We start from the raw sequence: 57,671 nt of genomic DNA on the forward strand, positions 1-57,671 counted from the left end.
ACAATATAATGCCAAAGGAGGCTATTTGGGCGCCGAACTTTCTATGGGTCTGTCATTACCCATACGAAAAAATATCCGCGCATTTATCACTGGCTCAGCACAATTTCATCAAGGTGCAGCCAACCAGAATAGTCCTCTTTATGAAGAAGACATTACTTACAGCGTCGGTATTGGCTTTGTTTGGCGCTTATACGAAAGTGACAAAAAAGCGAGTTGGTAACAAACCTTTCAATGACACTAAAACAAATAGCTACTATTGATTAAATTGACTTATAAAAAAGTTAACACTGCTCTAAACTGTAGATAATCAATTACAAAAGGAAAAAAACGATGTTCTCAATTAAAAAATTGTTCTCTTTAATGCTTAGCTTAACCTTGGTTGCTTGTGCTTCAATGGGAGATGGTAGTAAAGCAGAACAACAGCAAGAAATTATAACGATGAAAGATACGGTGCTTAACCAACTTTTTGCTAATAAACCAGATACCCGTAGCCAAATTAATTCAGCGGCAGGTTATGCTGTCTTTTCGAATGCTAATATCAATTTAATATTTATGGCAGCTGGTACAGGCTATGGTGTTGTTAAAAGTAATAATTCAGCTAAATATACTTATATGAATATGGCTGAAGGTGGTATAGGCCTTGGTCTTGGTGTTAAAGATTACCGTATTGTTATGGTATTTCATACGGCACAAGCAATGAATGATTTTGTTAATCAAGGTTGGAGCTTTGGTGGTAATGTTGATGCCGCTGCAAAAGCGGGTGATAAAGGCGGTTCAGTTGAAGGAGAAATGTATTACGGTGATGTAACTGTCTACACTTTTACTGAAAGTGGCTTAGCCCTGCAGGCAACAATAAAAGGCACTAAGTTTTGGCAGGACAGTAAGCTTAATTAACAGCCCAACTCAGTAGTCATTATCCTTAGTTAAATCTGTTATTGATGTAAAGTGCACAATATGTAAATAAACCTTGTGCGCTTTAAGGGAAAATCAACATAAATTAACTTCGGTTGATGGACAACCTTAACTCTGGCTAAATTCCACTTAATTATAAAAACCATCAAGAAGATGAACTTACCTTTTTATCTATGGTCTATTTAGCCGAGTAATAAGTCGTTAACTTGAATGTTTAATAATAAGTGCTTTTATTAAAATCAATAACGTAAACAGGTATATAAAAACGGTATTTACAAGGAGGTTTACAATACAAGGTTATAAGTTTGCTATTTTTTTCTCTATTATTTTCCATATTTTTGTTGTTTTACTGTTAAGTAATACGAAAGACAAACCGATCGATAATTTCACCAAAACACCAAAAATAGTACCTATTAATAGTTTTATCTATTATAAACCGATTGAAAATAAACAAGAAAAAGTCATTTCCGTTGATAGTGAACAGAAAAAAGTAGCACAAAAAAAATTAGCCATTAAAGACGTTGCACAGCAAAAGATAGAAATTAAACCATCAAGTCCTTTAATAAAAGCGATAACTGCTCCGCTAAAAAAACAACAGCCTGAAGAGGTAAAACACCACACAACTTCCCAAAATTTATCTCGCCTTAAAGATAAAATTAATCAGCAAATAATCGACCAAGCCATGCAAAACTTCGCTAAACCTAATACAGGCTCGTTAATGCATGGTTCACCGAGTTATGTTCCGCACTCTTTTGTTGAAGATACACAAAAGAAGAAGATTGGCTCAACAGCTAGTCAGGTGGGGAATGGCTTTAGTGTCAAAAAAGGTGATAACGGTACTTGTACGTTAACTGAAGATTTATCAGTTATTGGCCTTCAAGGCAAAACGACATCACAATTTAACTGTGGTTTATCAAAAGATGAGAAAAACTTTAAAAGGCATATGAAAAATGTCCTTAAAAAGTTAGGCCATTAATAAAAGATTAACCAACCGTAGCAGCTAAAAAGCATCGATAAATGACCATGCCCAATCTATACTTAGGTTATAATATGAGCAGTTGTGCTGTATATCGCAAAGTAAACCTTTCGACTGAGAGTGAAATTCACCTCACTTTTACAATATTATCAACGCACAACAATACCAACATAACTACTACAACTAGACTTTCTATTAGTTATCACTGCGGTGAATAGTACTTATTTAATCAAATGATTCGTAGTAGCTCAAAAATCAGGTAAACTATAAGCAAAATTTTTCCTTGCTAATGATGATAATGTTATTAGCCCATTAGAACTAGAGAGAGTTTTAAATGAGTCTATATTTAGAGTACATTAAAGAAATTGAAAATCGTAAGAATGAGCTAGGATTAGCTCCTCTACCCATTGATTCTGCTGATCTATTATCAGAAATCATTGCTCAAATTAAAGATTCTGCAAATGAGCATCGCGAAGATTCACTTAACTTTTTCATTTATAACACTTTACCAGGCACAACCAGTGCTGCAGGTGTAAAAGCTGAATTTTTAAAAGAAATTATTCTAGCTCAGTCAGTTGTCGCAGAAATTACCCCAACGTTCGCTTTTGAATTGTTATCTCATATGAAAGGCGGTCCTTCAATTGAAGTACTTCTTGATTTAGCATTATCTGATGACGCAGCAGTAGCAAAACCAGCAGCAGAAGTTTTAAAAACTCAAGTATTTTTATATGACGCTGATACAGCACGTCTTGAAGCTGCATTTAAAGCAGGCAACGCACTGGCGAAAGATATTTTAGAAAGCTACGCTCAAGCTGAATTCTTCACTAAGTTACCTGAAGTTGAAGCAAAAGTTGAAATAGTTACTTATATTGCCGGTGAAGGTGATATCTCAACTGATTTATTATCTCCAGGTCATCAAGCACATTCACGTGCTGACCGTGAATTACATGGCCAATGCATGAGCACTCCAGAAGCTCAAGCAGAAATTAAAGCATTACAAGTTAAGTACCCTAAAGCGAAAGTCATGCTTATCGCTGAAAAAGGCACTATGGGTGTTGGTTCATCTCGTATGTCGGGTGTTAACAACGTTGCACTATTGGCAGGTAAACAAGCAAGTCCATACGTACCGTTTATTAACATTGCACCTATAGTTGCCGGTACTAATGGTATTTCTCCAATTTTCTTAACAACTGTTGATGTAACTGGCGGCATTGGTCTTGACCTTAAAAACTGGGTTAAGAAAGTCGATGCAAGTGGCAACGCAGTTGTTGATGCAAATGGTGATGCTGTTTTAGAGGAAGCTTATTCTGTAGCGACTGGTACCGTATTAACTATCGATACCAAAGCGAAAAAATTATACAACGGTGACAAAGAGCTTGCGGATATATCTTCAGCCTTTACACCACAGAAAGTAGAATTCATGAAAGCTGGCGGTTCTTACGCGGTAACATTTGGTAAGAAATTACAAACGTTCGCAGCTGAAACACTTGGCGTAGCAACACCACCTGTATATGCCACTTCAAAAGAAATTTCTCATGAAGGTCAAGGTTTAACTGCCGTTGAAAAAATATTTAATAACAACGCAGTTGGTGTAACATCGAACACACCATTACATGCAGGCTCAGATGTTCGCGTTAAAGTTAACATTGTTGGCTCTCAAGACACAACAGGTCCTATGACATGTCAAGAGCTTGAAGCGATGGCAGCATCTACTATTTCTCCACTAGTAGATGGTGCATACCAATCAGGTTGTCATACAGCGTCAGTTTGGGATAGCAAAGCTAAAGCTAACATTCCTAAATTAATGGCATTCATGAACAAGTTCGGTCTTATTACTGCACGTGATCCGAAAGGCGTTTACCATGCAATGACTGATGTTATTCATAAAGTATTAAATGATATTACCGTAGACGATCGCGCAATTATCATTGGTGGTGACTCGCATACTCGTATGTCTAAAGGTGTAGCCTTTGGTGCTGACTCGGGTACAGTAGCAATCGCACTTGCCACAGGTGAATCGGCTATGCCAATCCCTGAGTCTGTAAAAGTTACTTTTAAAGGCAAGATGCAAGGCCACATGGATTTCCGTGATGTAGTTCATTCTACTCAAGCGCAAATGCTTAAGCAATTTGATGGCGAAAATGTCTTCCAAGGTCGTATCATTGAAGTGCATATCGGTACATTATTAGCTGACCAAGCATTTACCTTTACTGATTGGTCTGCAGAAATGAAGGCAAAAGCCTCAATCTGTATTTCTGAAGATGAAACATTAATTCAATCACTTGAGCTTGCTAAGAGCCGTATCCAGATAATGATCAACAAGGGTATGGAAAACGAAGCGAAAACACTTAACGGTTTAATCGCCTTAGCTGACCAACGTATCGAAGGAATAAAATCAGGCACTACGCCAGCATTAGCACCAGATGAAAATGCTAAATACTACGCAGAAGTAGTAATTGATTTAGATATTATCGACCAGCCAATGATTGCTGATCCAGATGTAAACAACGACGATGCTTCTAAACGTTACACTCATGATGTTATTCGCCCTGTTTCATACTACGCTGATAAATCAGTTGACCTAGGTTTTGTTGGTTCTTGTATGGTTCACAAAGGTGATATGCAAATTATCGCTCAAATGTTCCGTAATATGGAAGCACAAGGTAACAAGATAGAATTTAAAGCTCCATTAGTTGTTGCACCACCAACTTACAATATTGTTGATGAGCTTAAAGCTGAAGGCGATTGGGAGATTTTACAAAAATATTCAGGCTTCGAATTTGACGATGCTGTACCTAAAAATGCTGCACGTACTAAGTACGAAAACATCATGTACCTTGAACGCCCAGGCTGTAACTTATGTATGGGTAACCAAGAAAAAGCTGAACCTGGTGACACGGTTATTGCAACATCAACACGTTTATTCCAAGGTCGTGTTGTAGCAGATACTGCTGAGAAAAAAGGCGAATCGTTGCTTGGCTCTACACCGTTAGTTGTACTTTCAACGATGCTTGGTCGTTTCCCTACAATCGAAGAGTACAAGTCAGCAGTAGAGGGTATCGATTTAACTCGATTTGCTCCTCCTACGCATGAGATGACGACTAAGTATACTGCTCAAGCAGTACCTATTACAGTAATGTAATCACCGATATAGAGTCCTTAATAAGGGACTCTATTTTAAGCGATACATTAAAATAGACTTAGAAATATAAGGGTTATTTATTTTGGTTGAGTGAGGTAAAACTTACTATCAACTAAAATAAGTAATCCTTTTTTATTTTAATCTTCTAGTTATTAAAAATGGCACAGCCATGCAAGGACTATCCTCACTTAACTGGGTCTGTAATTAAGTGAGCACGTGAGAGAAGTTTACATTGAACAGAAATGCTTCTACTGACTAGCGCATTCAATATTAGCAGATAACGAAGGCATAATTAAATTTGGAAACGACTTTCTGTCATCAAACTTTTCAATACCTTTTAACACCTCAATGGTAAAACCATAAGTGCCACAAATCTCGTAAGACTGTCTCATCATAAAAGTAGCCAGCTTATCAAAATGAGTATCAGACTTAGGGTTAACCACTAAGTGATATTTATTGTCAGAGAGTTTTGTTTGTTCAAACTGAATATTGTGATCAAAATCCCATTGTGAAGCTCCGTTTTCAGAAACAATGTTGGTACAAGCAGATAGAGCAAAACAAGTAATAGCTAAAGTAAATAAACGCATCATAAGTCCTTTTCAAATAATAATTTATAGTATAAAGCAGCTGTACTCTACCATCGACAACCAAAAATGTACTAATGCTGAGACAACATGACTGCCAAGGTATGGCGATGGTGCTGAGACAGTTCACGGTTCCTAAACATAAAAACCAGCAAAAATGCTGGTTTTTATATGAAGTTAGTCAAGCATTTACAAGTGCTTTTCTAAGAATTCACCCACCACCTTAAATGCTTCTATGCGATTTTCATTTTCATCGAGATAATGTGTGCCATTAGCAAACTCAACAAAATCGATATCTAAATCAGCGTCTTTAGCCGCATCATAAAAATCGTCAGATTGGCTAAACCTTACCTGAGTATCATGTTTACCATGAATCAATAATATCGGTGCTTTGATCTGTTTAAGATAGTTAATTGCAGAAGTCGCTTTAAGACTGGCAATAATTTTATCGTCCGTTGGGTTACCAATGGTTTTATCAATAAAAGGTCGTTTAGATTCGTATCTGTATTCATCTTTTGCTAACTCAAGTAAGTCACCAACCCCAGCGATACTGGCAATACATTTAAATTGCTTGGGTCTTTGAAATGCAGCCGTTAATGCCACATAACCGCCGTAGCTAGCGCCAACAATACAGCTATTATTAGTATCAACCAGTTCGGTCTCAGCTAACCAGTCTATCGCCTCATAAATATCATCTTGCATACGTTTTCCCCACTGTTGGTAACCAGCGGTTTGATAAGCGTTACTAAAGCCAGTGGAGCCACGAAAGTTAACTTGCAGTACGGCATAACCTTTACTGGCAAAGTATTGCACAAACGGACTAAAGTATTGGTAATCTCTTGATTGTGGACCGCCATGAGGGTGAATAATCAAGGGTGGTTTTTTATTATTACTCATTGGCGTTGTTGGCAACGTTAAATACCCGTGCAATGACATGCCATCAGATGCTTCAAATTGAAACGGTTGAACACTAGCCAGCGACTTGCCTTCTAAATAGGGGTATTGACTGATCCAAAAACCACCTGATTTTTTAGCTAAATCTAACCAAAAAAACTTAGGGGGTGAATTATCTCGCTGAGCAGCTACTAAAATTTTCTTTTTATCTTTGCTCATACTATAAATACTGGCTTGGTATTGCTTGAAACTATTTTTTACAATGTTATAGATTTCAGTGTCAGCATCAGTAAAAAAATGATTCTTACGGTAGTGCTCGAAATAAATAGCACCAATAACTTCATTTCTATCCGCATTAAAAATAGCACCTTCTACATCATAGTTATCATTAGCATATAATAGCTTATCGTAGGCTCCCGACTTAATATCATATTGCCAAAGTGCGTCTCTGTGTAACTTGTGATCAGAGATAACAATCGCCTTATCATCACTAACTAAGATAGGAGAAAAAGTTTCACCTTCGAACGCCTTTTTAGAGTGTAATAACTTCCACTCATCATTATTGTCTTTTCTGTACCATATATTCGTAATAGTACTGTCATAATCGTCAGACCCTACACCCAATACGACATCACCCGCTTTATTGGCAACCCAACTATAAACGTCATATTTATTAACGAATAACTTTTCAAATTTATTTTCATAAATATTAACTTTATAGACAGATTGTCCTTTATCTTTAGGAGAGTACATCTGCAATAATACAAATTCTTTTTCTGCTTTTAATAACGAAACAACTTGTTGAGAGCTGTTTAAATCATACATAGCGATTTCTGCACCCGTTAAACTGCGAAGGTTTGCTGCACGATTTAATTCAACCAACTTACTGCCGTCAATGTTAACCGAAAATAATCGATTAACTCGAAATCTATCACCCCATTGCTTTTTAGAGTAACTCGACGATACCAACAAACGTTCATTATTTGCCCACATAACCGAGTCTATTCTGTCTTTAGACTTTTTAAGGCTAACAAGTTTTATAATGCTATTTGAGCCAAAGTCACTCATCACAACCGACGGACCATCTTCACTGTTAAATATCCCAGCAATATGTTTACCATCTGGTGATACGGTAGGTTCTTGAATTATAGGTAAGTGACCAAACTCCTTGTAGGTTAACGTTTGTTTTTCTGCATGACTTAAGAAGGTCACGCTGAGCAATAGAATAGTGATTATTATTTTTTTCATTACTGCATCCTAGCGACTTGTTGATTAGCGGTAGTTGTCATTATCGATGATACGATAAAAATCATTTACCTATATCTTTACAAATTATTTACAAAATTGCCAGTAAACTTGCCATATTTATAATAAAGTCAGACCAAACTAATAACGACTTTGGTTATTGAAAAAAAGATGACTGATAATAATGATCAAAAAACGAAGGTAAAAAGGTATATCCTGACTCTCACTAAATAGCGTTGGTGAGTTGTGGCTTAGGTACTTAGTTCAGTAAAGATTAAGCGCTAACTAAAACAATAGCCCATAAAAAATGCCATTCACTATCAATAGTGAATGGCATTTCAGCATAAATGCAAGTTTATCGTTTATTTAAAAACAATGATTATTTCTTTTTCTTTACCGCTTTTGCATTAGGTAAATCAGTAATTGAACCTTCAAAAATTTCAGCCGCTAAGCCAATAGATTCATTTAATGTTGGATGAGCATGAATGGTTAAGCCTATGTCTTCTGCATCAGCACCCATTTCAACGGCTAAACAAATTTCGCCCAACATTTCGCCTGCGTTGATACCAACAATGGCACCACCAAGAATACGGCCCGTTTCTTTTTCAAAGATTAACTTAGTTTTACCTTCAGTACGGCCAGAAGCGATAGCACGACCAGAAGCCGCCCAAGGAAAGTTAGCGACTTCAATGTTTAAACCTTGCTCTTTAGCTTCAGTCTCTGTTACGCCAGTCCAAGCCATTTCAGGATCAGTGTAAGCAACAGAAGGGATACAACGTGGTTCAAAGGTATGTTTCTTACCTGAGATAACTTCTGCTGCACAATGCGCTTCATGAACCGCTTTATGTGCAAGCATAGGTTGACCAACAACATCACCAATAGCAAAAATATGTGGAACGTTAGTACGTAGTTCATTCGTTACATTGATAAAACCACGTTCATCAACGTTAACACCTGCTTTGTCAGCAGCAACTAAATGACCATTTGGCTTACGGCCAACAGCCACTAAAATTTTGTCGTAACGTACCGGTTCTGCTGGTGCTTTTTTACCTTCAAAAGTCACATACAAACCGTCAACTTTAGCTTCAACTGCAACCACTTTAGTAGATAACATAATGTTGAAGTTTTTCTTGTTGAAATTAGTATAAATTTTAACAATGTCTTTATCTGCAGCTGGTACTAATTGATCAGCAAATTCAACCACTGAAACATTAGCGCCTAAAGCTCTGTATACCGTACCCATTTCTAGACCGATAATACCACCACCCAATACTAACATTTCATCAGGAATGTCATGAAGTTCTAAAGCGCCTGTTGAATCAATAACGCGTGGGTCATCATTTGGAATAAAAGGTAAATCGATAACAGAAGAACCAGCGGCGATAATAGCATTATCAAAAGTAACCGTCGTTTTCTCGCCGTCATTGCCTTCAACTTCAATCGTTTTATCTGAAGTGAACTTGCCGTAACCATAAACTGTAGTCACTTTACGCGCTTTAGACATTCCACCTAAGCCGCCAGTAAGTTGAGAGACTACGCTATCTTTCCAGTCACGAATTTTATCTAAATTAATTTCAGGCTTACCAAAAGTAACCCCGTGTGAAGCCATTGCAGCTGCATCATCAATAACTTTAGCAACATGAAGTAATGCTTTTGATGGGATACAACCCACATTTAAACAAACACCACCTAATGTTTTTCGGCTTTCAATTAAGACTACATCTAAACCTAAATCTGCAGCACGGAATGCCGCTGAATAACCACCAGGGCCTGAACCTAATACTACTACTTGAGTTTTAATTTCGTTACTCATGTTTACCTCAATTAACTTGTTGTTTTGTCATTTATCGCTTTGCCAATATGGAAAGCCACAAATATAATATTATTTATACTTTACTGGGCGGAATTTTACTTAAACTCCTACCAAAGTACCATCTTTAATCGCACCTTCTTTGACCAAAGTAGTAAAAAGTGAGAGGCACTTCTGCCTGCTCACTTTTATCTTAGCGTCAAAGACTCTATCAATTATAAGATCAATTGACGAATATCAGACATTACACTGGCTAAGTGTACCGTAAAGCGCGCGGCTAAGGCACCGTCAATAACACGATGGTCGTACGACATTGATAATGGCAACATAAGTTTAGGCTCAAAATCCTTACCATTCCACTTAGGTTTTATTTCTGATTTTGAAACACCTAAAATTGCCACTTCTGGAGCATTAACAATCGGCGTGAATGCTGTACCACCAATACCACCAAGACTAGAAATAGTAAAACATCCACCTTGCATATCGGTCGCTTTCAATTTGCCATCTCGTGCTTTCATGCTAATTTCTAGAAGTTCACGAGAGAGTTGATGAATACCTTTTTGGTCGACATCACGTACTACCGGGACGACTAAACCATTAGGCGTATCAACAGCAACACCGATGTGAATGTATTTCTTGAGAATTAAGCTTTCTCCGTCTTCACTCAAACTTGAGTTAAACGCAGGGAATTCACGTAAAGCATCAGCAACCGCTTTTAAAATAAAGACTAATGGCGTGATCTTAAAGCCTAGCTTTTTCTTTTCACAAATAACATTTTGTTCTTTACGAAACGCTTCAACATTAGTGATATCAGCTTCATCAAATTGAGTAACATGTGGAATAGTTACCCAATTACGATGGAGAAATGGACCTGATATTTTTTGAATGCGCGTAAGTGCTTTCGTTTCAATCTCGCCAAACTTAGAGAAGTCGATAGCCTTAGCACTGACGACCTGTAATCCACCCTCACCCGCAGCAACAGAGCTACCAGCGTTAGCTTTAGGTCGAGATAGTTCGTATTTCACGTAAGACTGTACGTCTTCTTTTAAAATACGACTTTTTCTGCCCGTTCCTTTAACTAAGGTTAAATCAACACCATATTCACGTGCAATACGGCGAATCGATGGCGAAGTATAGATACTGCCCGATGAAGCCACTTTACCCGCTTGTGGGTGATGCGGAACAGGAGCAGCCTTTTGTGTTGCGGGTTTAGCTTTCGGTGCTTCAGCAACTTCTTCAGCAACAGGAGCAGGAGCAGCGACTTCAACTGGTGAGCCACTTGATGTTTCAAGCTTAATTACAATAGCGCCCTGTTTTACTTTGCCACCAACGCTAACCAATACTTCTTTAACGGTACCCGCATGTGACGAAGGCACGTCCATTGTAGCTTTATCTGTTTCTAAGGTGATTAAACCATCTTCAACTTCAATAACATCACCAACACTCACTAAAACGTCGATAATTTCAACTTCACCGTCTTCACCAATATCAGGAACTGCAATATCAATAATTTCACTTTGTGCTGATACCGCCGCCTTAGCAGGAGCCTCAGCAGGTGCAGGAGTTGACTCAACTTCTGCAACCGTTTCTTCTACAGCTTCTGCTGGCGCTTCGTCTGTAGTTTCAGCCGTTTCAGGTGCTGCTTGCGATGATGTCATTTCAGCAATCACATCACCTTCTTTAATCTTATCGCCAACACTGACCAATAATGCTGATAACTTTCCAGCAAATGGTGCAGGGATATCCATTGATGCTTTATCAGTTTCAACGGTAACAATTCCTTCGTCTGCTTCGATTGAATCGCCAACAGCAAAACAAATTTCAATAATTTCTACTTCGTCGCCACCAACATCAGGGACTAGAATTTTTTGACTATCTGACATATTAAATCTCCTAGTCTGCTTATGCGTAAAGTGGGTTAAGTTTTTCAGTGTCGATATCAAAGCGTTTAATCGCTTCAGTAACTACTGAACGCTCAACATCACCACGGTTAGCTAACTCAAATAACGCCGCAACAACAATATAAGCAGCATTCACTTCAAAGTGAGTACGTAAATTAGCGCGACTGTCACTGCGACCAAAACCATCGGTACCTAAACAGCGGTATTCGGTGTCTATGTAGGCACGCACTTGCTCTGAATAGTTTTTAATATAATCAGTTGCTGCAATTGCAGGACCATTTTCTTTGGTAATAACGTTAGAAATGTACGCTTGTTTTTGCTTACTTTCTGGGTGAAGCATATTCCAGCGTGCAACATCTTGACCGTCACGGGCTAATTCATTGAATGAAGTTACTGAGTAAACATCACTTGAAATACCGTAATCAGCACTTAAAATTTGTGCCGCTTCACGTACCTTTTCCAAGATAGTGCCTGAGCCCATCAACTGCACGTTAACTTTTGGTTTTTTCGAAGCTTTCTTCGCTGCTACCGTTTCAAGCTTGTAAATACCTTTAATTATTTGCTCTTCAACATTTTTATTTTCAGGCATCGCCGGATGTTTATAGTTTTCGTTCATCAAGGTTAAGTAAAAGAAAATATTTTCATTTTCTTCATACATGCGACGTAAACCTTCACGCACAATAACCGATATTTCATAACCATAAGTAGGATCGTACGTCACACAATTAGGGATCAAACCTGCTTGCACATGTGAGTGACCATCTTGATGTTGTAAACCTTCACCATTCAAGGTTGTTCGACCGGCAGTAGCGCCTAGTAAAAAGCCTTTTGCTTGGCTATCACCCGCAGCCCAAGCTAAGTCACCAACACGTTGGAAACCAAACATAGAGTAGTAGATGTAAAATGGGATTGTTGTCGCATTACAAGTAGAGTAAGACGTACCCGCTGCAACCCAAGACGCCATAGCACCTAATTCATTAATACCTTCTTGTAAAACCTGACCTTTTTTATCTTCACGATAATAAGCAACTTGGTCAGCATCTTGAGGAATGTATTTTTGCCCTTCGTTTGCGTAAATACCCACTTGGCGGAATAAACCTTCCATACCAAAAGTACGCGCTTCATCAGGGATAATAGGCACGATACGCTTGCCTATTTTTTTATCTTTTAATAGTGCATTCAATACACGAACAAAGGTCATTGTTGAAGAAACTTCACGATCACCAGAGCCTTTCAATATTGCGTCAAAGACTTTAAGAGATGGGATTTCTAACGTTTCATCTGCTTGTACACGACGAGCAGGTAAAGAACCCCCTAACGCTTCACGACGCGCTTTCATGTACTTGAACTCTTCGCTGTCTTCAGGGAATCGATAGAAAGGCAAATCAGCAATTTCATCATCATTGATCGGCATATTGAAACGATCACGGTAAAGCTTAATAGACTCAACATCCATTTTCTTCACGTTATGAGCAACATTCAATGCTTCGCCTGAGGCACCTAAACCAAAACCTTTTACTGTTTTTGCTAGAATGACAGTTGGACGACCTTTAGTTTCTATCGCTTTTTTATAAGCGGCGTAAACTTTAACCGGATCATGGCCACCACGATTCAAACGATAAATATCTTCATCAGACATATTGGCAACCAATGCCGCTGTCTCAGGGTATTTATTGAAAAAGTTCTCACGGGTATATTTACCACCCTTGGCTTTACAGTTTTGGTATTCACCGTCAACCGTTTCTTCCATAAGTTGTAAAAGTTTACCTGAAGTGTCACGGGCAATAAGGGCATCCCAGTAAGAACCCCAAATAACTTTAACGACTTCCCAGCCAGCGCCACGGAAAGTACCTTCAAGCTCTTGAATAATTTTGCCATTACCACGAACAGGGCCATCTAAACGCTGTAAGTTACAGTTAATAACAAATGTTAAGTTATCTAAACCTTCACGCGAAGCTAAACCAATAGCACCTAATGATTCTGGCTCATCGGTCTCGCCGTCACCTAAATAACAGTAAACGCGTTGTGCTGAACAATCTTTGATACCACGATCGGTTAAATATTTAAGGAAACGCGCAGTATAAATTGCTTGTAATGGACCTAGCCCCATAGAAACAGTTGGGAACTGCCAGAAATCTTTCATCAAATGAGGGTGAGGATAAGAAGATAACCCTTTACCATCACATTCTTGACGAAAGTTATCCATTTGAGATTCAGTTAAACGACCTTCCATAAAGGCACGCGCATAAATACCTGGAGAGATATGTCCTTGTGCGAAAATAAAGTCACCACCGTCTTTTTCAGAAGCCGCTCTGAAGAAGTGATTAAAACCGACATCGTATAACATCGCAGAAGAAGCAAAACTGCCTATATGTCCACCTAAGTCTAAATCTTTTTTCGACGCACGAAGTACCAGCACTAAAGCGTTCCAACGAATAGCTGCACGAATGCGTGCTTCAATCGTTTGATCACCTGGCATATTAGGCTCTTGCCCAGGAGGTATGGTATTTACATAAGCTGTTTTTGCTTCAAAAGGTAAATGTGTGCCACTGCGACGAGCGCGGTCAATAAGTTTTTCTAAAATGAAATGTGCACGATCTGGACCTTCATTTTCCAGAATAGAATCCATAGATTCCAACCACTCTTGGGTTTCCAATGAATCTAAATCAATTTTTGGGAGCTCAGACATAATTACTTAGTTTCCAATAGTTAGTAAGTATATATAGTCATCATTACTCTATATGCAGGTTTATTGCGTTTCAAAACTAGCACTACGGCGTTACTCATTGTTGCAATAGCGAACCATTGCTGCAAACGAATGCCTTGTATCTATAATTTTGCACTCACACTAAACTTCAACATCTTAAATTATGATAGCTATAAGTTAAATTTCTGTGTTTAAAGATAGTCAACTTTTGCATATTTACATGCTTTGATTAACGTTAAACAGTTATTTTCTAAATTTTATTTTGCAACGTAATAGCTATTAATATTCACTACGTTGCATTCTGCGCATTGATCTTTCCATGCGACTATCTTCTTGTGACATTTTTAGTAGCACTTCTTCTATAAAAGCGAGGTGACGGTGGCTTGCCCCCCAAGCTTTTTGTGGCTGACCACTAATAATTGCGTCTAACAAGCGTTTTCTAAATTCAGCCATTTGCGCAAATATATCTGGGCGCTTAGCTAAAACAGTAAGATTTTGCTCAATATTATCAATCAACAAACTCGACATACTTCGCGCTAAGTGCAGGGTGACCGCATTGTGTGACGCCGCACATATAGCAAGATAAAAGTCGAATATAGCTTCAGCCTCTAAACGTAAATCATTTTCTAACTGGGCATTGCCGATACCGTCATGCTTTTTCTGTATTTCAGCAAAATCATTTTCCGTGCCTCGCATCGCCGCATAATATGACGACATACCTTCAATACCATGACGAAACTCTAAGAGATCAAATTGCGACTCTTTACTTTTCGACATTAACTCAAATAACGGATCAGACAAGCCTGATAAAATTTGGTCACTAACAAATGTGCCACCACCTTGGCGACGATTTACTAAACCTTTAGCTTCTAACTTTTGAATAGCTTCGCGTAATGAGGGTCGAGAAACATCAAATTGTTTTGCTAACTCTCGTTCAGGTGGTAATTTTTCACCTGCTTGCAAGCTACCTTCAAGAATCAAGGCTTCTAATTGTCGTAAAATTACATCCGACAATTTTGCTTGCTTAACTGGCTTTTGGATACCTGACAATGTCATAACTAACAGCTTAACCTATAGTTTTATTGGCCTAGAGTTAGATAAAACTAAAAAGTGATTAAACTTTCTTTGTAAATCTTCTAAAAAACCAAGAGGTAAATTGGTCTTACCAATCAAAAAAGTGGTGTAAAAATACCAAAAAAAACACATTTTGTAAAGAGAAGATAGATCAGCTTGGCTGATTTTCCAAGTACTATTTTAGAGCTCAAACTCCAAACAACTGTTTGAATAGCTAACACAACAACTCAAATAAAAGCCTTGTATCGAACACTATTTAACCAACAAAGTAGTCATTAAGCTAAATTATTTTATCTGGTTATTTTTAGTTTTATACGCATTGAGATTCGATAACAGATCAAAAAAAACATTATAAAAATTATTGAAAAGCCCGCTATAAATTACGCTTAACTCTTATAAAAGGGCTAGATGTTAAATAAAATAGCCCTTTACAAAGCTGAGTTTCCATTAATTAAAAGTCAATTTAAGCGACACAAAACAATAATGAATTATAGGACTATTTTTTAATTTATAACTTTATCTGACCAATCTAAACGAATATCCCACCCTTCTACTCGATGCTCTGGCTCTAATGGTGCAACTGATTCATCGATCGTCTTATGAACGTTAATTGCAGGCGTAATATTGACATCGCGGCCATGAATAAAACTCTGCGTTCTGACAATTTGGGTATAGGCTTTATTCATCGCATAAGCACGTTGCTTGGACGGGGTAATTAACGCATAAACATCCGCTTGCTTTACTTTCTCCTTATCAACAGAGCCATCTTTTTTATACCACTTGCTGTGCATTTCCATGTTTTCTCGAAACTCATTACCGCCACCATTAATTTGCAGATATTGTAAAATTTCTCCCTCTTGCTGTCCTTTCGATGGTGCATCTTTCATACCTTTTAAATTGATATAGCCCCAACCTGCTCGTCCAGTTACTTTTCTTGGAAAAGCAAACGTTTGATCAATCGTGGTACCTATAGCGGAGTGACAGCCCATGCAATAAAAAGTTTCTTCATAAGACTGAGGTCGTAACTCACCATTATAATCTTCTATGTAGCCTTGAATAAGCCAGCCAAATTTATTATTAAAACCACGGTCTTTAACACGGATATAACTGGGTAATTGTTCATCAAGTTTCTCTTTTCGCTCTCGCCGATAAGCGCTGTCTATTGCCGAGTCATTTAATAATTGCGTTTTAGTCATATAGCGCAACTCTTTCATCCGTTGCGGAATAGTGGTTTCACCCTTTGTATCAATCCCAACATAACGAACTGAATGCATAATTTCGGTGTTAACCGGGTATTGTTGACGAGGCACTTTAATCTGCTTGGCATCGCCAACAAAGTATTCTTGAGCTAACAATAATTCAACTTGTCTGGTTAATTGACCATCTATATTTAAGTCGCTATTAAGCTTTACTTCATCGGCTGGGAAAATATCTATTTGTGGTAAAGCCTTAATACTCATTTCAACTAACGAAAGATTAATTAAATAGACATCTTCATTATATTCGCCATTAAGTTGCCTAAACTCTGCTGATAAGCGAATTAATACATCATCTGTGGCGCCATTCGTTGGCCAAAAGGTTCCCGGAAAGGGTTTGTAATTAAACGCCACCCAACCTGTGCCATCTTTAGCAATACCTTTATCATTAAAGGCTTCACCGGCTAAATTATAGTTTTCCAAGTCGGGAATAAAACCTTGCCAGTTATTATCTTTTAATGTCGTCGACAATTGACTGTAGTTATCTTGATCTATGTATTGTGCTATTTGTTCATCAGATATTTTTGCTATCCAGGATTCGCGGTTAACAAATAAGTTTTTCCAGCTATTACCTTCACCTTCATCCGAAAAATTGTAAAGACCCTGATTAACCCCGTCATTACGTAAATTATTGCGGTAACTATCAGTTTCAGTATGGCTATAGGTTTGATGGCAGGTGTAACAGGGATTGTTACTCCCTGCAGTTTTGGTGTAACACTGCGATGGAATAGGTGCTTCTTCATTAATGCTGCCATTAGCTGTTGGCGTGATTATTTCACTCATGTCTACTTCGGGTAATAAGCCCTGAGTCATTTTTTCACTTTTTGATAAACTCGAAAAACCAATAAAGGAAATCGTCACTAGTAAACTAAATATTAATACGTAATTTTTCATAAGCTTTAATAGCCCCTCATTTATATATTCAGTAAATTATACAAGGCTTTTATTACAGTTATTTGAAGCGCACTTTCATATTTTCTTAACAATAAAGTCAAAAAGACGTCACCTAAATGTCACACCCCGATATTACTTTAATAGCGTTTTTACACATAACTCTAGGAAGATAAAATGCTGAATCTAAAAAAAAGAAAAATAGCGACACTCATAGCAGTGATTCTCGGTTCGTCAATGTTAACAGCGTGTGGTGGTGATGACGGTAAAAATGGTACAAACGGTTCTAATGGGGTCATTGGATTAGATGGTAGCAATGGCAATGATGGTGTCAACGGTGCTGATGGTACTGATGGCGCTAACGGGAGTGATGGGGCTAATGGGCAAAACCTGACAGCTGCAGCAAAACTAACCCGCTTAGCAACCGTGCCAGTAGGTGCAGAAATTACGGGTATGTTTTTAACGGATAACGATGAACTTTTCTTTAATGTACAACACCCTTCAGATCTGTCAGGTAACGAAACACCAGCAAAAGTTGGCGTAGTAACGGGATTTGACTGGGGTACGCTTGACCCTATGACTGAGAGTTTATCGGTTCCAACAACCGATACAGAAAAAATGGCAGTACGGGTCGTTGCCGGAACCTACCAAGTTTTGGGGCAAGCGGGTGATACCTTGAATAACCAATTGCCTCATGGTTTAGGCGCGATTGCTAGTGCTGATCAAGCCACTAAGATTAAGCAATCTCAAGATCCTGATTTTAATGCCTTCGTTCCAACTTCTGCCAGTGGTGACACAGGTTTTTTATTCACCGCATGGGAAGATCGCCCAGGTGCAATGAGCCGTATAGAACTATCTAAAGAAGACAGTGGAACTTGGACAATAGGTGATGCGATTAACGTTGATTTTTCAGCGGTATTAGGCACAATCATTAATTGTTTTGGTACGCTTTCACCATGGAATACCCCTTTAACGTCAGAAGAAAACTACGAAGCTGAAAATACCGAGCAATGGAATAACACCGCTTACTTAGATGGCTATCCTAGCTACCCAGATGTTAAAAACTTACAAACCTATTTAGCAAGTTCAACATTACCCAACCCCTATGATTACGGCTATATAGTTGAAATTACAGACCCAACTTCAACGAGCCCAACGCCAGTAAAGCATTTTACCTTAGGTCGTGTTGCCCATGAAAATTCGGTGGTAATGCCTGATTGGAAAACAGTTTACACCACTGATGATGGTTCAAATAAAGCCTTTTATAAATTTGTTGCCACTAACGCAGGCGATTTAAGCGCCGGCACTTTATATGCCGCTAAATTAACGCAAGACGCAACAAGTGCGCCAGCAAAAGCCGGCTTTGATATTCAGTGGATTGAGTTAGGTAGCAGTAATAATACCGAAATAAAAACCTGGATAAATTCATATAACGGTATTACTGAAGCTGATTATATTGAAGGTGAAACCAGCTATATCACTCAAACAGAAATAGATGATTGGGCAATAAATGGAGCTGGCGACGACCGTTACGCATTTTTAGAAACGTTACGAGCAGCTAAAGCCAAAGGCGCGACCACTGAATTTCGTAAAATGGAAGGTGTAGTGATTAATTATGATGGTGTTGCCAGTGGTGCCGTACCTTACATGTATGTTGCTATGTCTTCAGTTGGAAAAGGTATGGTTGATAATGAAGGTGATATTCAGCTTGATTCATCAGCTTACTGTGGCGCGGTATATCGCTTTGGTGTCCAAACAGACTTTAACGTTAACCGCATGGAACCAGTCGTTGTCGGTGGCGCTTATAATTCAGACGGCGATGCCAATGGCAACAAATGCGATGTTAATGGTATATCCAACCCTGATAATTTAGCGGTGATGGATGATGGTCGTGTTTTAATTGGTGAAGACACCAGTAAACATGTTAACAACGCCCTGTGGATTTATAACCCAAAAGGTGAATAACCTTTAAAAATTCAGCGTTAATATTGATAAAGCCCAGCATGTCTGGGCTTTTTTTTTACATAAAAGTGATACAAATATAAGGCTGTTTGCCGCTCGGTAGTAAGCGCTAGGGGTTGGTTTAATTTCAGCATTAAGAAATGACTTAGCAATACAAAACACTCACTAAATATTGACTAAACCATAGCAAGTAAATGCTAAGTAAATGCCATGGCAACTTAGCGTAAACAGCAGTATTTTTAGGCAACTATATATATTATACCGTATATTTTATATCTTATTTGACCAGGAAATACATTCTATGGTGGTATTGTACTATAGCGACATTTATAATTAGGCAAATCAGAATTAAACAAACAAATTCTATTGTAACTATCGCTATATAGCACCAAGCTGTTATGTAGTCATTTTGAGGAAGAGTATATGCTTTTTAATGGTTCGTTTAGCACAGACTGCCCAATTCGTCAGAAAATCCGTGAATTTTATCGTATTGATGAAAATATAGCAGTAGATCATATTCTACCTGTGGCAGAAGTTAATGTTAGTGCTAGAAGTAGAGCTTGGGAAAGAGCTCGCAAAATGGTTTTACAAATTCGTGAAGACCAATCTGGGAATGGCGCAATTGATTCCCTATTAAAAGAGTACTCACTCTCCAGTGAAGAAGGTGTGGTATTGATGTGTTTGGCAGAAGCCTTATTACGTGTGCCAGACAAACATACTCAAGATGCCTTAATTCGTGACAAAATTTCTCAAGGCCAGTGGAGCAGTCATTTAGGCAGCAGTGATTCACTGTTTGTTAATGCTTCATCATGGGGCTTATTAATTACCGGCACTATGGTTAATTATGCCGATAAACGTAAAAAAGACAGCTTTGGTTTATTGAAAAAAGTCATTGGTCGCTTAGGCGAGCCAGTTATTCGTAAATCAATGAACTACGCCATGAAAATCATGGGTAAGCAGTTTGTAATGGGCGAAACTATTCAAGCGGCAACAGCGCGTGCTGCCACTAAAGAACAGCAAGGTTATGTCTATTCCTACGATATGCTCGGTGAAGGTGCCCGCACCATGGCGGATGCTGATCGTTACTTTAAATCTTATCAAGTTGCAATCGATGCCATCGGCGCTGTTGCTCGCGCCTCAGGTAAAAATGATCCTCGCCGAGTGCCCGGTATATCGGTTAAGCTTTCAGCCATTCATCCTCGCTACGAGTTTACCCACAAAGCCCGCGTTATGGCCGAAATTGTGCCAAAACTTAAAGCACTTTGCTTACAAGCAAAAAGTTATAACATTGGCTTAACCGTTGATGCCGAAGAGTCTGAACGCTTAGATATATCACTTGATATTATTGAAGCGGTTTTTAGCGATAGCGAGTTAGGCGATTGGACAGGTTTTGGCATGGCTTTACAAGCTTACCAAAAACGTGCGCTTTTTGTCGTCGATTGGTTACGTGATTTAACCCTACGTGCTAACCGAAAAATGATGATCCGTTTGGTTAAAGGCGCTTATTGGGATACTGAAATTAAGAATGCTCAAAAAGATGGTCTTCAGCATTTCCCTGTTTTCACGCGTAAGTCTTCTACCGATGTTTCTTACCACGCCTGTGCTAATAAATTACTGGAATATAGAGATAGTATCTATCCACAGTTTGCTACGCATAATGCTTACACAGCGGCAACCATTGTTGAGCTAGCTGGCGATGATAAAGAAGGTTTTGAGTTTCAATGTTTACATGGCATGGGCGATTCTTTATATGACCAAATTGTCTCAAGTGAAAATATTCAATGTCGAATTTACGCTCCTGTTGGTCATCATGAAGAGTTATTAGCTTACTTAGTGCGTCGTTTATTAGAAAACGGCGCTAACTCTTCTTTTGTTAATGCTATCGTTGATGAGTCTCAGCCAGTCGAGTCTTTATTGGGCGATCCCGTTGAAAAAACCCAGCGTTTAAAAGATAAATATAACCACCAAATAGTTAAACCTATCGCCTTGTATCATGATGCGAAAGGTCTGGGCCGTGATAATTCTAAAGGGCTAGACTTAACCGATATTAATGCTATAGCGCCGTTAAAATTATCATTAGATAACTGGTTTACCGATCATCACATCAATGAAAATGATGTGCCTTCAGGCTCGGTAGCGGTTAAAAACCCCGCCAACCATAGTGAAGTCATAGGTTTCCATCAACACCACACTAAAGATGACATGCTGGCAATGATCGACACCGCACAAGCAACATTTGCTTCGTGGTCGAAAACACCGGTATCTGAACGTGCCGATTTGTTATGTCGCGTTGCCGATATTCTTGAACGCCATATGGACGAACTTATCGCCTTATGTATTAAAGAAGCGGGTAAAATTGCGCAAGATGGTATTGATGAAGTCAGAGAAGCCGTCGATTTTTGTCGTTATTATGCTAACCAAGCGATTGAACTCGAAGAAGATGAACGCTTAGAAGCTCGTGGTGTTGTACTGTGTATCAGCCCATGGAATTTTCCATTAGCGATATTTTTAGGGCAAGTTGCTGCGGCAATCGCTACCGGTAATACCGTATTAGCAAAACCTGCTGAACAAACAAGTTTAATTGCCTTGCGCACCATTGAACTAATGGAGTCGGTTGGACTACCTGAAGGTGTTGTTCAAGCGGTTATTGCTCGCGGAAGCGAAGTGGGCAGTGTTATTGTGCCTGACGCTCGTATTCAAACCGTTATGTTTACAGGTTCCACTGAAACCGGCACAATAATTTCACAAACGTTGGCTGATAGAGGTGGCGATCAGGTGCCTTTCATCGCTGAAACCGGTGGACAAAATTGTATGATAGTTGACTCAACAGCCTTGCCTGAGCAAGTTGTTGACGATGTTATTTCTTCAGGATTTCAATCGGCAGGTCAGCGCTGTTCTGCGCTTCGCGTATTATTTTTACAAGAAGACATCGCTGATAATGTCATTACTATGCTTAAGGGTGCCTTAGCAGAATTGCATGTCGGTAACCCAGAATATTTAAGCACAGATATCGGCCCAGTAATTGATGACAAAGCCCTCAGCGCGCTCAATGCACACAGTGACTATATGCAAACCCATGGTCAATTGTTATATCAGTGTGAGATATCAGCTGAAGTGGCAGGTAACGAGCATTTCTTTTTTGCGCCTCGTCTTTATGAAATTAAAGATATTAGCGTCCTTAAAAAAGAAGTCTTTGGCCCTTGTGTGCACATTGTACGTTTTAAAGGCAATGAAATAGAAGCGGTTATCGATAAAATTAATGGTACAGGTTTTGGTTTAACTATGGGTATTCATACGCGTATTGAACACCGTGCCTTAGATTTAGCTAAGCTGTCACGCGCAGGTAATGTTTATATTAACCGTAATATGATTGGCGCCATTGTTGGCGTACAACCTTTTGGTGGTCGTGGTCTTTCAGGTACGGGACCAAAAGCAGGTGGACCCAATTACTTAACACGTTTAGTTATTGAAAAAGCTACGCCAGATGCCGAACAATTTAACTTGCTACCTTCGCAGGTAGAAGCCTTAGACGGTGATGCAGAATCAGATAAAGCCTCAACTTTGTTTATGGACAAAGCAAATGCAGCAGAAAAAGGCTGGCGCTTAACTGAGTTAAATACCCGTCTTTCTTGTGTTCGTCAGCTGTTAGCCAAAATTGCGCATATTGATATTGTTGATGATTTAGCCGACGATTTAAATCTGACCTTAAAAGGCGCTCGTTCGCAGTTGATTGATATTGAAAAGCGTTTGAAAAAGCCAACATTCTTACCAGGACCAACGGGTGAGTCTAATGTGTTGTATTTGGAAAACCGCGGTAATATTATTTGTTTTGCCGATGCGACAGTGAGCTTTCACTTCTGGGTACTATCTATTGTAACGGCGTTGGCTACGGGTAATACCGTTGTTAGTGTTGTTTCTGATTTGTATTATGATGAAGCCATCGCCTTTAGAGACAAGTTCCTCTCAACGGGTGCTGATGAAGGTGTTTTTCAGGTTGCACGTTTACGCCACTTATCAACGATGTTAGCGCACCCTGCCTTGTCAGGTGTTGTGGTCGACAGTCATTGTGATCGTAAGCACTTTATCAGTGAAAAATTAGCTGAACGTCAAGGGGCGATATTGCCAGTGATCAGTTCAGAATATTTCGATAATTTGATCCAGCGTCTATTAACCGAGAAAACGATTAGTATTGATACGACGGCATCAGGTGGTAATACATCGCTGATGACCTTAGTTGAAGAAGATTAACAACTGATTGTCTAAAAAGTATGACCCGTTATGGGTCATTACTTACAAATCAAACGAAAAAGGGCATCATAAGATGCCCTTTTTATTGATATTTTTTTATATAGCTGTGATCAACGTTGTTTATATTGCGTTGGGCAGTATCCTCTCGATACGTCAGGACTTCTTAATTTTACATGCTTGGTTGAGCGTCCACTTACTCTTTCCCGCCATAATCTAAAACTTCTAGGTTTTAAGTGACTACGCATAAACTGAATAACATCAGGCTCTTGCAAACTAAACTGATGTTCTATTGCTTCAAATGGTGTTCTATCTTCCCAAGCCATTTCTATAATTCTTGACTCTTCATCCATAGAAAATTGCATAAAAGGATCCTAAAGGTAGTAAATAAACATAATCGTTATACGCGCCACTGATAAATAAAGACCATTAGCGCCTAACTTTTATCCATTAACTGAAGGTCTGCCTATCTAGCCAGCGCTAACTCATGAGCCTATAAATCATCTAGATTATTCAATAACTGTGTTGCGTGCTCTCTAATTTCAATTTTTTTCGCAGGCTCCATTTTATCCCAGTTACGAATAGGGAAACTCATTCTATGATTGCCAGCAAACTTATCATAATTTTGATCAATAAAATTCCAATACAAACTGTTTAATGGGCAGGCATTAGCGCCCACTTTTTCTTTAACGTTGTAATGGCAACCTTTGCAATAATCACTCATTTTATTGACATAATTACCACTAGCCGCATAAGGTTTTGTAGCTATCCAACCACCGTCAGCAAAAAGTGCCATGCTGCGGGTATTCGGTAATTCTACCCATTCAATCGCGTCAATGTAGATACCTAAATACCAATCATCGACTTGGCTAGGCGTTATGCCAGCCAGTAAAGCAAAGTTTCCGGTGATCATCAATCGTTGAATATGATGAGCATAGGCATGTTTGAGTGATTGCGAGATAGCACTTCTTAAGCACTGCATTTTAGTATTAGCATTCCAGAAGAAAGCGGGTAAATCACGCTTTGCCTCTAAAAAATTCTGCTCGGCATAATTAGGCATATTAGCCCAATACATACCTCTAACATATTCTCGCCAGCCTAATATTTGCCTAACAAAACCTTCGATTTGCGCTAAGGTTATCTTACCTGCTGATGCTTGATAGGCAGCCAGAGCGGTTTCAATGACCTCAAGCGGATTAAGCATTTTACAGTTCAATGAAAAACTCAGCCGCGAGTGGTACAAACTCCAAGCATAAGGTGAGGCTACAGTCATCGCATCTTGAAAATCACCAAAGTTTTCTAACTGATGTTCGCAAAAGAACGTTAATAATTCTAGCGATTGTTGGCGATTAATAGGATAAGCAACATGCTCAGATTCACGCCCTATCGTGTCAATCTTATGATGTTTTATCCGTTGTAAATAATCACTTGCTGGGTTGTCAAAGACCAGTGGTTTAGGAATAAATTTAAGATCGGTTTTTTTAAAGGATTGACGATTATTCGCATCAAAATTCCAAGCATCACCTTCAGGCTTGGCGCCATTCATTAAAATAGCAAAGCGCTTGCGCATAAAACGATAAAAATTTTCCATTCTTACGTGGGTAGCGGCTTTAAAATGATCAGCGAGTTCATCAAAGGGTAATAAAAAGTGTTCACTGTCAACTTCATAGACAGGTACCGATAATTGAGCTGACATCTCGCTTAATTGCGCGCGCAATCGATATTCATCAGGACGCATAAAACTAAAATCTTCACTGGCATAAGTGGTCACTAATGTGGCGATCAAAGCAGGTAAATCTTGATATTTTGCTGTTTCATCTAAGGTTAAATAGCAAACCTGATGCCCTTTACTCTCCAGAGTTTGAGCAAAATTATCCATAGCAGCAAAAAACGCTGTTATCTTCTGACTGTGGTGCTTAGTATAATTAGCTTCTTGATAAAGCTCTGCGATGACATATACCACATCGCTATCGACCCGTTCAAACCAGCTGTGCATAACATTAAGTTGATCGCCTAATATTAGCCTAAGATGTTTCGCCTTCATTAATTTACCTTACTTTACATTTAACTTTGAATTGATCTATACATAATTATTTTAGCTGATGCTGGCATTTTTACTACGTCGGCAACGCTCAGAGCAATAGCGGACATCTTCCCAACACGCTTGCCATTTTTTACGCCAAAAGAAATTCTTTTTACAAGTCTGGCAATTTTTCTCGGGTAACGTTAATTTTTTATGCATGATAACTTAATCACTTTCTGCAATTTTTAACTGTTGAGGTTTTTTAGCTTTGGATATTTTTTTATTACCTCTAACATGTTTAGCTACAATACGTTGCCCTTCTTTTTTAGTGGTAAATCGTTGACGAAAGCCCCACAGTAAATCGCGAGCAATCTTGCCTGTTTCGTTAATATCAACCATAGGAGATGGATAATCATCACCTAATTGGCATTGATAAAGCTGTTGTTCCATGGGTGACAATAACCAGGGTGTATGAATAACTTCATTGGGTAACTCAACTAATTCAGGTAACCATTTTCTCAGGAATTCACCATGACTATCTTTCTCTAATGATTGCTTAACCGGGTTATAAACCCTTATGATATTAGTACCAGTAACACCAGACTGCATTTGAAATTGTGGGTAATGAATGCCAGGTTCAAAATCAAGAAATAATTGTGCTAAATGGGTAACGCCTAATCGCCAATCCACCAGTAAATGATGGCATAAAAAACTCACTAGCATCGCCCGCATACGAAAATTTATATAGCCAGTTTGCTCTAAACAACGCATACAAGCGTCAACTAATGGATAACCTGTTTGCGCAGTTTTCCATTTATCTAGTCGTTCTTCAACACTCAGTCCACAATGAATATCTGGATACATTAAGTCATTATAGGCTTTATTCACGGGTCGCCATTGCATTTGATGTTCACTTTCAAATTTTTGAATAAAGTGACAATGCCAATGTAGCCGAGAAGCCAGCGCGTCTATTGGTCGTTTCCAACCCCGCTCTGATCTTGTTATCAAAATAGTTTGATAGAACTCTCTTAAACTTATATTGCCCCAGGCTAGATAAGGTGACAACCGAGAGCAACTTTTACGACTTGCTTGCGGTTTAGATATATCAAAATGATACCCCTTACCACGACCCTTTAAGAAGGATTGCAGGGTTCTTTGCGCCCAAAGCTCACCACCTTTAAGCATAAAGTCATCCGTTATTGACCATGATATTGGAAAACTGCAGACAAATAGCTTATCTATTAATGTGCAACTCGCTAGAACATCATCCGATAATTTGGCTTGTTCCAGCGGGGCTTTCATCACTTGGCGCCAGTGTTTGTCCCAATCAATTCTATTTTTTTTGCCACGACTTACTGCACCAAATTGACTCTCACTCCAAACTATATCTTGTGCTTGGCACCACTGTTGTACCGATTTATCTCTCTCAAAGGTCGATAATAAACCCACTTCTTCGTGGCTAAACAACCCGCTTATTTTAAAGACGTTATTGATTTCAATTAAGCCCGCTATTGCATCACCAAAATACAAATATACACGTGAATTAAAAGCGGCTAGCTGACTATTCATATCAGCAATAGATTGCCAAACAAAACGCCAATGCCGCTCATCATAATGAGGATCATTTATAAGTAGCGGTTCAAAGACGTAGTAAAGCAAGGTTTGACCCGATTTAATCGCTTGCACTAAAGGTTGATGATCACTGAGGCGTAAATCACGTTTCAGCCAAACAACATTTACCGCTGTATTCATCGGTTTTTCTTCAATAAGTGTCTTAGTCATTTAGCGGTTGCACCGGCCAATCAGAAGCGTCGACAGAATCCAGTGGCTTACTCGAATAATCATCTCGGGTAAGCCACTTAGCCTGATAAACCCCATCAGGGTCATAAAGTGCTGTTTGCTTTTCAATATTGAAATGTCTGCCACCTCTAGGGTCAACGCCGACACCCGCAATATACTGCCAATTACCCCAATTAACTCCAGCATCATAATCTATTAGCTGCTCTTCAAACCAAGCCGCGCCAAATCGCCAATCAACACTGAGTTCGTTAACCAAACAACTGGCTACAATTTGACGGGCTCGATTACTTATATAACCTGTGGTCATTAATTCATTCATACAGGCATTAACAAGCGGATAAGGAGTTTGACCTAAGCACCATTTATTAAAACGCTCAGGATAAAATGAAGTTAAGGGTGGATGTTCAGCCAAACCTTTAAATTGGTAGGTTTTTGCACCGACTTTAAAATGTAACCACTGGAAGTATTCTCGCCATAATAATTCTAAATATAGACATTGTGTTGAACTATTTTCCCCTTGCTGCTCTTCAAAATCAGTAATGGAGCGGTTTACTTGCCGCGCAGAGATACAACCATAATTTAACCAAGCCGATAACTTACTGCTATTATCCCAGCCGTCTAAATTATTTCTAACCTGTTTATAATCAGCCGGTAAAGCCGATGAAAAGTAACGACTAAGCTGCTTTAAACCGGCAGTTTCACCGCCCTCAAAATTATAACCACACTTTGCCCTTTGATAAGGTGTGTTAGGTAACCACGATGGCCTAAAAATTGTTGGTGAAGGCATATTAGCAAACATACTGGGCAAAGATTGAGTGCTGGGTGTAACATCAGCGATGCTAATATCAGCCATCACCTTTCTAAACTTAGAATAACTTATTGGGAGTTGCTCAAGTTCAAAGGGTAAAACGTGATGTGGGAATAACGTAAATTGATCGACCTGATGAATATCCGCTTCGGGCAAACGCCGACCGAGCTCATCGATCAAACTGTTTTCATATGTGCCAGGAAGACGTGTGGTAATAACATCGGTAATATCATATTTTTCACAGAGCGCGGTTAAACTCGATAATGTGTCCCCGTAAACAATGTAAAGTTGTTGATCTAATGCTAATAAACTTTGATTAAAATCACTCAAACACCCCTGTAAAAAGTGCCAGCGTTTATCACCCAAAGGTTTAGATTGATAGTTCTTTGGCTCGAACCACTTTTTATCAACGACATAAACACAAAGTAATTGTTCGCTTTGTCTGGCTAAGTTAAGTGCAATGTTGTCATTGAGACGAAGATCGTTAGTCACCCAGTATAAGGAACGTTTCATAGATATAATTCGAAGATTCAAAAAAATTATATACGAATTAACTTAGCGATTAGATCAACATCGTTAAGTTATTATATGCGGGTGTAACTCGATGTAGTCAGGCAGTTAATCGCCCACTAATTGATAAAAGCAGGTTTTACAGAAAATCATAGTTGAGTCGGTTAGCTGAGGCTAATACTTAATAGGTAAGAATGACGAGTGTATTTAAGTGATAAAAAAAAACCTCTGCATTGCTGCAGAGGTCATTTAATCAATTAATCAATTAATCATCTTGAACAGGTTCATCCCAAGAAAGATGATGTTCACTTAAGACGACCAAGTTTTCACTATTGATCAATCGTTGTGAAGCGCTATACCCAAGGATATTTTGCACTGTTTCGTCTGGACGACTAGCAATAATGGCTGTTTCATCCGATGAGAAGTTACACAAACCACGTGCTATTTCTTCACCTTTTTCGTCGTAGACGTGAAGCACATCTGCGCGCTCGAAGTTGCCATGTATTGAAACAACATCGTGACAGGTAAATCCTTCGTCACCGCCAAATAATGCATCAGCAACTTCTTGTTTTATCACTAAACTACCGGCCATTTGTAAACGGTCAGTTAGCCAGATGTTCCATGCAGATGAAGGTGATGAGTGAGCAATACACTTAGTGTGTCTGCGATCACCTTGCAATATTCCGGTAACAGGCGCTTCCATCGTCCCTCTCGAAATAATGGTTGTACAACCAGCATTTTGCGCCATATTGGCCGCTTGTAGTTTAGTTAGCATGCCACCGGTACCTAAAGAGCTGGTGCCGCTTGCCGCTTCCATATAACTACTAACATCTTCGATAGAATCGACAAAAATTGCGCCTTCTTCTGAAGGGTCTCGGTCATACACGCCATCGATACAGGTAAGAATAAACAAATACTCTGCGCCAATCATTTGTGCGACTTTAGCAGCAAGTCTGTCATTATCTCCGACACGAATTTCTTCTGTAGTCACCGTATCATTTTCGTTGACGATAGGCATTACGCCTTGTTTTATCAGGCGATGAACGGTATTTTTAATATTGAGAAAGCGACGTCTATTTTCTAAATCATCTAAGGTAACTAAAACCTGTGCTATATCAAAACCATACTCAAGTGCAATTTGCTTGTAGGCATGCATTAAGATGGGTTGTCCACAAGCGGCAGCCGCTTGCTTATCTTGCACACTAGCATTTTCAATAGTGCAACCAACCGTATTTAGACCTAATGCTACTGAACCAGAAGAGGTCAGTACAACTTCGTAGCCTTGCTCGCGTAACAAAGATATGTCACTTAGGAGACCATGCATAAAAGCAAAACTAGGTGTTAAATTTTTAACATTTGCTAAGAGACTCGAACCCACTTTAATAACGATACGTGGCTTGTTTCGAGAAGATTTATCAGTTTTTTGTTGTTCAAATGAGGGCAAAATTACTCCGTGCTCTGGTTAATTAAAATAAATAGTAGCGTTGAATCATTCACAAAATTGATTCAACAAATTGCAGCTATTTTCGTGATATTTTATTGTCGTATTAGAATTATTGCTTATTACTGATAACATAAATTTATCTGCGGTTGACCGCGTTAAAAGTAATAGATAAAAAATTGCTGAAACGTTGGTAAAAACGTTAGAATTTGACGGCAATCGACAAATGAGTGCAGATATCATATACTAAAAAAGATAATTTTTCAATTGAACTCAAACTCAACGTTTTGAAAAATATATTATCGGATTTTAAAAAGTTCGTACTGAACACCTGCAAAACGATCTGCATTTCATTCAATGTAAGCTAAAAAACAACAGGAGTTTCATGTCATTACTTATGATTGGTTGTGGTAAAATGGGCGGTTCTTTATTGGCTCGTTGGGCAACCTCTACAAATCACACCATCACTATTATTAATCCCTCATTAGTTAAAGCACCGCAGAATGTTATCGTCAGACAAGCCATTGAAGAGCTAGCTGATCAACGTTTCGACATCATTGTTATTGCGATTAAACCACAGCTTATTGAAAAAATATTACCAAGCTATCGTCGTCATCTTGCTGATTCGGGTTGCATTATTTCTATCGCTGCTGGCTACTCGGTTTCTTCAATAGAGCAACTGATTGGCGAACAAGCTATTGTTCGCGTTATGCCAAATCTACCCGCAAAAATTGGTAGAGGCGTTAGCGGACTTTTCGCAAACTCTCGTTGTAGTGCGGCTCAAATTGAAAACGCTGTAGCATTAACCAATGCCGTTGGTTTTACACACATAACAACCAGCGAAGACGAGCTAGACCGAGTAACGGCAGTCGCTGGAAGTGGTCCTGGTTATGCCTTTGAAATAGCACGTTGTTGGATAGAGTCGGCAATTAAACTCGGCTTTTCACCGCAAACTGCAAGAGAGTTGGTATTGAATACACTCAGTGGTTCGATGGAGTTGGCCTTAACGAGTAAAGAAGATGCCGAGACTTTGCGAAACTCAGTAACCAGTAAAAATGGTACGACAGCGGCAGGATTAAGTGCGCTTATGCAAGATGAACAGTTAGCGTCTCTATTTGACTCAACTGTTTTATCGGCTTATCAACGTGCAGTAGCCTTGCGCTAACTTTAGTCTAGTCAGCAATGACGCACTCAAACATTTTTGATGAAAACCCTAAATTCTTTAAACTGAACTTTTATTATTGCTTTTGATATTAATATCAGCGATAAAAATAAAAGTTAATATCATTCAAGTAAAAAAGTTGATCAAACAGTTTAGCGTTAAATGAACAAGTAAAAGGATAAAAATTAATGTCAAATACCTCTAAGAATACTGATATAGAAACAATGATCACCACGCTTGGTAAGCAAGCAAAAGCCGCGGCCAAAGTACTTGCCTGTGCAACGACAGAACAAAAAAACAAAGCATTAACTATTGCCGCAAATGCGCTTCGTGAAAATATGGACGCACTGCTAAAAGCAAACGCACTCGATGTTTTAAGCGTTAAAAAAGCCGGTAAAGCCGATTCTTTTGTAGACCGATTAGAGCTTAACCCTGAAAGAGTTGAAGGTATGGCTGTCGCGCTAGAAGACATTGCCAAGCTAGCCGATCCTGTCGGTCGAGTATTAGCTGAATTTGACCGTCCCAATGGTCTTAAAATAACCCGTGTAGCAACACCTATTGGTGTTATTGGGATGATTTATGAATCACGTCCTAATGTTGGCGCAGATGCTGGCGCGTTATGTCTTAAGTCAGGTAATACGGTAATTTTACGTGGCGGCTCTGAAAGCTTAAATTCCACACGTATTATTGTTGAGTGTATGGCAACGGGTTTACGTGCGGCTGGCTTACCGGCTAACTGTATACAACTGGTTGACACCGATGACCGATCTGCCGTTGCCGCTTTACTGCGCTGTGCCGATTATGTTGATTTAGTTATTCCTCGTGGTGGCCGAGGTTTAGTTGAGCTAGTCAGAAACGAAGCTCAAGTACCAACCTTGTTACACTTAGATGGCAATAACCATATTTATGTTGATAAAGACGCTGACTTGACCAAAGCACTCAGTATCATTAAAAATGCAAAATTACGCAGAACTGGTGTTTGTGGTGCAACTGAAAGTTTAGTGTTAGACCAAGCAATAGCAAAAGAATTTTTACCACAACTCGTAGACACCTTAGCGGGTTGTGAAATTCGTGGCGATGTTGCGGCTCAAGCCTGCGATCCCCGTATTAATGTTGCAACTGAAGCCGATTGGGATACTGAATACCTTGATGCGATTTTATCGGTTAAAGTAGTATCTGGATTAGATGAAGCGCTTGATTTTATTGAAGAGCATTCCTCTAAACATACCGATGCTATTATCACTGAAAATGCGGAAATCGCGGAAACGTTTATGCGCTCTGTTGATTCTGCCGTGGTGATGCATAACGCCTCAACTCAGTTTGCTGATGGTGGTGAGTTTGGTATGGGCGCTGAAATTGGTATTGCGACCGGTAAAGTACATGCACGTGGACCCGTTGGTTTAGAGCAGCTAACCATTTTTAAATACCGTGTTGCCGGTCAAGGGCAAACTCGTCCTTAAACGTTTTTGCGTTAAACACTACCACGCATAAAAGTACCAAACTTTTAGCTAAAGCTATACCTAGTTAACACTTTTTTGTTAGCAATAATAGTGCCTCTAACCGAGTGTTAGGGGCTAGCTATTTATATTAAGTTCAGACCTTTTTCACGTAAATCCCCCATACATTTATCAAACGATTAAAACGTTAAAGCTACCGTTAGTTTAACCGAGGGATTACTATCACTTTCGTGAACCTTATCAATGCACTATAGATTTAACTACTTAGTAAAACAGTATTTAAACCTTTCGTTTATAAATGTAGTTGGCTGAGAAATTATAGCTATGTTATAGTTGCAACCCTTAGGACTAGGTATAGAATAGTCTATACTTGCCCGTCATTTATAAAGCCTTACCGTATACCTATGATTTCATTATTAAAAAACGTGAACCTTTATAACCCTGCTCCTATGGGTATTAAAGATGTGCTGATTGCTGGTGGAAAAATCGCTGATATTTTTGATGTTTCTGATCATGCCCACCATAATATCCCTGATAACTGGCCGGTTGAAGTTATCGATTTTAATGGCGCATACCTAGTGCCAGGTTTTATCGACAGTCATGCTCATATTACCGGTGGTGGTGGTGAAGCAGGTTTTTCAACACAAGTTCCCCCAGTTTCTCTTTCAGAATTTACCCAAGTGGGTGTGACAACTGTAGTTGGACTTTTAGGTACAGATGACACCACTCGAAGTATTGCCAACCTAATAAGCAAAGTTTACGGACTCCGTGAAGAAGGCATGTCGGCATATTGTTGGACCGGTGGTTATCATTATCCGTTAACAACGTTAATTGGTAGCGCAAAAGCAGATATTACTTTTTTAGAGCCGGTTATTGGTATTGGTGAGTTTGCTATTAGCGATCATCGTTCAAGCCAACCAACTTTTGAAGAAGTAATAAAACTAGCTAGTGAAGCACATGTTGCGGGGTTATTGACAGGCAAAGCCGGTATTATTCATTTTCATCTCGGTGATGGTGAACGGCGTCTTGAATTAATTGAGCGAGCGATTAATGAAACAGAAATTCCTGCCCGTGTCTTTAATCCGACGCACGTTAATCGAAATAAGCCATTATTTGAAGACAGTTGCAAATTATTAGCGCACGGCTGTTATATCGATATTACCGCTTTTCCTGAAGGCACAGCAGAGCCTGGTTTAGAGGCATGCGATGCGATAGAAATTGCCGTACAAAGAGGTTTACCCTTGGACAAAATAACCGTCAGTTCAGACGGTGGTGGTTGTTTACCTTGTTTCGATCAACAAGGCGAATTACAACACATGGACTTTGGCCGAGCCAGTACATTACTGGAAACATTACAAGCAACATTAAGAAAGAATATTGCGCTTGAAAGTATTTTACCGATGTTTACTAGCAACGTGGCTACGTTGCTACGTTTACACAGTAAAGGAAAAATAGTACGTAATAACGATGCCGATATGCTCGTACTTAACAACAAATTTGAAATTACTGACGTGATGATAAAAGGTCGTTGGCATAAACGTGACAACACAACAGTAGTAAGTGGAACTTTTGAGTAGAGGTAGGTATGTGTCCAGCAAAAATTGCTGAAGGTCAGCAAAGGGGATTTATAATTCCAATCGGGGGGGCAGAAGAGCGTGTTGATGACCCAATAATTCTACAACGTTTTGTAGAATTATGTGGCGATGAAAATGCCAATATAGTGATTATTCCAACCGCGTCACAGCTTGCTGAGACTGGGCCAAATTATGAAGTTATTTTTCGTAATCTTAATGTCAAAAATGCGATATCTTTACCGATAAATAGCAGAGAAGATGCTGAGCGCGAAGATTATTTAGCCGCACTTGAAAACGCAACAGGTATTTTTATTACCGGTGGTAATCAATTACGCTTGTCGACTATATTAGGCGGTACTTCGATTGCACAGAGTATAAGAAAATTAAACTCTGAAGGTGTGCATGTTGCAGGAACATCTGCAGGTGCCGCTATTATGCCTGAGCATATGATTGCAGGTGGCTCTACCGGTGCATTACCTAATGAGCAAGGTGTAACTTTTGCTCCTGGCTTAGGTTTAATAAGTAAAGTACTTTTAGATCAACACTTTAGTCAACGTAATCGTTTAGGACGTCTACTTTCTGCTGTTTCATATAATCCTTTTGCTTCAGGACTCGGAATTTGTGAAAATACCGCTGCCTTTATTGCGCCAGACGGGTTACTAGAAGTGGTTGGACATGGAAGTATTACGGTTGTTGACCCTTCTGATTTGCAGCACAGTTCAATGGCTGAAGCTCGTACAGGAGATTCCATTACCTTGATAGGGTTAAAACTCCATATGCTTAGTCACGGTGATACTTATTGTTTAAATACTCGAGTCGCATCACCTAAAGCCGTTTAGTCTTTTTAGATACCAATAAGCTAAGCTAAAATTTGCCCATAAATAAACGCATTATTTATGGGCAAATCTCTTTAAAAGGCTCACAAACGCCGCTTCTTTTTCATTGAACCCGAATAAAAAAACACCTTTCTACGACGCTATTCACCATAACTTTTTGGCTGACTTTCCTTGCGCATTTTATCATTAGCAAGTTTAGAAAAAAATTGTCTTGTCTATTAGTAAAACCATGGTATCTTTTTGTTATACCATTATTTTTTTATGGCAATTTTTTACTTCTATTCGATCTTATAAAGATCTTAAGTGTAATGCGTTGAAACTTCTCGGTTTGTAACTCAACATATGCACATCAATAGAACCTGTGCACATAGTCAGTTCAGTATCACCGTGATTTATTCCTCCCAATAATTGTCATATTATATTTTGTTGCACCCTGTTTTCGACAAAAGGTTCAACTTGTAGGTACACATAATAATAATTCTAATCACCTGATTTTTGGACATATAATGAAAATATTAACAAGTAATGTTTATGTTGGCCCTAATGTTTACGCCCATTTTCCTGTTATTCGACACGCTGTTGATGTTGGCATATTAGAGCAATACCCTTCGGTAAAATTAGGTAAAGAATTCATTGATGGCTTAATTGAAGCCTTACCCGGTTTAAAAGAGCATGGCTGTTCATACGGCGAATCTGGCGGTTTTATTAGGCGCTTGCAAGAAGATGAAGGTACCTGGATAGCTCACATATGGGAACATGCAACCTTAGAACTGCAATGCATGGCCGGTACTGAAGTTACTTTTGGCAAAACCAGAGGCAATGGCGAAGTTGGTCAATATGACATGGTCTTTCAGTACAAACAACGAGATGTTGGATTAGCTGCTGCTGAACTTGCCAGAAACCTGCTTATCTCAGTGATGCCAGTAAATATTCAAGCACAACTACAAACAAAATTAGAAGCCGATTTCGATTTTGCTGAAGAGCTATCAAACTTTATTCGTTATGCACAGCGCAAAGAATTTGGTCCCAGTACTCAATCTTTAATAACGGCAGCTGAAGAACGTCATATCCCATGGCTACGGTTAAATCAGTACAGCTTAGTACAATTTGGCCATGGTAAATACCAACAGCGCATTCAAGCCACCATTACTAGCCAAACGAATCATATTGCTGTTGAAATATCTTGTGATAAAGAAGACACCCACAATTTATTAAATGATCTCGGTTTACCTGTGCCTAGACAACAAATGGTTTATTCTGCCAAAGATGCCATAAAAGCAGCAAAACGTATTGGCTTACCGGTTGTACTTAAACCATTAAATGCTAACCATGGCCGTGGCGTCTCTATCGATTTAACCACTGACGAGCAAATTAATACAGCATTTGATTTTGCCCGCGAACAAGGCACCAGTCGAGCTGTTTTAGTTGAGTCATTTTTAACCGGTTTAGATCATCGAATGCTTGTTGTTAATGGCGAACTTGTTGCTGTCGCAAAACGCGTACCGGGTCATGTTGTTGGTGACAATAAACACACCATTATGCAATTAATCGATATTGTAAATGAAGACCCGCGTCGGGGTGTTGGCCATGAAAAAGTGCTCACTCAACTCGAAATGGACTCACAAGCAACCCGTTTAGTTGAAGAAGCTGGCTATAGCGTTGATACCATATTACCTGAAGGCGAAATTTTCTATTTACGTTCAACCGCTAATTTATCAACGGGCGGCACCGCGATAGACATGACTGATGTAGTTCACCCTGACAATAAAGTGATGGCTGAACGAGCGATAAAAGCCGTTGGTCTTGACGTTGGCGGTGTTGATTTTCTGACCTCTGACATTACTCAATCATATAAAGATATCGGCGGCGGTATCGTTGAAGTCAATGCCGCGCCAGGTTTTCGTATGCATGTTGCACCAAGCCATGGCAAACCTCGTGATGTTGCTGGCAAAGTTATTGATATGCTCTTTCCACCTAATACACCCACTTGTATCCCTATTGCCGGCATTACAGGTACCAACGGTAAAACAACAACTTCACGAATGCTTTCGCACATTTTAAAAACAGCAGGACATGTTGTAGGTATGACATCAACTGATGGTGTGTACGTTGATGGTCTGTTATCAGTAAAAGGCGATATGACCGGACCCGTTGCATCACAAATTGTCTTAAGAGATCCTTCGGTTGATATTGCTGTTCTTGAAACTGCCCGTGGTGGCATCGTTCGCTCAGGTTTAGGTTATAGAGAAAGTAATGTTGCCGCCTGCATTAATGTTCAACCCGATCATTTAGGCTTAAAAGGTGTTGATACCCTAGAACAACTTGCTGAAATTAAACGTATTGTCGTTGAAGTAGCCAAAGACGCGGTCATACTTAATGCCGACGACCCACTTTGTTTAAAAATGGCCGACCATACTCAAGCAAAACATTTATGTTATGTGACTATGAATTCAGGACATGGTTTAGTTAGGGAGCATATTCGCGCGGGTGGACGTGCCGTGGTGCTTGAAAAGGGCATCAATGGTGAAATGATCACCATCTTTGATAACGGTGCGCATATCCCATTACTTTGGACACATTTAATTCCTGCTACACTGGAAGGTAAAGCCACTCATAACGTACAAAATGCGATGTTTGCCGCTGCCCTCGCCTATTCTCTAGATAAACCACTTGATGCAATTCAACAAGGATTAAGAACGTTTAACACCACCTTCTATCAAGCACCGGGGCGAATGAACGTCTTTGATGAACATCCTTTTAGAGTTATTTTAGATTATGCTCACAACGCCGATGGTGTTCGCCATATGAGCGAATTAGCGACTAAATTAGACGTTAATGGTAAGCGTATTGCGGTATTAGCCGCACCGGGAGATCGCCGTGATGAAGATATTGAAAACATCGCCAAAGCAGCCGCTGGACATTTTGATTTATATATCTGTCGCGCCGATGACAATCTTCGTGGACGTGGTAGTGATGAAGTGCCGCAAATGTTAGCTGCAACGTTAAAAGCACAAGGTATCAGCGAAGACAATATCTTGATGATACCTGACGAGGTCACAGCTACTGAAAAAGCCTTGTCGATGGCAAATAAAGATGATTTAGTGATTGTCTTTGGTGATGCGATTACCCGTTGTTGGAAGCAAATCATTAATTTTAACGGTAGTGAAGATAATCCAGCAGAAACATTAACAAAACCCGTGCATACCGTTGTTTCGATGTTAAACACCGATGAACCTGATCCCTTTATACTAGAGTCAGGCATGAAGTTAGTTAAGGATGATCGAGGCGTTCGCATTGTTTCAACCATAGAAGAAGAAAGTGATTAAAACCAAGTTAATGCAGTTATTTGCCATTAACTGAAGATGAATAAGCTTAACCTCGCTAGGTGATGTGTTACCAACATAACCTAGCGGCATAAACTAACGCAGCCTATTGTTAAAGCAATAAAGCTGCGTATTAACTTTTCAAATCATCATCGAACTTGTCATACAAATAATGACCTAACAAAACTGTCTCAAAGTGAACAATTATATTGATACAGCTTTACCTTCTTCTCACTTTCCTAACAGCGCTGCGTTGGGAATAAATTTAATCAAATTGGTATGCCATGAATAACCTTATAACCTTAACATTAGATGACCAGCGACGGCTTACTGGCAAAAGCTTATTATGGAATAAACCCGGCGCGATTATTGATGCTTTTGTCTCAGGCATCGATAAGCAAACAGTCGTTGATCAGTGGTTAATTTACGTTAATCAGTTATTGGCAGCAGTCGATTGGCAAGATGAATCTACGTGTTATCGTATTTTTGAAGACGGCATAAGCCTTGCGATAAGTGCGCCAATGGATGCCTTGTATGCATCTTGCGATGTCAACGAAGCCGCATGGGATTTTGCGTGTAGCAAAATTTTAACCGGCAGTATAAGTGACACTCATCAACAAGAAATGGATAAAACCGTCACTCGTCTTAAACAAATGATTGCCGAAGAGGCTAACCCTGCTCTACTTAACTTAATAGATTTAGCCATAAATAATCATGTCGATTATTTAGTTGATGATGATGAGTTTTCGTTAGGTTACGGTAAAAGCTGTCAACGCTGGCCAGTGACATCATTACCAGATCCAACGCAGCTCAATTGGCAACACTACCAATCAATTCCTATTGCATTGGTCACTGGCACTAACGGAAAATCAACCACCGTGCGTATCATGTCTGAAATTATTAAGCAGTCTAATAAATGTTGCGGTGTCACCTCGACTGACTTTATTCGTGTTGGCGAAAAAATAATAGATTATGGTGATTATTCAGGACCCGGTGGTGCACGAATGTTACTTCGACATCCAGAAACCGAAACAGCCATTCTAGAAGTCGCGCGCGGCGGAATATTGCGCCGTGGCCTACCCATAGATCACGTTGATGCCGCATTAATTACCAACATAGCTGAAGACCATTTAGGGCAATATGGTATCAATACCGTAGCAGGGCTTGCACAAACCAAAGCGGTTGTAGCAAAAGCGCTAACTAGCGGTGTATTAGTGCTCAACGCTGATGATCCGTATTTAACAGCACTTGCACCAACATTAACCGTTAATAAATGTTGGTTTTCATTAAATGAAAATAATCCAGTACTTCAACAGCATAAAGCCATTGGTGGTGCTATTTGTTTCATCCGTGACGGCGCAATTTTTTATTGTACGCAAAATACCAGCACTGGCGAGCGCCTTGAATCGATGATCGTTGCCGTTAACGATATACCTATGACATTAAACGGCGCTGCCCGACATAATGTTCAAAATGCCTTAGGGGCGACCGCTTTAGCTAAGAGCTTACACATAGATAGCGCAGTGATTGGTCTTGCCTTGCAAAATTTTTCAAGTAATGTTGACGATAATCCGGGCCGCGGTAACCAATTTAAACTCAATGGCGCTTCGGTTATTATGGATTTTGCCCACAATGTTCATGGTATGAATGCCATGGCACTGACCATGGCCAATATACCAGCATCACGAAAGTTTTTGATGCTTAGTCATGCAGGTGATCGCAGCAATGACGATATTATTAAAATGACAAAATCAGCCTTAAAAATGAAACCTGATATATTGGTTGCGGCCGAAACTGTCGAGTACTTAAGAGGAAGAGAGCTTGGCGAAATATCAAATTTAATAGCTAAAGTAGCGATTGAAAGTGGTATGTCTGCCGATAACATCTATTTTTCAGAGGGTCCTTATCAAGGTGCGCAACAGATTGTTAATCAACTGTCAGCTAATGATTTAGCACTGTTAATCGTTTTATCTGAACGAAATAAAGTGATCGAGTTATTAACCAAAAAGGCAAATCAAACAGCAGGTATGTCGTAAACCATAAAATCATCAATAACATTGAATAATAGAGAACTTTAGAAAGCCGCTGAGTGATTTAAAAATAGCTCAGGCGGTTACTAAAGTTTACTTTTAAAAGACTAAAACAGCAGTTGCTGTTTTGAAAATCGATTGTGTTAGGTTTCATCGTTTAATTGCTTTGCGCTTTCCAGTAAATAAGGAGCAAGTGTGCTTTTAAAATCGAGTGTTGCCCCCAACTTATTGGCTAGCAGTATCATACCGGTAATTTTACGATTGACTAATGCAACTTCAAATATCGGAGATGCTATCGCTGTTTTATCGGTAATTAATGGCATACTAACCTCTCTAATTCGCTTAATCAGTTGTTGTTTTTTTAAGTTGTAGCCCGTATTACTTTGTAAACAATAACTAGCTTCAAAACACGTCTTTAGCACAATATCTATCGCGGTATCACTCATGTTATTGTCAACTAAACCAAGCGAATACAAGGCTGAACGCATGTCATTATTATCTTGACGCTGCATTGCATCAGCCATAGCAAGATAATGTACTGAGGTATGTTGAGAGAGCTGCCGGCAAGCGCCAAAATCAAGTAACACTATTTTTTGTGTATCGCTCTGATACAAGAAATTAGCAAAGTTGGGATCACTTTGCATAAGTTTATGCGTAAATAGCTCTTGGTAAGTTAAATCCATTAATTGGCTACAGACTAAATCAACAATACCAGCACTCATGTTACTAATATCAGTGATGGGAGAACCTTCGATATATTCCATCGTCAGTATATTTTTGTCCGTTAGCTCGTCAACAACAAAGGGCACAATAAAGCGAGGATCGTTACCCAGATTTTCACGATAAGTGTTAAGAAATTCCGCCTCCTGCAAATAATTAGCTTCAGCTTTAAGCTGTGCTTTTGCTTCAGCGAGCACGCTAGTCAAATCAATATGTTTAGGTAAAACGCCACTGAGTTTTAATAAATTCATGACGTTATCAATATCACTGTCAATGCTTTCTCTAACACCCGGGTACTGGACCTTAATCGCCAACTGACGACCATCCTTTAGTGTTGCCCGATGAACCTGACCAATACTTGCCGATGCGATGGGGGTAAATGAAAAATAACTAAATTGTTGATGCCAGTCTTTTGACCAAGACGCAGCCAAGGTTTTCAGTAGTTGCGCCTTAGGCATAGGGTCAGCTTCTTGGCGCAATCTTGAAAGAATAGGTTCCCATTCGATAGGCAGTAATTCACCGGCATCCATGGAGAGTAGTTGACCAAGTTTCATCGCCGCGCCGCGCATATGTGCTAAACGCTTGGTGATAGATATAGCGTTGTCAATATTACGTAAGGACTCAGTTAATGATGGACGTTGTCCACTGAGCATTTGTTTTGTCGCACCTTTAACAATATTACCGGCAACCGCTGAGGCCAAACCGCCCAACTTAGCGAGACGAGCAATTCTTCCGGAAGGTACTTTCCGCTCTTTACGTTTGTCGGTCATCGCAAAATGGCTTGGTTGGGCATGTTAACTATTACCTTAATGTTGTTTACTCTAGCCTCCATACTATTTATAGCAAGCGGTGAGAGGCAAGAATAAGATTAACAAAAATTAAGCCGGCAACCAATGACATTACAATCAAAAAAGACAGGTTACTTCAACACGTTCAATTACTAGCTTATTTTTAGGTATTTATGTATTTCGAAGACTAAGATAATGCGTCAATTAAACAGCATAGAAAGCCGTTCAGTCTCCTATAGCTAACGCTATAACATTATTTGGGATTGTATAGATTGATATGAAAGGATTTTAGAAAACCGCTTGATTATTATTAAAATAATCAAGCGGTCACTAGAATAGTTGAGTTGACCACATAAGCCGGGTTTTGTATCTCTTTCGAAAAAGAGTGACAATCATTCGTCTAGGCCTTAAATCGCTCTAAGGCTCAAGCAACCTACCCGGTTTCAACGCGAGCCACGCCATATGAAACCCTATTTGGTCTTGCTCCGGGTGGAGTTTACCCTGCAATTACTGTTACCAGCAATCCGGTGCGCTCTTACCGCACCCTTTCAGCCTTACCTGTGAAGTTCCTAGAAACAACCATCGGCGGTCTTCTCTCTGCTGCACTTGTCGTCGGCTCACGCCGCCCAGGCGTTACCTGGCACCCTGCTCATTGGAGCCCGGACTTTCCTCCCCCTCATACCTATATCTTCAGTTTACACATCTGATACAAGAATAAAGCAGCGATTGTCTGGTCAACTCGCCGCGCATTTTACCTGAATTACAAAAAAACGCCAATGGTTATTAATCTGACTAAAAAAACAAACCCGTATGAATACGTATGTAGACAATTGCTATCTATTTTCACAATTAGTTAACATCTAGTCAGGTCAAATAACAACCAAAAATATAATATTAATAAGGTTCAACAATGACAATAAATATAATAATTAAACAGAGTGCCAAATATCTACTGGCTTTAAGTACGCTTTTGCTCGCTTTTTATAGTCATGCAGATATTAACCACAGTAACCTCGGTGCAAAGTACAGCATTGATAATCAACAACTCAATTTTAGAATTTATTCTGCCACAGCAACAAAAATAGATCTTTACCTTTATGACCAAGCGATAGGTGCTGAAGAAGTCGCTCAATATTCTTTAAGTAAAGACAGCAATAATATTTGGTCTGTATCAATAGCAGCCAACAATTTAGACGTTCGGCTTAACGACACTATCTTTTATGGCTATCGTGCATGGGGAGCAAACTGGGCATACGAGACTGCATGGCAAAAAGGTAATAACGCTGGTTTTATCAGTGATGTTGATGCTCAAGGTAATCGCTTTAATCCGAATAAACTACTGAGTGACCCTTACGCTAAAGAACTAAGTCATGACAATTTAACACCTCAGTGGAATGACGGTACCATTTACGCGTCTGGTCAGAACTACCGTAATATCGACAGTGGCTTACAAGCACCAAAAGGTATATTACTTAAAAGCTCTACTCAATCTATCGGTATAAAACCAACCCGTGCGTTAAAAGATGATGTTATCTATGAAGTTAATGTGCGTGGCCTAACCAAAAATGACAATACAATTCCTGAACAGTTTCGTGGCACTTATCAAGGTGCAGCACTTAAAGCTGACTACTTAGCCGATTTAGGCATTACAGCTGTTGAATTTTTACCTGTACAGGAAACACAAAACGATACCAATGATGTCGCCACATCAACCGATGGTGATAATTATTGGGGTTACATGACCTTAAATTACTTTGCACCCGAACGTCGATACTCCAGTGATAAATCGGCTGGTGGCCCGACGAAAGAGTTCAAGGCTATGGTTAAAGCCTTTCATGACAAAGGCATCAAAGTTTTTATTGATGTTGTTTACAATCACACTGGTGAAGGTGGTGCATGGGTAAATGGTGATTCATCAACTTATAACCTTTATTCATGGCGTGGCTTAGACAATCCTACCTATTATTCTTTGACTAATGACAAGCAACATTCGTGGGACAATACGGGTGTTGGCGGAAATTACAATACCGTTAATCCTATTGCACAAAACCTGATTATTGATTCTTTAGATTATTGGCAAACAGAACTTGGCGTGGATGGTTTCCGCTTTGACTTAGCTTCGGTATTAGGTAACACCTGCGAACATGGCTGCTTTAATTATGACAAAATGGCCCCCTATACTGCACTAAATCGTATTATTAATGAGTTTACCGAACGTCCAACATGGGGCGGAAAAGGGACTGATTTTATTGCCGAACCATGGGCAATTGGCGGGAACTCATACCAAGTAGGTGGCTTTCCATCGGGTTGGTCTGAATGGAATGGCCAATATCGCGACACTATTCGTAAAGATCAAAATCAAATGGGTAGCGAAGATGTAACATTAGGCCAACTGGCTAATGCGCTTACAGGCTCAGCGTCATTATTCCAAGACGATGGCAGAGCGCCGTGGAATTCCGTTAACTTTATGGTTTCACACGATGGTTTTACCTTAAAAGATTTATATTCGTGTAACAGTAAAAATAACAATCAACCTTGGCCATTTGGCGCTTCAGATGGTGGCGAAAGCAGTAATCATAGCTGGGATCAAGGTTGGTATAATCAAGCACAAGAGCAACGCAAAGCGGCTAGAAACGGTTTTGCATTATTAATGCTTAGCGCTGGTACGCCAATGTTAACGGGCGGAGACGAATATTTACGTTCTATACAATGTAACAACAATCCCTACAACCTAGACTCAATTGCTAACTGGTTAAGCTTTGACTGGAATGCAGACCAAAACAACTTCAATAGTTTTGTTAAAGGTATGATTGAGTTTCGCAAAAATCATCCATCATTACGCCCTGCTAATTTTTATCAATCAACTGACACCAATGGCAATTTTATGGAGCAATTACGCTGGTTTAAACCAGACGGTAATCTTGCTAGTGGTGATTACTTTAATGATGCAAATAACCATGCTATTTCTTATCGTATAGATAGCTCTGAATTTAGTGAACCAACAGCTGCGATATACGTGGCTTATAACGGTTGGTCTGACAACGTGAACTTCACATTACCATGGCCAGGGGCAGGTAAAAATTGGTATCGAGTAACGGACACTTCAAATTGGAATGACGGCGCTAGTTCTGTAAAAGCGGCTGGTGCTGAAGAATTCATTGGGGGTGAATACACTTCTTATGGGCTTGGTGGTAGGGCAATACTAGTATTAATCGCAAAATAACAAACATAATAAACGGAATTAATAGGAAAAATATACATGAACATTAAACATATACTCGCTGCCTCAATATTGGCTTTAGCTTTTAACAGCCAAGCATCCTTAATAACGGTTGCAGAAGATAATGCAAATAACTATGGCAATCAATGGAGTGGAAATGGCGGTAAAGGCTTTGATGAATGGAATTTCATTACAGACAGCGCAAGTGGCAGTGCTGGTGGATTTCTTGCAAATAAAAGCACGCATAGTGACCTTAATCACATTGCTTCAAATCCAAGTGATAATGCGTGGGGTAGTTATGCAAATGGTGATGGTTTTAATCAGTTTGAAGCTTACCGAGGTTTTGCAGGGAACTCACTAACACAATCCGGTGATACCTTTAACGTATCCTTTGAGCATGGCGGAATTACTCAAGGTGGCTCTGTTGGTTTTGTGTTAAGAAATCAGAATATCCATAATACTATTGGCGATTATAACCAGCAAAGCCGCTTTGAATTTGGCTTTATTGGTGGTGGTCAACATTACAGTATTTTTGATGGGCAAGGTGTTATTGATACAGGTATCGATTATACCGATGCAGGACTTAATATAACATTCAGCCTATTAAGCGCTGATTTATACCAACTCGATATATTCAATGCATTTGATAATTCGTTTGTCCAAAGTCGAAATGGTTCATTAATGGGAAGTGGAAATATAGACAGTGTTTCTTTATACAACAGAGATGCTGGAAACGATAATGCCTATTTCAACAGTCTTTCAATTCAAACTAAACAATCAGTTTCAGTACCTGAACCAAGCAGTTATTTATTAATGATAATAGCATTTGGTTTATTATCGTTATCAAAGCGTAGTAAGCATAACTAATCGATCTTTATTAACTAAGTAATGAGAAAACTGAGCCTATATTTATTAAACCGAGCATAAACAAATAACTGCTCGGTTTGCTCTTTATAAAAGTTATTATCAAAACTGATCAAACAAAACTTGCTATTGTAAAAGGATCCAGCTTAATCTCTTTCTTTAATACATAACGCGCTAAAGGCGACATGCACACCATTTGTCCAACCGAAACCTTCTTGTACATCATACTCTCCGCCTTCGGCTTTATGGCTTTGCTGACATACATTATATTTTTCCATTATTTTTCCTGTTTGCTGAAAATACGACTCTACCGTATTAAGCCAACGGTTCTTAATGGTTAGTGCTAAGCATTGTTTTTCATATTTAATTAGGCCTTGAACAGCAAACCAATGTAATGGCGCCCAACCATTTGGTGAATCCCATTGCTGGCCTGTTTCAATAGCAGTCGTGATTAAACCGCCTCGCTGTAAAAATTCATTTTCAATCACCTTACTAACTTGGTCAACTTGTTTCGCATCAGCTAACTCAACAAACAAAGGTAATACTCCGGCTAATGATTTTACTGAGCTATAAGATTTTTTATCTAGATCATAGTCCATGTAAAAACCATCATTTTCTGACCACATATAACGCTGTATTGCTGCTTTTCTTGTTGCCGCATAATCTTTATAAACAAGGCTGGACGCTTCATTCCCCAGTATTTCATAGAACTTAGCGAGTAATTCTTCCTGCTTGTACAATAAGCAATTCAAGTCAACTGGTAGAATCCGTGTGGTTCTAATAGACGCTAATGAATTTTCATCACCTAACCAGCGTGAGCTAAAATCCCATCCTGATTCGCATGCTGCACGAATATTACGATAGAAAGATTCAGGATCTTCAGGCATTAATTCCTGACATAATTCAATGTCTTCACGATATGATTCGGCACGAGGAGCAGCATTATCATCCCAATATCGATTCAAGAAACTTCCGTCGGGCATTTTAATGATTCGTCTAGACTCAAATTGTTCATCTGTCTCCAATGCCTTACCTTGCATCCAGAACTTATATTCTGTTTCAATGGCTTTAATATGAGTTGTTATAAATTGCTGTTTATTTTGTTGAAAAGGCAAAAGTAACTCAACTAACAAGCCTAAAATAGGAGGCTGCGAACGAGATAGATAATAACTTCTATTACCATTAGGAATACAACCATAGTTTGATTGTAATTCTAAGAAGTTACTCAACATAGATTCAGCTAAAGCAATATTTCCTGACTCAACCAAACCTAATGCAGTAAAGTAGCTGTCCCAGTAATATATCTCCCTAAATCTACCTCCTGGCACTATGTAAGGATTTTTCAGAGGTAACAAAGAGCCTACAGCATTGGGATCAGCTTCCTTTTTTAAAACGGTCCATAGTGAATCAATGTGTTCGGCGATACTCGTTTTTACGTTTTCTGAACGTATTTCTTCATGCTCAACAATATCAAAACACTCTGTGATAAAAGCTTCTAAATTGAATGAAGACTTATGTTTTTTTTCAGTTTTATACTTCTGTAAAATTTCCATAAAAGCAGTTTTAGGAATAGCATCAGTAAAAGTTTTGCTGTCGGCAAACAAACCACTCATTTGCACATCTTTGAATAATTCACTTTCAAAAAAATGTAAACTTTCTTTAGTTTGTTGATTTAATAATTCGGTATTCATCATGGGATAACCTTGTTGTTATTTCTTTAAACAGAATGCTTCGCAGTTGCGACTTTAAAAAAATACAAACTAGCGACGAGAAGTCCCATAGGTATTAATGAGAGATAAAAGGCTTGTTGACCACCGAGTGCTTCAAAAGAATAACCGGTAATAATAGAACCTGTAGTACCACCGAGTGCAGAAAACACCACAATGAGTCCAGTCATTGATGAGTGCTTTGCACGCGCTAAACTACTTAGCATCACTGAATTGAGTACAGGATAAATAGGCGCCATCATTAAACCAATTAACGGGAGAAGATAAGCGACGGCTGGAGCATCAAAAACACTGGTGACTAAACCCGTCGTCGGGTCTTGTGTTAATGGCAGTAGTAATAGAATAATTAATGCCATCCCTGCTAAACAAATATTCAAAAAGGTATACCAATTTAGGTAACGTAGAATTTGCCCAGCTAATAATCGACCTAATGCTAATGCAGCGGCAAAGATACTCGTCATCTGTACACTAATATTGGTGGGTAAACCTAAGACTTCACTATTGAACGTAGGTAGCCAAGTGCCGATCCCTTGTTCAATTAATACATAAAGAAATATAGAGATGACAAAGATAAGCACCAAAGGCTGATAACTCATTTTTATCATTTCAACAAAGTCACTAAATATACTTGTTGATGTTAAAGACTGCTCAGCTTTGCTAATCGAAGAAAAGCTCACTAACACTAAGGTTAATAAAGACATAACGGCTAGCACATAATAAACATTCATCCATTGCGTAGACTCTGCCGAATTGCCATCAATATAAAAACTGAATAACCAATAGCCCGATAAACTGCCGAGCATAAAAATACCTTCTATGGTGTTAAGCAGTGAAGAGTGAGATTTTACTGAATGTGTTAACTGACCAATAATGGAATAAACTGATATTTTGACTAAGGCAAACGAAACACCTATACAGGCGAATAGGAGTTTGATCACTAGAAAGTTACCAATAACTGGCGTTAAGAAACAAGCGATGGTAACTATGGCTAAACCTACAGCCAGCGCAATTTTATATCCAATTCGTGGAATAACTGATGCCACAAAAAAAGAAACAAACGCGATAGATAAATCTTTAAAACCTTCTAATGTACTCGCTTGCGGTTTGCTTATATCAAAGCTATTTATTGACTGAAGAATGACAGTACCTACGCTATTAAGCAGAATAGCAAAAACGAAATAGCTTGCAGCAATTGCACTTATGGTAATAAAACGCGACATAAATAAACTCATTATTTGATAATTAAGTTTAGTCTATAATCAAAAGCGCACGAATGCAAACGTTTGCATTCGTGCGCTAATAATAAGAGGATTTAACGATTATTAGATAGAGCGGGTAGAGTTTCGTGCAATTAACTCAATATCCATAACAACCGATTTTGCTTTTCCGCCACTAAACTGAACTAATAACTGTTCCACCATAATTTTAGCCGCCGATTTAGTATTTTGTTTAATCGTGGTAAGTGACGGGTGAAAAAGCTCAGCCATCGCTATATCATCAAATCCTACAATACCAACATCATTTGGAATACTGACATAACGCTCTTTCAACGCTTTCAACGCTCCAAGTGCCACCATATCGCTTGATGCAACAATGCCATCAAAAAACAGCCCCTTTTCAAGAACAAGATCGCCGATTCTTTCGTAAGCCACTTTACTGGTTATATCACACGCTAATGTTAATTCATCACTAATATTAATATCATACTCTTTTAGTGCACGCCCATAGCCCTTATAGCGTTCACTCATTTCTGCATGTTCAGGATCTCCAAGAAACAAAATACGTTTGCAACCGGTATTTATTAAATGTTCCGTCGCTAAATATCCACCTAGCTCATTATTACTGCCGACAACGGCATAGTTCGCGTGCCCTTTTGGATCGCCCCACACAACAAGTGGTGCATTAGATTCAGCCACCTTTTCAATTTTTTCCGTGCTTTTACCTTGCCCAATAACAATAATGCCATCAGCGCGACTACTTCCTATGAAGTAATTAGCCCAATCTTGTGTTGCCATAAAAGAATTCGACAACAGTAATTCATAGCCACTTTGATTAAGTGCTTGGTTTAAATCGCCCACCACTTTGAGTAAAAAAGGGTCACTAATACTTTGATCGGTATTGTCAGTTAAGTTTAAAATTACCGCGACAACATTGGTTTTTTGCGTGCGTAAACGGCTAGCAGCTCTATTTAAGCTAAAATTATGTTCACTCGCTAATGCTTGTAATTTTTCACGTGTTTCTTTTTTTATCAAAGGGTTATCATTCAAAGCCCTTGATACCGTTGACGTTGATACACCTGCTAGTTTAGCCAGCCCTGCCAAAGTAAGTTTGTTTGCGTTAGCCAATTCCGTTTATTTCCAAAATTAATAAAATATAAATGCCGAGGAAGTATTACATATCTAGCTAGTATTGCAATTGAAAGCACAACAATGCAAACGTTTGCAAAAACAACTTGCAAACGTTTGCATTCATCTTTATATTAATTATGGGGAAGGAAATATCAATAAATATAACTAATAACTGATATGGCACTGCTAATATTGGTATAAGAGGGAAAAATACATGACTACTAACTTCAAACTATCTACCATTGCGATAGTTGTCGCATTAAGCTGCCAAGTGAGTTCAAGCTTTGCGGCAGAGAAAACATCAACAAAAAATAAAAATGCTAATATCGAAAAAATTGTTGTTACGGGTACTTTCAGCGGTAAAAGCGTTGCTAAGGAAGAAGCAAGCTTTGCTGTTAGTTCTTTTTCTGAAGACGACATGATAAAAATAGCACCTAAAAGTACCGCTGATCTTTTTAAAGCAATTCCTGGTGTTTGGGCTGAAAGCTCGGGTGGCGTTGCCGGTGCCAATGTATTTGTTCGCGGCTTTCCAGGTGCAAGTGACGCACCATACCTTACAATTCAGCTGCAAGGCGCTCCTATTTTCCCACCACCAACACTTAGTTTCCTAGAAAATTCAAGCATATTTCGCTTAGACGATACTATTGAATTTATGGAAGCACTTCGTGGCGGCACAAACCCAGTAATATCAAATGGTCAGCCAGGCTTAACCACTAACTTTTTATTAAAAGAAGGCTCTGAATATACTGAAGGTTCAATTAAATATTCAACATCCGATTACGGCTTACAACGTGTAGATAGCGTAATAAGTGGTCGCTTAGCTGATGATTTATACTTCATGGTTGGTGGCTATATTAAAAGCTCACCTGGCGCTCGTGACGCAGGTTTTAATGCTGAAGAAGGTAATCAATTTACTATTAACATTACTAAAAAGTTAGACAACGGTAAAATTAATATTTATACCCGTCAAACTGATGATCATGGTACTTGGTATGTACCCGCACCTATCACTGTTGATGGCGTAGACAATAACTATACGCAAATTGGCACTAATAATCGTCTGCAAAAAATTGAGTTTGGTGATGGAGAATCTAAAGTTTTTGATTTTGGTAAAGGCCGAGGCTGGAATGGCGCAGTATCTGGCGGTAGCATTGATTTAACCCTTGATAATGGTTGGGGTCTTGTTGATCGTTTCTCTTACACCAAAGGTGATGCTGATACCTATGGCTTAGTACCACAAGGTGGAGCGGTTAAGTTATCAACGGTTGCTGATAATGGCGAATCGGCCATTGGTGTGGTTACTGGTACTCAATATAATGGTAATACCGACGTTCAAATGATTGGTGGTTGGGTCGTTCTCAAAGAAATTGAAGCATTTACTAATGACTTTGCTTTAACTAAAACATTTGATAAAGGCAGTGTAACGGGTGGTTTTTATAATTCTACATTTTCATCTACCGATTGGTGGTCATTAGGTAATCAGTCTTATCATGTGGTAGAACAAGGTGGCGAAAACCTGACAGGTATTGACTGTAATGACAATGCCGACCACTGTAGTTGGAGTTACGACATCAATAGCATTGGTGATGGCAAAACTACCGCATTTTATGCTGCTGCATCTTATGAAATTTCAGATGTTTTAACTATCGATAGTGGTGTACGTCGTGAGAATCATGAAATTGAATATACGCTTGATACGGGCTTAGACGGTAGTATTGATCAGGTAGCCTCTTTTGATGAGTCAAGTACTTCATGGACTGTTGGTGCAAACTGGATGTTTACAGAGAAACAAGGAATTTTTGCTCGTATTAGTGACGGTAGCAAAATGCCTTTCTTTGATAATTTAAGAGAAGGTCAAACTGAAGTTCAAGAAGTTGCTCAATATGAATTAGGTTATAAACACTCAGCGGATAACTTTAGCCTTTATGCTACAGGTTTTTTCAACGAAGTGACTGGTGATTCTTTCGTTGCTATTCCAGGCCAACCAGCACAAGTAACGACCAATGAAGCTTATGGAGTAGAGATTGATTTTAATTTCTTCACCGATAATGGCTTCTCTGTTGCCGTAGGTGCGACGCTTCAAAAAACTGAGCTTACAGAGTCTAGCAACCCTGATAATGTCGGTAATCAAGCACAAAGATTACCAAACTGGCAGGTACGTATCACGCCAAGCTACGATCTTGAGTTTGACAATGGCATGTACGGCACAGTATACGGTACAGTTTCTTCGGCAGACGACCGTTTCAGTGATCCAGAGAATACTGATGCGCTAATATTAGAAGGTTATACGAAAATTGATTTTGGTGTCATTCTAAACCTTACTGACGAAGTTAAAATGCAATTAGCGGTGAACAACCTTACTGATGAAGAAGGTTTAACAGAAGCAGATCCCCGCGGAACTTCTGGTCTGTTGGATAATGGCCGTTATATCATAGGTCGTACAATTGATTTTAACGTGAGTTATCAGTTCTAGTTTGACGGTACGTTTGAGCGATTAGCAAAAAGCCAGCTTATATTATTAGCTGGCTTTTTATATTTATTTAATTATCATTTACTCGTACTATTTAAAATAAGCGTATTAGTGGGAGTAAACGACCTAAACTTGGTCTTCCTTCATTGAAAGGGCAATCTCATATAAAGCGTTTTTCTTCACACCATAAATTTCAGCAGTAATTGCACAAGCTTTTTTAGGTTTCATTTCTTCCAATAATAACTTCAATGTGTCAATCGCTTTTGCGGGTATCACATTGGCGTCAATTTTTTTGCCTTCTATGATTAAAACCATTTCACCTTTTAACTGATTTGGATCTTCTTTTAACCAAGCTAGTAAGTTTTCAGCAGTATCTGAGTGGACGGTCTCGAACGTTTTTGTTAACTCACGAGAAATAACCACCTGACGGTCTCCACCCAATACTTTGACAATATCTTCAACGGTATCAATTGCTCTACGTGGCGCATCATAGAACACCATAGTGCGCGGTTCTTCTAATAAGTTTGCTAACGTTGATTGTCTAGCACCTGATTTTGAAGGAAGAAAACCTTCAAATGAAAAGCGATCTGTGGGTAAACCCGCGACAGATAGAGCAGCAATTGCTGCACAAGCACCCGGAATAGGAGAAACAGGTAAATTAAGTTGTCGGCAATGGCGAACCAAATGAAAACCAGGATCACTGATTAAGGGAGTTCCGGCATCTGAAACCAGTGCAATGCTTTTGCCTTCTTGTAAAAGTGTTGCTACATAGTCTTGACGTTGGCGTTCATTATGGTCATGTAATGATAATGTTTTGTTTTTGATAGAATAAGCAGATAATAATCTTTGAGTATGGCGAGTATCTTCACAGGCAATAATATCCACATGAGTTAACACATCAAGTGCGCGTTGACTGATGTCGGTTAAATTTCCGATGGGTGTGGCGACGATGTAAAGCGTGCCTGATTCTACAAATACTGACGACATAATGAATACTTAAGTTGAGACTGATGAAGATGAAGTTTATTATAAAGCTAACTAATAAAGTACGGATTTATCGCTGGTGAGCCAAACTAATTTTTTGTTTTCTAAAAAAAGCACTTTTTATCGAATTACTACACTCTTTTCTGTCGTTCTATTAACAACGACATTATTGACAAGTTGCGGTACTTCCAAAAATATTGCCGCCAATAAAGGCGCAATCGACTCTCGAAATCAACCATTAGCGAGTGCCAATAATAAAATAACCTCACAACAGTTGCTGTCGGCTGCACAAACACAAGAAGTAAAAACAGCAATCGCCACACTTATTGATGCTAGTGAATTACTGATTGGTGAGGAGAGTTATAATCAAGCACTATGGTTATCTGAGCAACTCACAACATTGACTGACAATTCACAAGACAATTACCGTCTAGCATTGGTAAGTGCAGAAAGTTTACTTAAGCTAAATGAGGTTGAATTAGCCTTTAAGCAGCTTGAAGTTGCTAATAAAATTTCAACCGATAATAACGCTATTCATCGCGAAAACTACTACTTCTTACTGGCTGATATACAGCAGCGTAGAGCATTAGAAATTAGTGCGGTCAACGCTAAATTGCATTGGTTTTCCAGCAGTTCAAATACAGACGTTGATGATATTTATGGGCTATGGCAAGCATTAAGTTTACTGTCTACTTGGCAAGTCAGCCAATTAGCAGAGCTTGACCCGCCTTATATTAAAGGTTGGCAACAACTATTAACTTACGCGCATAAATTTGGCGGTGATATTAACCGCTTTGATGCTTACTTAAGTCAGTGGCAAGGTGATTTTTCTGCGCACCCCGCACAAGCGATTATTGAAACATTAAGAAGAACAGAACAAAGCCCACAAGCACTTATTGAAAATATTGCTATTATTTTACCCCTTTCCGGTAAACAAGCGTCTGCAGGGAAAGCTGCCCAGCAAGGGATCCTAGCCGCTTATAGTAATATTCCCAATAAAAACTTAACCTTTATCGATGCTGATACACTTGACTGGACCTTATTAAATGAACAGCTAATCGCCTTAGATAGTCATTTTATTATTGGTCCTTTGCTTAAAAATAATGTTGATAAGTTCCTTGCCCAAGGTGAAATTTTGCTACCTAGCTTATTGCTTAACACCCCAAAAGTTCAGCAACGGAGCGCAGAGCAATTCATTCTGTCGATGCGTCCAGAAGACGAAGCTTACCAAGCAGCAACAACATTGAGTCGAAAAAATTATCGCTCACCAGTCATACTCAGCCACCGAGATACCGCCAGTAAAAGAATTGCCCGAGCCTTTAGCAAACAATGGCAACTGATTAACGGCTATGCTCCTGAAGTTGTTTATTTCGAAAAAGGCAAAATGATGCAAGAGCAACTCAAAGCTAGCTTAGAGGTTGATAGTAGCCAAGCCCGTATCAAGGATTTGAAAATAAGAGTAAAACAGAGTATCGATTCAGAGCCAAGAAATCGCCGTGACATCGATATGTTTTACTTAGTGGGTTCACCGGCACAAACAAAATTACTAAAACCGTACATTGATGTTAATACCAGTCCTTTTGCTACTATTATCCCGGTTTATGCTAGCTCTCGCAGTCATAGCAGTAAACAAGATTCAAGTAAGCATAATGATCTTCGTAACCTTATATTTACCGAAATGCCTTGGCTATTAAGTAGCCAACAACAAAATGCTCAATTAGCTGATTTGAGTAAAACGCTTTGGCCAAGTCGCACTGACTCTTTACAACGCATCTTTGCCATGGGTTATGACAGCCTATATTTAGTCGATAAACTGCCGCTAATGAAACAAAAACCCTATGTTCGTCATTATGGTCAAACCGGTATATTAAAATTAAACAGTAATAACACCCTAACGCGAAGCTTATTGTGGGGCATATATCAAGATGGCGAGGTCGCTGAAATTGCCATGGACTAAGCCAGTTACGACTAAAAAAACTGGCGATATTACCGAAAGGTACGCGGGAGATTTTTTGGTGGCACAAGGCTTAATTATTGAAGAAAAAAACTACACCTGCCGGTTAGGTGAAATTGATATAATCGTCAAAGATGCTGACACTTATGTCTTTGTCGAAGTAAAATATCGTGCTTCGATGTCGTTTGGTGGTGCTATTTCAGCAATATCAACGAAAAAACAGCAAAAAATTAGGAAAACAGCTGCAATTTATCTGCAACAATGTGGTTTAAACGAATATAATACTTCTTGTCGATTTGATGTTATTGCTTTACAAGGTAATATAAACAATCTCGATATTACCTGGCTAAAAAACGCCTTTTAGAGTCAATAAACGGAGCTAATTTCATTTATGTTAGAACGGATCAAAAGCAACTTTACCGAAAGTATCCAAACCAAAATTGCCGCCAGTGAATTACTAGCAGGCCCTATTGAGCATGCTGGTATGATAATGGTGCAAAGCTTATTGGCTGGTAATAAAATACTTGCCTGTGGTAACGGCGGTTCAGCCGGTGATGCACAGCACTTTTCAGCCGAGTTATTAAACCGCTATGAAACTGAACGACCACCTTTGCCGGCAATAGCCTTAACAACCGACACGTCGACGATTACTTCTATCGGGAATGATTATTCCTTTGATGAAATATTTTCTAAACAAGTGCGAGCATTAGGTAATAATGGTGACGTTTTACTCGCTATTTCAACCAGTGGTAATTCTCGCAATGTCATAAAAGCGATTGAAGCAGCAGTATCTCGCGACATTCCTATTATCGCATTAACCGGCGGTGATGGTGGTGATATTGCAGGTTTACTGGGCGAAAACGATGTAGAAATACGTGTACCTTCTTCACGTACGGCTAGAATTCAAGAAGTACATTTAGTGGTAATACATTGCTTATGCGATATTATTGACACGACTTTATTTCCTCAAGATGCCAATTAATATGATGCGAAAAAAATTATTAATAACCCTAGCAAGTATTGTACTTTTGCAAGGGTGTGTTGCTGCTGCTGTTGTTACTATTGTCGGTGGAGCATCTGCTGCTACCGATGAGCGTAGTATTGGTACACAGTTGGACGACCAAAAAATTGAATTTGAGGCCAATGCTAAGCTTGGCAAACATCAAGCCCTCGAAGACAACACTAATCTACAAGTGATCAGTGTTAACGGTAGTGTCTTAGTTATCGGGCAAGTGCCCAATACCTATTTACGCGATCTGGCGATAAAATCGATTAATGAAGTTAAACAAATTGTTCAGCTACATAATCAAATTCGTATCAGTAATACCACTTCTATTACGACCAGAAGTAATGATGTTTGGTTAACATCTAAGGTTAAAGCGGCTCTTTTTGGCAGTGACAACATCGATGCGACTAATATTAAAGTGGTTACTGAAAATGGCGAAGTATTTTTAATGGGCTTAATAACACAAGCACAAGCTAATGAAGCCGTAGAGATAGCCCGTAATGTTAGCGGCGTCAATCGTGTATTCAAAATATTTGAATACATTTAACGATAAGTTACTTACCATCGCGCTCATAAAAAAAGCTTCACAAGTTAATACTTGTGAAGCTTTTTTATTATTTGCTGCTTGCCATAATAACGACTGAAATAAATTTAAAACAGTTTCAGCATAACCGCTAATATACCAACAAAAATTATGGTGTCTTTAGTAATTACTTGATCACTTTTAAGCTAGGCTTACCTTTCGCTGAACCCGTTTCAGACTTGGTTTTTACAGTGCTGCTCTTATCTGAAGAGACACTAGATAAACCTACTGGCTTTACTGGACTTATTTCTTTATCAAGTTCTGGTTCAGGGTGTTCAATCGCAAGCGATGTCCCTGCACCATTCTCTTTTGCATAAATAGCACTTATAGCACCGTAAGGCACGACCAGCTGTTCAAGCTTACCACCAAAACGTGCGCTAACTTCAATGGCATGATCAGCAAGAGAAATAGAGCCAACAGCTGACATTGAAACGTTGAGCACAA

Annotated in this window: 38 protein-coding genes and 1 other RNA gene (2 of these 39 cut by a window edge); 19 read left to right on the forward strand and 20 right to left on the reverse strand. The window is 39.1% G+C overall.

From position 1 onward, the window contains the following. From H4J76_RS04675 to H4J76_RS04690, 4 genes are all read left to right on the forward strand, one after another. Positions 1 to 220, forward strand: the 3' end of a protein-coding gene (locus H4J76_RS04675; RefSeq protein ID WP_182213641.1) for a MipA/OmpV family protein. It extends 680 nt beyond the left edge of the window; the window shows 220 of its 900 coding nt (coding positions 681-900); the start codon falls outside the window, past its left edge; its stop codon occupies positions 218 to 220. 110 nt (positions 221 to 330) lie between these two features. After that, positions 331 to 894, forward strand: coding sequence for a YSC84-related protein (locus H4J76_RS04680; protein ID WP_182230187.1), 564 nt, complete (start codon positions 331 to 333; stop codon positions 892 to 894). Between the two features lie 700 nt (positions 895 to 1,594). Next, positions 1,595 to 1,888, forward strand: a complete 294-nt coding sequence (locus H4J76_RS04685) for a hypothetical protein (protein ID WP_182230188.1) — start codon at positions 1,595 to 1,597, stop codon at positions 1,886 to 1,888. Positions 1,889 to 2,222: 334 nt separating this feature from the next. Next, on the forward strand, positions 2,223 to 5,030 hold the full coding sequence (locus tag H4J76_RS04690) for a bifunctional aconitate hydratase 2/2-methylisocitrate dehydratase (RefSeq protein ID WP_182221783.1): 2,808 nt from the start codon (positions 2,223 to 2,225) through the stop codon (positions 5,028 to 5,030). A 248-nt stretch (positions 5,031 to 5,278) separates the two neighbouring features. On the opposite strand, the gene H4J76_RS04695 is transcribed toward H4J76_RS04690, so the two are convergent. From H4J76_RS04695 to H4J76_RS04725, 7 genes are all read right to left on the reverse strand, one after another. Then, positions 5,279 to 5,617, reverse strand: a complete 339-nt coding sequence (locus H4J76_RS04695; RefSeq protein WP_182213649.1) for a hypothetical protein — start codon at positions 5,615 to 5,617, stop codon at positions 5,279 to 5,281. A gap of 186 nt (positions 5,618 to 5,803) precedes the next feature. Beyond that, the gene (locus tag H4J76_RS04700) at positions 5,804 to 7,756 is read right to left on the reverse strand and encodes a S9 family peptidase (protein ID WP_182230189.1); all 1,953 of its coding nucleotides are present in this window, start codon (positions 7,754 to 7,756) and stop codon (positions 5,804 to 5,806) included. 376 nt (positions 7,757 to 8,132) lie between these two features. After that, the gene (gene lpdA / locus H4J76_RS04705; protein ID WP_070375807.1) at positions 8,133 to 9,566 is read right to left on the reverse strand and encodes a dihydrolipoyl dehydrogenase; all 1,434 of its coding nucleotides are present in this window, start codon (positions 9,564 to 9,566) and stop codon (positions 8,133 to 8,135) included. Positions 9,567 to 9,778: 212 nt separating this feature from the next. Next, positions 9,779 to 11,446 (reverse strand): dihydrolipoyllysine-residue acetyltransferase, encoded by a 1,668-nt coding sequence (gene aceF, locus H4J76_RS04710; RefSeq protein WP_182230190.1) that lies wholly within the window; start codon positions 11,444 to 11,446, stop codon positions 9,779 to 9,781. A 19-nt stretch (positions 11,447 to 11,465) separates the two neighbouring features. Further along, entirely contained in the window at positions 11,466 to 14,153 is a 2,688-nt protein-coding gene (gene aceE, locus H4J76_RS04715; RefSeq protein WP_182213654.1) for a pyruvate dehydrogenase (acetyl-transferring), homodimeric type, read from the reverse strand. A 297-nt stretch (positions 14,154 to 14,450) separates the two neighbouring features. Then, entirely contained in the window at positions 14,451 to 15,212 is a 762-nt protein-coding gene (gene pdhR, locus H4J76_RS04720) for a pyruvate dehydrogenase complex transcriptional repressor PdhR (RefSeq protein WP_157471132.1), read from the reverse strand. A gap of 536 nt (positions 15,213 to 15,748) precedes the next feature. Continuing rightward, positions 15,749 to 17,395, reverse strand: a complete 1,647-nt coding sequence (locus H4J76_RS04725) for a hypothetical protein (protein WP_182230191.1) — start codon at positions 17,393 to 17,395, stop codon at positions 15,749 to 15,751. 174 nt (positions 17,396 to 17,569) lie between these two features. On the opposite strand from H4J76_RS04725, the gene H4J76_RS04730 reads away from it, so the two are divergent. Continuing rightward, the gene (locus tag H4J76_RS04730; protein ID WP_182213658.1) at positions 17,570 to 19,357 is read left to right on the forward strand and encodes a PhoX family phosphatase; all 1,788 of its coding nucleotides are present in this window, start codon (positions 17,570 to 17,572) and stop codon (positions 19,355 to 19,357) included. Positions 19,358 to 19,777: 420 nt separating this feature from the next. After that, on the forward strand, positions 19,778 to 23,602 hold the full coding sequence (putA, locus tag H4J76_RS04735) for a bifunctional proline dehydrogenase/L-glutamate gamma-semialdehyde dehydrogenase PutA (protein ID WP_182213660.1): 3,825 nt from the start codon (positions 19,778 to 19,780) through the stop codon (positions 23,600 to 23,602). A 110-nt stretch (positions 23,603 to 23,712) separates the two neighbouring features. Here putA and H4J76_RS04740 read toward each other — a convergent pair whose 3' ends face one another. From H4J76_RS04740 to proB, 6 genes are all read right to left on the reverse strand, one after another. Beyond that, the gene (locus H4J76_RS04740) at positions 23,713 to 23,964 is read right to left on the reverse strand and encodes a TIGR03643 family protein (protein ID WP_182230192.1); all 252 of its coding nucleotides are present in this window, start codon (positions 23,962 to 23,964) and stop codon (positions 23,713 to 23,715) included. Positions 23,965 to 24,092: 128 nt separating this feature from the next. Then, positions 24,093 to 25,643 carry a cryptochrome/photolyase family protein gene (locus tag H4J76_RS04745; RefSeq protein WP_182230193.1) on the reverse strand — a complete coding sequence of 517 codons (1,551 nt, stop codon included), beginning with the start codon at positions 25,641 to 25,643 and terminating at the stop codon, positions 24,093 to 24,095. 51 nt (positions 25,644 to 25,694) lie between these two features. After that, a complete protein-coding gene (locus H4J76_RS04750) occupies positions 25,695 to 25,841 on the reverse strand; it encodes a DUF2256 domain-containing protein (protein WP_182230194.1) in 147 nt (48 codons plus the stop codon). Between the two features lie 6 nt (positions 25,842 to 25,847). Then, a complete protein-coding gene (locus H4J76_RS04755) occupies positions 25,848 to 27,404 on the reverse strand; it encodes a cryptochrome/deoxyribodipyrimidine photo-lyase family protein (RefSeq protein WP_259377119.1) in 1,557 nt (518 codons plus the stop codon). After that, positions 27,397 to 28,743 carry a DASH family cryptochrome gene (locus H4J76_RS04760; protein ID WP_182230195.1) on the reverse strand — a complete coding sequence of 449 codons (1,347 nt, stop codon included), beginning with the start codon at positions 28,741 to 28,743 and terminating at the stop codon, positions 27,397 to 27,399. The genes H4J76_RS04755 and H4J76_RS04760 overlap by 8 nt, the downstream gene beginning before the upstream one ends. Positions 28,744 to 29,005: 262 nt before the next feature. Then, positions 29,006 to 30,184 (reverse strand): glutamate 5-kinase, encoded by a 1,179-nt coding sequence (proB, locus tag H4J76_RS04765; protein ID WP_182213667.1) that lies wholly within the window; start codon positions 30,182 to 30,184, stop codon positions 29,006 to 29,008. A gap of 382 nt (positions 30,185 to 30,566) precedes the next feature. On the opposite strand from proB, the gene proC reads away from it, so the two are divergent. The 6 genes from proC to H4J76_RS04795 all read left to right on the forward strand — a co-directional run bounded on the left by proC (position 30,567) and on the right by H4J76_RS04795 (position 40,569). After that, positions 30,567 to 31,346: a pyrroline-5-carboxylate reductase gene (gene proC / locus H4J76_RS04770; RefSeq protein WP_182230196.1), complete on the forward strand. Its 780-nt coding sequence runs from the start codon at positions 30,567 to 30,569 to the stop codon at positions 31,344 to 31,346. 185 nt (positions 31,347 to 31,531) lie between these two features. Then, the gene (locus H4J76_RS04775) at positions 31,532 to 32,803 is read left to right on the forward strand and encodes a glutamate-5-semialdehyde dehydrogenase (protein ID WP_182213669.1); all 1,272 of its coding nucleotides are present in this window, start codon (positions 31,532 to 31,534) and stop codon (positions 32,801 to 32,803) included. A 401-nt stretch (positions 32,804 to 33,204) separates the two neighbouring features. Continuing rightward, on the forward strand, positions 33,205 to 34,377 hold the full coding sequence (iadA, locus tag H4J76_RS04780) for a beta-aspartyl-peptidase (protein WP_182213671.1): 1,173 nt from the start codon (positions 33,205 to 33,207) through the stop codon (positions 34,375 to 34,377). 8 nt (positions 34,378 to 34,385) lie between these two features. After that, on the forward strand, positions 34,386 to 35,213 hold the full coding sequence (locus H4J76_RS04785; RefSeq protein WP_182213672.1) for a cyanophycinase: 828 nt from the start codon (positions 34,386 to 34,388) through the stop codon (positions 35,211 to 35,213). Positions 35,214 to 35,716: 503 nt separating this feature from the next. Further along, on the forward strand, positions 35,717 to 38,536 hold the full coding sequence (gene cphA / locus H4J76_RS04790; RefSeq protein WP_182213673.1) for a cyanophycin synthetase: 2,820 nt from the start codon (positions 35,717 to 35,719) through the stop codon (positions 38,534 to 38,536). Between the two features lie 281 nt (positions 38,537 to 38,817). Beyond that, positions 38,818 to 40,569: a Mur ligase family protein gene (locus tag H4J76_RS04795; protein WP_220465262.1), complete on the forward strand. Its 1,752-nt coding sequence runs from the start codon at positions 38,818 to 38,820 to the stop codon at positions 40,567 to 40,569. Between the two features lie 137 nt (positions 40,570 to 40,706). Here the strand turns inward: H4J76_RS04795 and H4J76_RS04800 are convergent, their stop codons facing one another. Together H4J76_RS04800 and rnpB are read right to left on the reverse strand one after the other, a co-directional pair. Then, entirely contained in the window at positions 40,707 to 42,053 is a 1,347-nt protein-coding gene (locus H4J76_RS04800; RefSeq protein ID WP_182213676.1) for an AarF/ABC1/UbiB kinase family protein, read from the reverse strand. A 354-nt stretch (positions 42,054 to 42,407) separates the two neighbouring features. After that, an RNA gene (gene rnpB / locus H4J76_RS04805) (RNase P RNA component class A) lies at positions 42,408 to 42,813 on the reverse strand. Positions 42,814 to 42,981: 168 nt separating this feature from the next. Here rnpB and H4J76_RS04810 point away from each other — a divergent pair. Further along, positions 42,982 to 45,294: an isoamylase gene (locus H4J76_RS04810; protein WP_182221771.1), complete on the forward strand. Its 2,313-nt coding sequence runs from the start codon at positions 42,982 to 42,984 to the stop codon at positions 45,292 to 45,294. Between the two features lie 36 nt (positions 45,295 to 45,330). Continuing rightward, positions 45,331 to 46,158, forward strand: a complete 828-nt coding sequence (locus H4J76_RS04815) for a PEP-CTERM sorting domain-containing protein (RefSeq protein WP_182221770.1) — start codon at positions 45,331 to 45,333, stop codon at positions 46,156 to 46,158. Between the two features lie 143 nt (positions 46,159 to 46,301). On the opposite strand, the gene treF is transcribed toward H4J76_RS04815, so the two are convergent. The 3 genes from treF to H4J76_RS04830 form a co-directional block, all read right to left on the reverse strand. After that, positions 46,302 to 47,849, reverse strand: a complete 1,548-nt coding sequence (treF, locus tag H4J76_RS04820) for an alpha,alpha-trehalase TreF (RefSeq protein ID WP_259366351.1) — start codon at positions 47,847 to 47,849, stop codon at positions 46,302 to 46,304. Between the two features lie 23 nt (positions 47,850 to 47,872). Further along, positions 47,873 to 49,102, reverse strand: a complete 1,230-nt coding sequence (locus H4J76_RS04825) for a sugar MFS transporter (protein WP_182221769.1) — start codon at positions 49,100 to 49,102, stop codon at positions 47,873 to 47,875. 102 nt (positions 49,103 to 49,204) lie between these two features. Beyond that, positions 49,205 to 50,227 (reverse strand): LacI family DNA-binding transcriptional regulator, encoded by a 1,023-nt coding sequence (locus H4J76_RS04830; RefSeq protein ID WP_182213678.1) that lies wholly within the window; start codon positions 50,225 to 50,227, stop codon positions 49,205 to 49,207. A 217-nt stretch (positions 50,228 to 50,444) separates the two neighbouring features. Here H4J76_RS04830 and H4J76_RS04835 point away from each other — a divergent pair, with 217 nt between their 5' ends. Beyond that, positions 50,445 to 52,703, forward strand: a complete 2,259-nt coding sequence (locus tag H4J76_RS04835; RefSeq protein WP_182221768.1) for a TonB-dependent receptor — start codon at positions 50,445 to 50,447, stop codon at positions 52,701 to 52,703. Positions 52,704 to 52,826: 123 nt separating this feature from the next. On the opposite strand, the gene rsmI is transcribed toward H4J76_RS04835, so the two are convergent. Then, the gene (rsmI, locus tag H4J76_RS04840; RefSeq protein WP_182213680.1) at positions 52,827 to 53,687 is read right to left on the reverse strand and encodes a 16S rRNA (cytidine(1402)-2'-O)-methyltransferase; all 861 of its coding nucleotides are present in this window, start codon (positions 53,685 to 53,687) and stop codon (positions 52,827 to 52,829) included. Positions 53,688 to 53,763: 76 nt separating this feature from the next. Between rsmI and H4J76_RS04845 the strand changes: the two genes are divergently transcribed. The 4 genes from H4J76_RS04845 to dolP are packed head-to-tail and all read left to right on the forward strand — an operon-like array spanning position 53,764 to position 57,191. Continuing rightward, positions 53,764 to 55,641 (forward strand): penicillin-binding protein activator, encoded by a 1,878-nt coding sequence (locus H4J76_RS04845; RefSeq protein WP_182221767.1) that lies wholly within the window; start codon positions 53,764 to 53,766, stop codon positions 55,639 to 55,641. Then, complete coding sequence (locus tag H4J76_RS04850; protein ID WP_259366350.1) at positions 55,628 to 56,002, forward strand: YraN family protein; 375 nt, start codon at positions 55,628 to 55,630, stop codon at positions 56,000 to 56,002. Before H4J76_RS04845 ends, H4J76_RS04850 begins: the two co-directional genes overlap by 14 nt. A 27-nt stretch (positions 56,003 to 56,029) precedes the next feature. Next, the gene (locus tag H4J76_RS04855; RefSeq protein ID WP_070375790.1) at positions 56,030 to 56,620 is read left to right on the forward strand and encodes a phosphoheptose isomerase; all 591 of its coding nucleotides are present in this window, start codon (positions 56,030 to 56,032) and stop codon (positions 56,618 to 56,620) included. A 4-nt stretch (positions 56,621 to 56,624) separates the two neighbouring features. Next, positions 56,625 to 57,191: a division/outer membrane stress-associated lipid-binding lipoprotein gene (dolP, locus tag H4J76_RS04860; protein WP_182213870.1), complete on the forward strand. Its 567-nt coding sequence runs from the start codon at positions 56,625 to 56,627 to the stop codon at positions 57,189 to 57,191. 163 nt (positions 57,192 to 57,354) lie between these two features. Here the strand turns inward: dolP and H4J76_RS04865 are convergent, their stop codons facing one another. After that, a protein-coding gene (locus H4J76_RS04865) for a ClpXP protease specificity-enhancing factor (protein ID WP_182221806.1) crosses the window boundary here: on the reverse strand, positions 57,355 to 57,671 show its 3' portion. Its footprint extends 136 nt past the window's final position; 317 of the gene's 453 nt are visible here — the last part of the coding sequence; its start codon lies off the right edge, out of view; it ends in the stop codon at positions 57,355 to 57,357.

The sequence above is a fragment of the Colwellia sp. BRX9-1 genome (assembly GCF_014077195.1).
Classification (GTDB): Bacteria; Pseudomonadota; Gammaproteobacteria; order Enterobacterales; family Alteromonadaceae; genus Colwellia_A.

What these genes read in the sequence shown, in the direction of transcription:
- H4J76_RS04855 (WP_070375790.1), top strand. Translation starts at nt 56,030, where the DNA reads ATGTTAGAACGGATCAAAAGCAACTTTACCGAAAGTATCCAAACCAAA.
- H4J76_RS04740 (WP_182230192.1), bottom strand. Translation starts at nt 23,964, where the DNA reads ATGCAATTTTCTATGGATGAAGAGTCAAGAATTATAGAAATGGCTTGG.
- H4J76_RS04685 (WP_182230188.1), top strand. Translation starts at nt 1,595, where the DNA reads ATGCAAAACTTCGCTAAACCTAATACAGGCTCGTTAATGCATGGTTCA.
- iadA (WP_182213671.1), top strand. Translation starts at nt 33,205, where the DNA reads ATGATTTCATTATTAAAAAACGTGAACCTTTATAACCCTGCTCCTATG.
- cphA (WP_182213673.1), top strand. Translation starts at nt 35,717, where the DNA reads ATGAAAATATTAACAAGTAATGTTTATGTTGGCCCTAATGTTTACGCC.
- H4J76_RS04810 (WP_182221771.1), top strand. Translation starts at nt 42,982, where the DNA reads ATGACAATAAATATAATAATTAAACAGAGTGCCAAATATCTACTGGCT.
- aceE (WP_182213654.1), bottom strand. Translation starts at nt 14,153, where the DNA reads ATGTCTGAGCTCCCAAAAATTGATTTAGATTCATTGGAAACCCAAGAG.
- H4J76_RS04760 (WP_182230195.1), bottom strand. Translation starts at nt 28,743, where the DNA reads ATGAAACGTTCCTTATACTGGGTGACTAACGATCTTCGTCTCAATGAC.
- H4J76_RS04815 (WP_182221770.1), top strand. Translation starts at nt 45,331, where the DNA reads ATGAACATTAAACATATACTCGCTGCCTCAATATTGGCTTTAGCTTTT.
- H4J76_RS04785 (WP_182213672.1), top strand. Translation starts at nt 34,386, where the DNA reads ATGTGTCCAGCAAAAATTGCTGAAGGTCAGCAAAGGGGATTTATAATT.
- rsmI (WP_182213680.1), bottom strand. Translation starts at nt 53,687, where the DNA reads ATGTCGTCAGTATTTGTAGAATCAGGCACGCTTTACATCGTCGCCACA.
- aceF (WP_182230190.1), bottom strand. Translation starts at nt 11,446, where the DNA reads ATGTCAGATAGTCAAAAAATTCTAGTCCCTGATGTTGGTGGCGACGAA.
- H4J76_RS04755 (WP_259377119.1), bottom strand. Translation starts at nt 27,404, where the DNA reads ATGACTAAGACACTTATTGAAGAAAAACCGATGAATACAGCGGTAAAT.
- H4J76_RS04775 (WP_182213669.1), top strand. Translation starts at nt 31,532, where the DNA reads ATGTCAAATACCTCTAAGAATACTGATATAGAAACAATGATCACCACG.
- proC (WP_182230196.1), top strand. Translation starts at nt 30,567, where the DNA reads ATGTCATTACTTATGATTGGTTGTGGTAAAATGGGCGGTTCTTTATTG.
- H4J76_RS04825 (WP_182221769.1), bottom strand. Translation starts at nt 49,102, where the DNA reads ATGTCGCGTTTTATTACCATAAGTGCAATTGCTGCAAGCTATTTCGTT.
- H4J76_RS04730 (WP_182213658.1), top strand. Translation starts at nt 17,570, where the DNA reads ATGCTGAATCTAAAAAAAAGAAAAATAGCGACACTCATAGCAGTGATT.
- H4J76_RS04725 (WP_182230191.1), bottom strand. Translation starts at nt 17,395, where the DNA reads ATGAAAAATTACGTATTAATATTTAGTTTACTAGTGACGATTTCCTTT.
- H4J76_RS04745 (WP_182230193.1), bottom strand. Translation starts at nt 25,643, where the DNA reads ATGAAGGCGAAACATCTTAGGCTAATATTAGGCGATCAACTTAATGTT.
- putA (WP_182213660.1), top strand. Translation starts at nt 19,778, where the DNA reads ATGCTTTTTAATGGTTCGTTTAGCACAGACTGCCCAATTCGTCAGAAA.
- H4J76_RS04750 (WP_182230194.1), bottom strand. Translation starts at nt 25,841, where the DNA reads ATGCATAAAAAATTAACGTTACCCGAGAAAAATTGCCAGACTTGTAAA.
- treF (WP_259366351.1), bottom strand. Translation starts at nt 47,849, where the DNA reads ATGATGAATACCGAATTATTAAATCAACAAACTAAAGAAAGTTTACAT.
- H4J76_RS04690 (WP_182221783.1), top strand. Translation starts at nt 2,223, where the DNA reads ATGAGTCTATATTTAGAGTACATTAAAGAAATTGAAAATCGTAAGAAT.
- H4J76_RS04835 (WP_182221768.1), top strand. Translation starts at nt 50,445, where the DNA reads ATGACTACTAACTTCAAACTATCTACCATTGCGATAGTTGTCGCATTA.
- dolP (WP_182213870.1), top strand. Translation starts at nt 56,625, where the DNA reads ATGCGAAAAAAATTATTAATAACCCTAGCAAGTATTGTACTTTTGCAA.
- H4J76_RS04680 (WP_182230187.1), top strand. Translation starts at nt 331, where the DNA reads ATGTTCTCAATTAAAAAATTGTTCTCTTTAATGCTTAGCTTAACCTTG.
- H4J76_RS04800 (WP_182213676.1), bottom strand. Translation starts at nt 42,053, where the DNA reads ATGACCGACAAACGTAAAGAGCGGAAAGTACCTTCCGGAAGAATTGCT.
- H4J76_RS04795 (WP_220465262.1), top strand. Translation starts at nt 38,818, where the DNA reads ATGAATAACCTTATAACCTTAACATTAGATGACCAGCGACGGCTTACT.
- H4J76_RS04700 (WP_182230189.1), bottom strand. Translation starts at nt 7,756, where the DNA reads ATGAAAAAAATAATAATCACTATTCTATTGCTCAGCGTGACCTTCTTA.
- lpdA (WP_070375807.1), bottom strand. Translation starts at nt 9,566, where the DNA reads ATGAGTAACGAAATTAAAACTCAAGTAGTAGTATTAGGTTCAGGCCCT.
- H4J76_RS04695 (WP_182213649.1), bottom strand. Translation starts at nt 5,617, where the DNA reads ATGCGTTTATTTACTTTAGCTATTACTTGTTTTGCTCTATCTGCTTGT.